The organism is Pseudarthrobacter sp. AL07, from assembly GCF_029960665.1.
In the GTDB taxonomy this organism is placed as follows: Bacteria; Actinomycetota; Actinomycetes; order Actinomycetales; family Micrococcaceae; genus Arthrobacter.
Genome location: NZ_JASBRB010000014.1, coordinates 1 through 57671, shown reverse-complemented (window position 1 = coordinate 57671; position 57671 = coordinate 1). Strand labels below are relative to the sequence as shown.

The 57671-nt window shown below is 65.3% G+C and carries 50 protein-coding genes and 1 pseudogene (1 of these 51 running past the window's edge); 29 read left to right on the top strand and 22 right to left on the bottom strand.

Features of this window, described 5'->3' with window-relative positions; genetic code table 11:
- Nucleotides 1-937, top strand: partial view of a Gfo/Idh/MocA family oxidoreductase gene (locus QK290_RS12390; protein WP_282330935.1) — the 3' portion only. It extends 104 nt beyond the left edge of the window; 937 of the gene's 1041 nt are visible here — the last part of the coding sequence; its start codon lies beyond the left edge, outside the window; it ends in the stop codon at nucleotides 935-937.
- Nucleotides 938-1025: 88 nt separating this feature from the next.
- Here the strand turns inward: QK290_RS12390 and iolB are convergent, their stop codons facing one another.
- Complete coding sequence (gene iolB / locus QK290_RS12385) at nucleotides 1026-1919, bottom strand: 5-deoxy-glucuronate isomerase (protein ID WP_282330934.1); 894 nt, start codon at nucleotides 1917-1919, stop codon at nucleotides 1026-1028.
- Between the two features lie 14 nt (nucleotides 1920-1933).
- Nucleotides 1934-2674, bottom strand: a complete 741-nt coding sequence (locus QK290_RS12380) for a GntR family transcriptional regulator (protein ID WP_282330933.1) — start codon at nucleotides 2672-2674, stop codon at nucleotides 1934-1936.
- A 184-nt stretch (nucleotides 2675-2858) separates the two neighbouring features.
- Between QK290_RS12380 and QK290_RS12375 the strand changes: the two genes are divergently transcribed.
- A complete protein-coding gene (locus tag QK290_RS12375; RefSeq protein WP_282330932.1) occupies nucleotides 2859-3329 on the top strand; it encodes an SRPBCC family protein in 471 nt (156 codons plus the stop codon).
- Between the two features lie 9 nt (nucleotides 3330-3338).
- A complete protein-coding gene (locus QK290_RS12370) occupies nucleotides 3339-4529 on the top strand; it encodes an LOG family protein (RefSeq protein ID WP_282330931.1) in 1191 nt (396 codons plus the stop codon).
- On the opposite strand, the gene QK290_RS12365 is transcribed toward QK290_RS12370, so the two are convergent.
- On the bottom strand, nucleotides 4490-5629 hold the full coding sequence (locus QK290_RS12365) for a VIT1/CCC1 family protein (protein ID WP_282330930.1): 1140 nt from the start codon (nucleotides 5627-5629) through the stop codon (nucleotides 4490-4492). The two genes, QK290_RS12370 and QK290_RS12365, sit on opposite strands and share 40 nt — an antisense overlap.
- Before the next feature lie 257 nt (nucleotides 5630-5886).
- Here QK290_RS12365 and QK290_RS12360 point away from each other — a divergent pair, with 257 nt between their 5' ends.
- Nucleotides 5887-6111, top strand: coding sequence for a hypothetical protein (locus tag QK290_RS12360; RefSeq protein ID WP_282330929.1), 225 nt, complete (start codon nucleotides 5887-5889; stop codon nucleotides 6109-6111).
- Between the two features lie 200 nt (nucleotides 6112-6311).
- Here the strand turns inward: QK290_RS12360 and QK290_RS12355 are convergent.
- Nucleotides 6312-6441: pseudogene (locus QK290_RS12355) on the bottom strand (Na+:solute symporter); the annotation flags it as partial.
- Between the two features lie 310 nt (nucleotides 6442-6751).
- Between QK290_RS12355 and QK290_RS12350 the strand changes: the two are divergent.
- The 11 genes from QK290_RS12350 (at nucleotide 6752) to QK290_RS12300 (ending at nucleotide 21417) form a co-directional block, all read left to right on the top strand.
- Nucleotides 6752-7327 carry a cupin domain-containing protein gene (locus tag QK290_RS12350; RefSeq protein WP_282330928.1) on the top strand — a complete coding sequence of 192 codons (576 nt, stop codon included), beginning with the start codon at nucleotides 6752-6754 and terminating at the stop codon, nucleotides 7325-7327.
- 369 nt (nucleotides 7328-7696) lie between these two features.
- Nucleotides 7697-8761, top strand: a complete 1065-nt coding sequence (gene speB / locus QK290_RS12345; protein ID WP_282330927.1) for an agmatinase — start codon at nucleotides 7697-7699, stop codon at nucleotides 8759-8761.
- Nucleotides 8762-8766: 5 nt separating this feature from the next.
- Nucleotides 8767-10473, top strand: a complete 1707-nt coding sequence (locus tag QK290_RS12340) for a thiamine pyrophosphate-binding protein (protein WP_282330926.1) — start codon at nucleotides 8767-8769, stop codon at nucleotides 10471-10473.
- Nucleotides 10474-10664: 191 nt separating this feature from the next.
- Nucleotides 10665-11171, top strand: a complete 507-nt coding sequence (locus QK290_RS12335; RefSeq protein ID WP_282330925.1) for a MarR family transcriptional regulator — start codon at nucleotides 10665-10667, stop codon at nucleotides 11169-11171.
- Nucleotides 11172-11173: 2 nt separating this feature from the next.
- Nucleotides 11174-12823 (top strand): MFS transporter, encoded by a 1650-nt coding sequence (locus tag QK290_RS12330; protein WP_348994464.1) that lies wholly within the window; start codon nucleotides 11174-11176, stop codon nucleotides 12821-12823.
- 270 nt (nucleotides 12824-13093) lie between these two features.
- Nucleotides 13094-14827 (top strand): ABC transporter ATP-binding protein, encoded by a 1734-nt coding sequence (locus QK290_RS12325; protein WP_282330924.1) that lies wholly within the window; start codon nucleotides 13094-13096, stop codon nucleotides 14825-14827.
- Nucleotides 14824-16887 carry an ABC transporter ATP-binding protein gene (locus QK290_RS12320; protein ID WP_282330923.1) on the top strand — a complete coding sequence of 688 codons (2064 nt, stop codon included), beginning with the start codon at nucleotides 14824-14826 and terminating at the stop codon, nucleotides 16885-16887. The genes QK290_RS12325 and QK290_RS12320 overlap by 4 nt, the downstream gene beginning before the upstream one ends.
- Before the next feature lie 47 nt (nucleotides 16888-16934).
- Nucleotides 16935-17351 carry a thioesterase family protein gene (locus QK290_RS12315; protein ID WP_185262686.1) on the top strand — a complete coding sequence of 139 codons (417 nt, stop codon included), beginning with the start codon at nucleotides 16935-16937 and terminating at the stop codon, nucleotides 17349-17351.
- A gap of 115 nt (nucleotides 17352-17466) precedes the next feature.
- Complete coding sequence (locus tag QK290_RS12310) at nucleotides 17467-17718, top strand: PLDc N-terminal domain-containing protein (protein WP_282330921.1); 252 nt, start codon at nucleotides 17467-17469, stop codon at nucleotides 17716-17718.
- A gap of 71 nt (nucleotides 17719-17789) precedes the next feature.
- Nucleotides 17790-20036 carry an AAA family ATPase gene (locus tag QK290_RS12305; RefSeq protein ID WP_282330920.1) on the top strand — a complete coding sequence of 749 codons (2247 nt, stop codon included), beginning with the start codon at nucleotides 17790-17792 and terminating at the stop codon, nucleotides 20034-20036.
- A gap of 124 nt (nucleotides 20037-20160) precedes the next feature.
- Nucleotides 20161-21417, top strand: a complete 1257-nt coding sequence (locus QK290_RS12300) for a restriction endonuclease (protein ID WP_282330945.1) — start codon at nucleotides 20161-20163, stop codon at nucleotides 21415-21417.
- Here the strand turns inward: QK290_RS12300 and QK290_RS12295 are convergent.
- Nucleotides 21414-23069, bottom strand: a complete 1656-nt coding sequence (locus QK290_RS12295; RefSeq protein WP_282330919.1) for a HAMP domain-containing sensor histidine kinase — start codon at nucleotides 23067-23069, stop codon at nucleotides 21414-21416. The two genes, QK290_RS12300 and QK290_RS12295, sit on opposite strands and share 4 nt — an antisense overlap.
- 100 nt (nucleotides 23070-23169) lie before the next feature.
- Between QK290_RS12295 and QK290_RS12290 the strand changes: the two genes are divergently transcribed.
- On the top strand, nucleotides 23170-23943 hold the full coding sequence (locus QK290_RS12290; protein ID WP_282330918.1) for a response regulator transcription factor: 774 nt from the start codon (nucleotides 23170-23172) through the stop codon (nucleotides 23941-23943).
- Here QK290_RS12290 and QK290_RS12285 read toward each other — a convergent pair.
- From QK290_RS12285 to QK290_RS12275, 3 genes are all read right to left on the bottom strand, one after another.
- The gene (locus QK290_RS12285; protein ID WP_282330917.1) at nucleotides 23916-24326 is read right to left on the bottom strand and encodes an Hpt domain-containing protein; all 411 of its coding nucleotides are present in this window, start codon (nucleotides 24324-24326) and stop codon (nucleotides 23916-23918) included. The two genes, QK290_RS12290 and QK290_RS12285, sit on opposite strands and share 28 nt — an antisense overlap.
- A 205-nt stretch (nucleotides 24327-24531) precedes the next feature.
- Nucleotides 24532-25023, bottom strand: coding sequence for a very short patch repair endonuclease (locus QK290_RS12280; protein WP_282330916.1), 492 nt, complete (start codon nucleotides 25021-25023; stop codon nucleotides 24532-24534).
- Between the two features lie 19 nt (nucleotides 25024-25042).
- Nucleotides 25043-25477 (bottom strand): pyridoxamine 5'-phosphate oxidase family protein, encoded by a 435-nt coding sequence (locus tag QK290_RS12275; RefSeq protein ID WP_282330915.1) that lies wholly within the window; start codon nucleotides 25475-25477, stop codon nucleotides 25043-25045.
- Nucleotides 25478-25708: 231 nt separating this feature from the next.
- Here QK290_RS12275 and QK290_RS12270 point away from each other — a divergent pair, with 231 nt between their 5' ends.
- The 3 genes from QK290_RS12270 (at nucleotide 25709) to QK290_RS12260 (ending at nucleotide 28539) form a co-directional block, all read left to right on the top strand.
- Entirely contained in the window at nucleotides 25709-26368 is a 660-nt protein-coding gene (locus tag QK290_RS12270) for a DUF6318 family protein (protein ID WP_282330914.1), read from the top strand.
- A 35-nt stretch (nucleotides 26369-26403) separates the two neighbouring features.
- Nucleotides 26404-27312 (top strand): hypothetical protein, encoded by a 909-nt coding sequence (locus QK290_RS12265; RefSeq protein WP_282330913.1) that lies wholly within the window; start codon nucleotides 26404-26406, stop codon nucleotides 27310-27312.
- A gap of 156 nt (nucleotides 27313-27468) precedes the next feature.
- Entirely contained in the window at nucleotides 27469-28539 is a 1071-nt protein-coding gene (locus QK290_RS12260) for an alkene reductase (RefSeq protein WP_282330912.1), read from the top strand.
- 216 nt (nucleotides 28540-28755) lie between these two features.
- Here QK290_RS12260 and QK290_RS12255 read toward each other — a convergent pair whose 3' ends face one another.
- Nucleotides 28756-29052, bottom strand: a complete 297-nt coding sequence (locus QK290_RS12255) for a hypothetical protein (RefSeq protein WP_282330911.1) — start codon at nucleotides 29050-29052, stop codon at nucleotides 28756-28758.
- Nucleotides 29053-29190: 138 nt separating this feature from the next.
- Between QK290_RS12255 and QK290_RS12250 the strand changes: the two genes are divergently transcribed.
- Nucleotides 29191-31656, top strand: a complete 2466-nt coding sequence (locus QK290_RS12250) for a Tex-like N-terminal domain-containing protein (RefSeq protein WP_282330910.1) — start codon at nucleotides 29191-29193, stop codon at nucleotides 31654-31656.
- A 55-nt stretch (nucleotides 31657-31711) separates the two neighbouring features.
- Here the strand turns inward: QK290_RS12250 and QK290_RS12245 are convergent, their stop codons facing one another.
- The 5 genes from QK290_RS12245 to QK290_RS12225 form a co-directional block, all read right to left on the bottom strand.
- Complete coding sequence (locus QK290_RS12245; protein WP_282330944.1) at nucleotides 31712-32452, bottom strand: DUF2071 domain-containing protein; 741 nt, start codon at nucleotides 32450-32452, stop codon at nucleotides 31712-31714.
- Between the two features lie 42 nt (nucleotides 32453-32494).
- The gene (locus QK290_RS12240; protein ID WP_282330909.1) at nucleotides 32495-32878 is read right to left on the bottom strand and encodes a DUF1622 domain-containing protein; all 384 of its coding nucleotides are present in this window, start codon (nucleotides 32876-32878) and stop codon (nucleotides 32495-32497) included.
- 59 nt (nucleotides 32879-32937) lie between these two features.
- Nucleotides 32938-33798, bottom strand: a complete 861-nt coding sequence (locus tag QK290_RS12235) for an NAD-dependent epimerase/dehydratase family protein (RefSeq protein WP_282330908.1) — start codon at nucleotides 33796-33798, stop codon at nucleotides 32938-32940.
- Nucleotides 33799-33846: 48 nt separating this feature from the next.
- Nucleotides 33847-34713, bottom strand: a complete 867-nt coding sequence (locus QK290_RS12230; RefSeq protein WP_282330907.1) for a nuclease-related domain-containing protein — start codon at nucleotides 34711-34713, stop codon at nucleotides 33847-33849.
- A gap of 152 nt (nucleotides 34714-34865) precedes the next feature.
- On the bottom strand, nucleotides 34866-35780 hold the full coding sequence (locus QK290_RS12225; protein WP_282330906.1) for an MSMEG_6728 family protein: 915 nt from the start codon (nucleotides 35778-35780) through the stop codon (nucleotides 34866-34868).
- Between the two features lie 188 nt (nucleotides 35781-35968).
- Here QK290_RS12225 and QK290_RS12220 point away from each other — a divergent pair, with 188 nt between their 5' ends.
- Nucleotides 35969-36568, top strand: a complete 600-nt coding sequence (locus QK290_RS12220; protein ID WP_282330905.1) for a hypothetical protein — start codon at nucleotides 35969-35971, stop codon at nucleotides 36566-36568.
- Nucleotides 36569-36764: 196 nt separating this feature from the next.
- Here the strand turns inward: QK290_RS12220 and QK290_RS12215 are convergent, their stop codons facing one another.
- Together QK290_RS12215 and QK290_RS12210 are read right to left on the bottom strand one after the other, a co-directional pair.
- On the bottom strand, nucleotides 36765-37442 hold the full coding sequence (locus QK290_RS12215) for a transglycosylase family protein (protein ID WP_282330904.1): 678 nt from the start codon (nucleotides 37440-37442) through the stop codon (nucleotides 36765-36767).
- Nucleotides 37443-37659: 217 nt separating this feature from the next.
- Entirely contained in the window at nucleotides 37660-40260 is a 2601-nt protein-coding gene (locus tag QK290_RS12210) for an excinuclease ABC subunit UvrA (RefSeq protein WP_282330903.1), read from the bottom strand.
- A gap of 162 nt (nucleotides 40261-40422) precedes the next feature.
- Between QK290_RS12210 and QK290_RS12205 the strand changes: the two genes are divergently transcribed.
- The 4 genes from QK290_RS12205 (at nucleotide 40423) to QK290_RS12190 (ending at nucleotide 43633) form a co-directional block, all read left to right on the top strand.
- A complete protein-coding gene (locus QK290_RS12205; protein ID WP_282330902.1) occupies nucleotides 40423-41415 on the top strand; it encodes an adenosine deaminase in 993 nt (330 codons plus the stop codon).
- 251 nt (nucleotides 41416-41666) lie between these two features.
- On the top strand, nucleotides 41667-42566 hold the full coding sequence (locus tag QK290_RS12200; protein ID WP_282330901.1) for a glycosidase: 900 nt from the start codon (nucleotides 41667-41669) through the stop codon (nucleotides 42564-42566).
- A gap of 156 nt (nucleotides 42567-42722) precedes the next feature.
- Entirely contained in the window at nucleotides 42723-43268 is a 546-nt protein-coding gene (locus tag QK290_RS12195; protein ID WP_185262704.1) for a YceI family protein, read from the top strand.
- A gap of 5 nt (nucleotides 43269-43273) precedes the next feature.
- Complete coding sequence (locus QK290_RS12190; RefSeq protein ID WP_282330900.1) at nucleotides 43274-43633, top strand: acylphosphatase; 360 nt, start codon at nucleotides 43274-43276, stop codon at nucleotides 43631-43633.
- Here the strand turns inward: QK290_RS12190 and QK290_RS12185 are convergent.
- From QK290_RS12185 to QK290_RS12175, 3 genes are all read right to left on the bottom strand, one after another.
- Nucleotides 43620-44825 carry an MFS transporter gene (locus QK290_RS12185; protein WP_282330899.1) on the bottom strand — a complete coding sequence of 402 codons (1206 nt, stop codon included), beginning with the start codon at nucleotides 44823-44825 and terminating at the stop codon, nucleotides 43620-43622. The two genes, QK290_RS12190 and QK290_RS12185, sit on opposite strands and share 14 nt — an antisense overlap.
- Complete coding sequence (locus QK290_RS12180) at nucleotides 44822-48568, bottom strand: TM0106 family RecB-like putative nuclease (RefSeq protein WP_282330943.1); 3747 nt, start codon at nucleotides 48566-48568, stop codon at nucleotides 44822-44824. Before QK290_RS12180 ends, QK290_RS12185 begins: the two co-directional genes overlap by 4 nt.
- A 218-nt stretch (nucleotides 48569-48786) precedes the next feature.
- Entirely contained in the window at nucleotides 48787-49983 is a 1197-nt protein-coding gene (locus tag QK290_RS12175) for a TerC family protein (RefSeq protein ID WP_282330898.1), read from the bottom strand.
- 139 nt (nucleotides 49984-50122) lie between these two features.
- On the opposite strand from QK290_RS12175, the gene QK290_RS12170 reads away from it, so the two are divergent.
- A complete protein-coding gene (locus QK290_RS12170) occupies nucleotides 50123-52450 on the top strand; it encodes an FdhF/YdeP family oxidoreductase (RefSeq protein WP_282330897.1) in 2328 nt (775 codons plus the stop codon).
- 62 nt (nucleotides 52451-52512) lie between these two features.
- Here the strand turns inward: QK290_RS12170 and QK290_RS12165 are convergent, their stop codons facing one another.
- Nucleotides 52513-52839: a DUF6457 domain-containing protein gene (locus QK290_RS12165; protein WP_282330896.1), complete on the bottom strand. Its 327-nt coding sequence runs from the start codon at nucleotides 52837-52839 to the stop codon at nucleotides 52513-52515.
- A gap of 510 nt (nucleotides 52840-53349) precedes the next feature.
- On the opposite strand from QK290_RS12165, the gene fdhA reads away from it, so the two are divergent.
- The gene (fdhA, locus tag QK290_RS12160; protein WP_282330895.1) at nucleotides 53350-54561 is read left to right on the top strand and encodes a formaldehyde dehydrogenase, glutathione-independent; all 1212 of its coding nucleotides are present in this window, start codon (nucleotides 53350-53352) and stop codon (nucleotides 54559-54561) included.
- Between the two features lie 143 nt (nucleotides 54562-54704).
- Here the strand turns inward: fdhA and QK290_RS12155 are convergent, their stop codons facing one another.
- A complete protein-coding gene (locus QK290_RS12155; RefSeq protein ID WP_282330894.1) occupies nucleotides 54705-55895 on the bottom strand; it encodes a metallophosphoesterase family protein in 1191 nt (396 codons plus the stop codon).
- Between the two features lie 155 nt (nucleotides 55896-56050).
- On the opposite strand from QK290_RS12155, the gene QK290_RS12150 reads away from it, so the two are divergent.
- Nucleotides 56051-56518: an SRPBCC family protein gene (locus tag QK290_RS12150; RefSeq protein ID WP_282330893.1), complete on the top strand. Its 468-nt coding sequence runs from the start codon at nucleotides 56051-56053 to the stop codon at nucleotides 56516-56518.
- 390 nt (nucleotides 56519-56908) lie between these two features.
- A complete protein-coding gene (locus tag QK290_RS12145) occupies nucleotides 56909-57148 on the top strand; it encodes a hypothetical protein (protein WP_348994463.1) in 240 nt (79 codons plus the stop codon).
- Between the two features lie 19 nt (nucleotides 57149-57167).
- Here the strand turns inward: QK290_RS12145 and QK290_RS12140 are convergent, their stop codons facing one another.
- Nucleotides 57168-57485, bottom strand: coding sequence for a hypothetical protein (locus tag QK290_RS12140; RefSeq protein ID WP_282330892.1), 318 nt, complete (start codon nucleotides 57483-57485; stop codon nucleotides 57168-57170).
- Nucleotides 57486-57671 lie beyond the last annotated feature (186 nt).

The window sequence follows — 57671 nt, the reverse complement described above, 5'->3', positions numbered from 1 at the left end:
CGTCAGCCTCCTGCTCACCGACGTTGCCGCGGACCACGCCAGGGGCATTGCGGCCGGCCTCGGTGCCGGCTTCCTGCCCTCCGTGGAGGAACTCATCGCCGCCGGCGTGGACGGGCTGGTCATCGCCACGGGAACCGGAACCCACCCGGAGCTGATCAAGGCGGGCGTGGACGCCGGGATCCCGGTCTTCTGCGAAAAGCCGGTGGCCATGAACGTGGCGGACGCCCTGCCGGTGCTGGACTACATCCGCGACAACAACGGCGTGGTGCAGATCGGCCACCAGCGCCGCTTCGACCACGGCTACCTTGAGGCCAAGCGGGCCTACCAGGCGGGCGAGCTGGGGTGGATCCATTCCCTGCGCGCCGTCACCTGCGACATGGCGCCGCCTCCCGTGGAGTTCCTCGCCAGCTCCGGCGGTCTGTTCCGCGACTGCTCCGTCCACGACTTCGACATCCTGCGCTGGCTGACCGGCCGCGAGATCGTGGAGGTCTATGCGAAGGGCTCCAACAACGGCGACCCGGCCATCGGCGCCGTGGGCGACGTGGACACGGCGCTGGCGCTGGTCACGTTCGACGACGGGACAGTCGGCACCGTCTCAGCCACCCGCTACAACGGCGCCGGCCACGACGTCCGCCTGGAAATCCAGGGCTCCAGCCGTTCGCTGATGGTTGGGCTCGATGAGCAAACGGCCATGGCGTCGGCCGAAGCCGGGATCGCGTTCCCCGCCGGGGAACCCCACCGGACCTTCGCCGAACGCTTCGATCAGGCGTACCGATCCGAGATGGCCGCGTTCGTCGAGCTGATCCTGGGCCGTCGCGGGAACCCCTGCACCCCGGAAGACGCTGTGGCCGCGTCCCGCGTGGCTGACGCCGCCCAGGAATCACTGGCTACCGGCGTCCCGGTCAAGGTGGTGCTGGCCGCGGCCAACGCTGGCTAAGCGAGCGTACGGCTCCCATGCAAAATGCCCTTCCGGAATCCGTTCCGGAGGGGCATTTTCCTTGATCTCTACGGATCTACACGGATCTCTACGCGCCGAACGGCAGCCGGGGATCGATGTCCTGGCCGTCCCAGCTTTGGCGGACCCAGCCGTGGTGGGGGTCGTCGCTGATAAGCCATTCACGGACCGGGCCGGGGCCGGCCATCACGTTCAGGTAATACAGGTCATAGCCCGGGGCCGCCATGGCCGGGCCATGCCAACCGTAGGGGACGAGCACAACGTCGCCCGTGCGGACCTCGGCCGCGACGTCGATGGGACGCTCATCCGAGGCGTACACGCGCTGATAGCCGATGGCATCGGCGTCGGCGGGTGCCCCGGAACCGGCAGCCACCTGCGTCTCGAAGTAGTAGATCTCCTCGAGATTCGTTTCGCCGTCCTTTTCCTCATCATGTTTGTGCGGAGGGTAGGAGGACCAGTTTCCGGCGGGGGTGAGGACTTCACACACGATGAAACGGTCAGCCTCGAGGACCGCAGGCGTGCCGAAGTTATGGACCTGGCGGGAGCAATTGCCGGCGCCGCGCAGTTCCACAGGCGTTTCCGCCGCCGTGACCAGCCGGGTCGGATAGGAGGCCTTTGCCGGTGCCGTGGCGACCGCCACCCGTCCGCCGTCGGACGAGCTGACGGTGACGGCACGGGCCGTGCCCGAATACAGCACGTCGCTGGGGCCGTGGAACACGGACGTCCGCCCCTTGAGGACATACTCGTCACCGTCCACGGAGACGGTGAAGGAGCCGTTGAGCGGAACCACTATGCGCTCCTCGTCCGCTGCCGGGAGAACGACGGCGGCACCTGCCGTTAAGGTGGCCACCTTCAGGCCCGTATGGGCCCAGCCGTCCACGGCCATGGTTGAATCGGAGGTTCCGAGCGAGATGTCCCAAGCGCCGTCGGCGGCGCTGCCCAAGGGGTAGACCCAGTTAGTCATTGATATTCCTTGCGCTATCGCTGTACGAGTGTCATTTCAAAGCTGTACGAATCCGCCCGGTACACGTGGTGTCCGGTTTCCACGCGGCGGCCGGCATCGTCCGTTGCGGTGCGCTCCATGGTGACCAGGGCGGAACTGACCTCGGCCCCCAGCAGTCGGGCCTGGTATTCGTTGGCGATCATGGCGCCGATTCGTTGCGAGGCCAGGCGGAAATTGACTCCGCCGCGGCGGAGAATGGCGTAGAGGCCCTCAGAGGCGAGCGTGGCTTCGTCCATGGTGACGATGTCGTCCCGGACCCAGTTCTCCATCAGGGCCAGGGGCTTGCCGCCCACTTTCCGCAGGCGGGTGAAGTGGTACACCTTCGAGCCTGCAGGAAGTTCGAGGGTGGCGAGCGTCGCCGCATCGGCCTCCAAGTGGGAGAAGGTCAGCACCTGCGTGGTGGGCTTCTTGCCGTTGTTGGTGAGATCATCAAACAGGCTGGAGAGCTCTAAGGGGCGGCGAACCTGGCTGGAGACCACCTGGGTGCCCACGCCACGCTTGCGGACCAGCAGCCCCGAGCGGACCAGTTCATCCATAGCTTTGCGCATAGTGGGCCGGGACAGGTTCAGCTGGGCAGCGAGATCGATTTCGTTCTCCAGCCGGCTGCCGGGTTCCAGGATTCCGCTATGGATAGCGTTCTCGATACCCTGGACCACCTGGTGGTACAGGGGCACGGGCGAGGAACGGTCGATGATGAGACCAAGTTGATTCGCCACTAAATACTCCTCGTTCCATGCCGGACGCTGGTGCCTGCCCGAGGTTCGGGCGGGCATCCATGTCCTAGTATGTTCGCTTGATAGGACATACTGCCTTAGTTGATAATATCAGCGGAATTTTGGCGGTCAAGGCTGCCACCGGCGGGCGTCCCACCATTCATGCCTGTGGTCTTAGGCTGGGGGGATGAATAACCGATACCTTGTCTCCCGCGAACGCTTCATCGCCGCTCCGCCCCGAGTGATCTTTGACGTCCTGGCCACACCGGCGCTGCACAGTGCGATTGACGGTTCCGGCACGGTGAAGGGCGCCCAGCCGCGCGGCCCGGAACGGCTGGGCCTCGGAGCCCGGTTCGGCATGGAAATGAACATGGCCGTGGACTACAAGATCCTGAACACGGTCTCCGAGTTCGAGGAGGGCCGGCGCATCGCCTGGCGCCATTTCTACGGCCATGTCTGGCGCTACATCCTCGAACCGGCCACCGGTGCCGATGGTGCTGCCGGCACGCGCGTCACCGAACAATGGGACGCCAGGGAGGTCCGCGGCAAGGTCTTCCTCCGGCTGGCAGGGTACCTGCGCCGCCACCCCGTCAGCATTGAAAAGACGTTGGCCCGGTTGGACGAGCACGTCACCGGCGCTGCCGGAGCGGCACGCTAGGTCCCCGGCGTGAACCCCTCCGGCGGCCTGGTTCCCAGCCCGCGGACCCTGGAGGTTGAGAGCCTGGAGGCCTTCGACCGGCTGGTCGCAGCCGGTGCGGTGGCCATGGGCGGCTGGCACGCCCAGTCCCTGGATCTGCGTGGCCGGAACGCTGCGCTGGAAACTCTGGACGTGGAAGGTGCCATTTTCCTGGGGTGTACCTTCGACCAGGGCATGGAAGAGGGGCTTCGCCGCCGCGGCGCACTGATCTTCCCCAGGCTGCAGGGTGTGCCGTTCGATCCCTACCGGGCCCGGCTCTACACGCCGCAGGAACTGTATGCCGGCCTGGAAACTTCACCCTACGAGGAGCTGCCTGATGCCCTGGTGTACCAGTGGAGCATCAGCCCGGGGCAGCGCAACCGGTTGGATGCCACCCTGGCCTCGGCGCTGCATGACCACGCCATCGGGGACGCCCTGGACGAGTTCACGCACTCGGACCTCCATGCGGGCCACTCCACTGTGGGCGTGATGGGCGGCCATGCCGCCCAGCGGGGCACCCCGGACTTCGCCCAGGCAGCCGAGCTGGGCAGGCTCCTGGCGCAGAGCGGGCGGCGGGTGGCAACCGGCGGCGGCCCCGGTGCCATGGAAGCGGCCAACCTCGGCGCCTATCTCAGCCACGTTCCGCATGCGGAATTCACGGCGGCACTGGCCGGGCTTGGATCCGTCCCCGGCTTCCGCCCCTCGGTGTCCGCGTGGGCACGCGAGGCGGCTGCCGTCGTCGAACGCTATCCGGGCGGAACACCATCGCTGGGAATCCCCACCTGGTTCTACGGGCATGAGCCGCCCAACTACTTTGCCACCCACATCGCCAAGTACTTCGCGAACGCCATCCGCGAGGCGATCTTGCTGGAACTCTGCGACGGTGGCATCATCTTCCTGCCGGGCGCGGCCGGGACCGTGCAGGAAATCTTCCAGGACGCCTGCGAGAACTTCTACAGCGCGCGCGAAGCTGTGACGCCGATGGTGCTGGTAGGGCGGCAGCACTGGAAGTACGAGTATCCCGCGTGGCCCATGCTCCAGCGGCTGGCAGCCGGACGTGCGATGGAGGACCGGATCTTCCTGGTGGACAGTGTGGAGGAGGCGCTCGCGGTGCTGGGCGCCCAGCCCATTTCCGGCAGCGGTCAGCCCACCGCGGTGCCGAAGGCCAGCCCCAGCACGTAGGTCACAGCGGCGGCGCCCAGGCCGATGCCCAACTGGCGCAGCCCGCGCGTCAGCGGCGACGTCCCGGACAGCAGGCCCACGATTCCGCCGGTGGCCAGCAGTGCCAGCCCCACCAGCACCGCGGCCACCGCCAGGGCGGCCACCCCGGTCAGGCCGAACAGGAACGGCAGGATGGGGACCACAGCGCCGGACGCGAAGAAGCAGAAGCTGGACATTGCCGCCCCCCACGCAGTGCCCACGGCCTCGTGCTGGTCCTCCAACTCCGGCAATTCGGGCTGCAGCGACAGGCTGGGATCGCAGTCGCAGCTCAGCAGGCCCATGCGTTCGGCCACGCGGTGTTCGGCCGCTTCGTGGGACATCCCGCGCGCCAGGTAGACGAGCATCAGTTCGTTGTGTTCGATGTCCAGTTTCGGGGCGGCGGCGAGGGTGATCTGGGTGGGACGGGTGGCGGCGAGGAGCTCGCGCTGGGACCGGACGGAGACAAACTCGCCCGCGGCCATGGACATGGCGCCGGCGAGGAGCCCGGCCACACCGCTGAGCAGCACCACACCGCTCGCCACTCCGGAGGCGGCCATGCCCACCACCAGTGAGAGGTTGCTGACCAGGCCGTCGTTGGCGCCAAAGACGGCGGCGCGGAAGGTCCCGGCGAGCCGGTTGCGGCCACGGGTTGCCAGGCCGCGGACCACTTCCTCATGGATCTGCTCATCCGCCGCCATGGCGTCCGTGGCGTTGGGATCCAGGGCATACGGGGAGCGGCCTTCAGCGCGCTGGGCGAGGGCCAGGACAAAAACGGAACCGAAGTGGCGGGCCAGGAATCCCAGGAACTGGCTGCGGAGCGATGCCGGCCGGGACTTTTGGGCGTGGTCGCCGAGGAGCCGCAGCCAGTGGGCCTCGTGCCGTCCTTCGGCTTCGGCGAGGGCCAGCAGGATGGCACGCTCTTCGCCGTCGCGGTTCTGGGCGAGGTCGCGGTAGACGGCGGCCTCTGCCCGTTCGTCTGCCAGGTATTGGCGCCACCGGCGGAGGTCCGCCGGTGTGGGCTGCGGCGGTGATGGATTGGATTCCGCGGGCGCGGCCTGGTGGGGATTATGGTGCTGAGACACGCAAGGCTCCTGTGCTGGATGGGGAAGGGTCGGCCCCATTGCACCGCCCAGCTTACCGCGGAATGACGCGGGATTTCGGCTGGCTGACCTCACTGCGGAGTTTAGGTTTCCCTCAATAAATGGCAGCCTGCCGGGTGTGCCCGGACGCGTTGCCGCGGGTCTTGACCGGGCCCACCGGCGGTGCTGTGATGAAGGAGTGGCGTCCGCCCGCGCCCACCCACAAAAGCACGTCAAGGCGAACAAACGGAGGTCGAATCATGAGCACCACCGGACAGCACCCGGACATGCCGCACCTGGATTCCGTTGAAGCGGATCCCGCCTATGACTACGCCGAGGACCTACCGGTCAGCGAGGAGGACTGGGACGCCGAGGATGAGTTCCTGGACGCCGAAGAAGTGGTGGTTCCTACGCCTCCGGTAGTAGTCGACGCCGAGGAGCGCCTGGTCCCACTCGATGAGGACGAGTTCCGCGGAACGGAATGAAACGAACGACGGCGGCACTCCGGTTCGCCGGGGAAGCGAAGGGGAGTGCCGCCGTCGTACTCTCTGGTGACCGAGCCTGTTATCTTCGGCGATCGAGCCTGTCGCTCCGGTGATCGAGCCTGTCGAGATCCCTTGTGGGTCCGGTGGCTGGCGACCGGTGAGCCTCCATGGGCAGTTCTTCGGTGACAGCTCCCGCGACCCACGATGCCGGAGGTCTGGGTGGCGCGTTTGGCCGTAGCGCAGGCAGAGCATCTGGGAGACCGTGTAGATCTTCAGCCGCTGGATGGTGCCTGCGAAGAGCAGGCTCAGGAGGAACGCACCCGAGCCGATGGGATGTTGACGAAGTTAGCGTCCATTTGGGGCTCCTTGGAGCTGATTTGCAGCTTGGCTGGTATCCCGACGGCGCTGCTGGGGACGCCGGTTTTCCGCTGCTCCTGTTGAGTGGGGAGGAAGAGTTCCTCAAATATTGCCTGAGAGATAACACTTGTTGCATGAAGACGTATGCTGTGACCGACGCAACAGTCAAGGTCGGCCGCACCATCTGCTGTTCCCCGCGGCGTCCGCCACGTCACGCGGGGTGGTTGGCCATTAGGATTGCTCCAGAGATGGGGCCGCACCGCCGGCCATGAAAGGTCCGCACATGAAGGCACTTCCAGTTGAGCCGAGCAACGTCCCCGTTGCCATCGGTTCCCGAATCCGTGCCGCCCGGCAGTCCCAGCGGCTGACCATCGAGCAGGTTGCCGACGCCACCGGCCTGACCAAGGGCTTCCTGAGCCGCGTGGAACGTGACCTCACGTCGCCGTCGGTCGCGTCTCTGGTGACCCTGTGCCAGGTCCTGTCCATCTCCATCGGCGATTTGTTTGTTGCCCCGGAAACACACCTGACCAAGCGGAACGACGGCCCCCGGATCTCCCTCGGCGGCGAAGGCATCGTGGAGCGGCTCCTGACGGCCCGTTCCGAACGGCGCATCCAGATGATCCAGGCCGTCATCGAGCCGCATGGCCGCGGGGAGACTGAGCTTTACGCCGTGGACTGCGACGTGGATGTGCTCCATGTGATCAAGGGGCGCATCCGGCTGATCCTGACCAACGAGGAATACGAGCTCAGCACCGGCGACACCGTGACATTCCCGGGCCGCGAACCGCATACCTGGATCAATCCCACCGACGAGGCCGTCGAAGTTCTCTGGGTCCTGGTCCCCGCCGCCAGCCGGTAGGTCTTCCTTCCACCGCTCTCTGCCGCGGGTGGTCCTGCCCTCCGCCGCGCGCTCCGTGCGTTCCTGCCCGGTGTGTGGCCCGTTTTCTTCGGGCTTCGCACCGGCAATCCCAGCGTGACCCCGGAAATCAGCGGCTCGTCCCAGTTGCTCGGTCCCCGGGCGGACTTCCTGCCACGGAGAGCCCCGTGATTCCGCGGCACGGCGGGCCAGATGGCGGACGGCGCATGGACAGCCCCGGAGGCAACTGGGCGGGAGCGATCAGCGAGAACCCGGCCAGGAGAGTTTTGTAAACAACTGATGCGCATTAGAAAACTTCAGGCTATGATGGCTGTCACCCACGCCGATCAATCCTCGAAGGAGAGGCTCATTTTGAAAGAGCTGCGCATCGAAGCCAACGGCAACCTTGGCCCCATCGATTCATCCCGTATCCCGCGTTATGCCGGCGCTGCAACGTACGCCCGCCTGCCGCGCCTGGACCAGGTGGCCAAGGCCGACGTGATGGTGGTGGGAGTGCCCTTCGACTCGGGTGTTTCGTACCGCCCGGGTGCCCGGTTTGGCTCCAATCACATCCGCGAGGCCAGCCGCTTGCTCCGCCCGTACAATCCCGCGTGGGACGTCAGCCCGTTCGAAAACATCCAGGTGGCCGATGCCGGCGATATGGCGGTCAACCCGTTCAACATCAACGATGCGATCGAAACCATCCAGCAGAACGCCCTGGACCTCACCGCGGCCGGCAGCAAGCTGGTGACGCTCGGCGGGGACCACACCATCGCCCTGCCGTTGCTTCGCGCGGCTGCCGAGCGGGCCGGCGCCCCCATCGCCATGCTGCACTTTGACGCCCACCTGGACACCTGGGACACCTATTTTGGCGCCGAATACACGCACGGCACCCCGTTCCGCCGGGCGGTTGAAGAAGGCATCCTGGATACGGAAGCCATCAGCCACATCGGCACCCGCGGCCCGCTCTACGGCAAAAAGGATCTCGACGACGACCACCGCTTCGGGTTCGGCATCGTCACCTCCGCTGACGTCTACTACCAGGGCGTCCTGGAGACCGTGGCCAAGGTCCGCGACCGGATTGGCAACCGCCCGCTCTACATTTCCGTGGACATCGACGTCTTGGACCCCGCGCATGCGCCCGGTACCGGAACCCCGGAGGCCGGCGGCATCACCAGCCGCGAACTCCTGGAGATCATCCGGGGCTTCCGCGGCCTGAACCTGGTGGGCGCCGACGTCGTCGAGGTTGCTCCCGCCTACGACCACGCCGAAATCACCGGCGTGGCAGCCAGCCATGTGGCCTATGAACTGATCACCCTGATGGCGGACAATGCTGTTGAAGGTGACCGGTTCGGGACCGCCAGCGGCTACGCCGCCCAGGCTCTCGGCCAAGAAGCCCGCCAACCTGCCGGTTTCGCCGCCGGAACCAAGGAGTAGCCACCATGATTGATTTCGATCCGGGCACGGCAGCTGCGCCCGCAGGGGAGAGCAAGGGGAGAAGTCAGCGCAATGGCGGGGACCTCGTCGTCGAAACCCTTGAAGCGCTCGGCGCCAAGACCGTCTTCGGCATCCCGGGCCAGCACGCGCTCGGCCTGTTTGACGCCATGGGCCGCGGCCACCTGCACTTTGTGTCCTCCCGCGTGGAGAACAACAGCGCCTTCGCCGCGGACGGATACTCCCGCGCCACCGGTGAAGTGGGTGTGCTGTTCCTGTCCACGGGGCCCGGCGCGCTGACGTCCCTGGCCGGCCTGCAGGAGGCCTATGCCACGGGTGTGCCCATGGTGGTGGTGGCCAGCCAGATCCCGCTCGACGGACTGGGCGCCCGCCGCAAGGGCATGCTGCACCAGCTCGATGACCAGAAGGCCTCGGCCGCGAACGTCACCAAGAGCCAGCGCCTGATCCAGCACGCGTCAGGCATTCCGTCGGCCATCCAGGATGCCTGGACTGAAGCCATCTCCTCGCCGCAGGGGCCGGTCTGGCTGGAAATCCCGCAGAACGTGCTGCTGGATCCCATCATGGTGCCACCGGTGGAGGACGCACTCGCCGAAGCAGCGGACAATCCGCCCCGCGTGGAGCTGGTCCGGGAAGCGGTGAAATGGCTGTCGATGGCGGAACGTCCCGCCATCATCGCCGGCGGCGGTACGCGGCGGGGCCGGGCCGAAAAATCGCTGCTCTCGATTGCCGAGAAGCTGCGGGCGCCGGTCATCTGCACCCCGGGCGGCAACGGCGCCTTCCCTTGGACCCATGAGCTTTCGCTGCAGTCCTGGATCGAGGACCGCCACATGACGGACCTCCTTGAGGATGCCGACGTCCTGATTGTCATCGGCTCGTCCCTCGGTGAAGTAACGTCCAACTACTTCACATTCACGCCCCGCGGCCGCATTATCCAGATCGACGCCGAACCACGGGTCCTCGAATCGAATAGCCCTGGCCTGGGCATCCGCGCCGACGCCGGCCAGGCGCTCGCCGCCCTCGACGAGGCCCTGGTCACGCCGGTGGACGCCGCCCGCAGCTGGCACGGGACCTCCCCCGAGGACCTGGTGAAGGACTCCCTAGCCAAGGTCAAGGCAAGGCTCGAATCACAGGACCTGGGCAAAGAGCTGACGTTCATGTCGGACATCCGCGATGCCGTCCCCGCGGACATGCAGACGTTCTGGGACATGACCATCTCCGCGTACTGGGGCTGGAGCTGCTGGGATGCACGGCAGGGCCAGTTCCACTCCGCCCAGGGCGCAGGCGGCCTGGGCTACGGCTTCCCGGCAGCCATCGGCGGCGCCGTCGGGCTGGAAACACTGGGCAATCCTGGCCGGGTGCTTGCCGTTTCGGGTGACGGTTCCGCCATGTACTCCATTTCCGAACTCGCCACGGCCAAGCAGCACGACATCCCGGTCACCTGGCTGATCGTGGACGACGGCGGCTACGGCATCCTGCGCGAATACATGGTGGGCGCGTTCGGCAAGGCCACGGCCACCGAGCTTGCGCGTCCCGATTTCGTCAAGCTCGCCGAAGCATTCGGTGTGCCGGCCACGCGAGTGGCCCCCGAGGACGTCGGGGACGCGCTCAAGGCAGGCTTCGCGGCGGACGGACCCAACGTCGTCGTCGTCGAAACCCTGCTCAAGATGTTCTCCCCCACCCACCTGGACGACTGAACACCAAGCACCAACGCCCCCGCTTCATCACAGCGCGAAAAGACACTTGAGGCCCATTCCAAAGGGCTTCAAGTGTCCTTTCGCGCTTTTGTTGTAGGTGTGTGTGCCGCCTCGCCCAGCTTCCTTAGTTTACCAAAGCAACCATTTGGGGATATAGTTGCCTTAGGCAAACAAAAGAGGAGAGCTCAACCATGGCAGTCGCCCCGGACACCGCAGCGGACCTTGTCTACCGCATTTTCGACCTCCAAAGGGTGGTCCGATGCGTCGCCGCGGCGAGCTTCCGAGGACAGGACACCGGGGTTGCGCTGCAAGGCGTGCTCAGGTTCGTGGGGGAGGGGGAATCCCGCGCCACCCAGCTGGCGGAGCGCCTCGGCGTCAGCGCCCCCGTCCTCAGCCGCCACATCGCGGACCTGGAAGAGCAGGGTTACGTCAGCCGGCGGCAGGATCCCGACGACGGCCGCGCCCAGTTGGTTGCCCTGTCGCCGGCCGGCGCTGACAAGCTCCGGAAGATCGAAGAGCACCGCACGGCCACGCTGCAGGAGTACCTCAGTGATTGGAGCCAAGAAGATGCCGAAGATACGGCACGGATCCTGACGAAACTTTCGGAGTCCCTCAAGCATTCAGCCCGGGCACATGCAGTCCCGGCACTTCCAACCGCGGCACCCTTCGCCGCAACCCAGACCCTCCAGGAGCACTGATTATGTCGAGCCAACCGGCCGCACCACCCTTGGCGATGACCCACCGCCAGATCATGGAAGCCCTGACCGGGCTCCTCGCGGCGTTCTTCACCGCCATCCTTAGCAGCACCATCGTGGCCAACGCGTTGCCCACCATCATGTCCGATCTGCACGGCACCCAAACCGACTTCGCCTGGGTGATCACCGCCGCCCTGCTGGCCAACGCCGTCACCACCCCCATCTGGGGCAAGCTGTCGGACCTCTTCAACAAGAAGATCCTGGTCCAGCTGAGCATCGTCATCTTTGTGGCCGGCTCGGTTATGGCCGGACTTTCCGAGACCATCCCGCTGCTGCTCACCGCACGCGTCATCCAGGGTGTGGCCATGGGCGGGCTCACCGCGCTGGCGCAGGCCATTATCGGCACCATGATCCCGCCGCGGGACCGCGGCAAATACTCCGGCTACATGGGGGCCGTGATGGCGGTAGGCACTGCCGGTGGCCCGCTGCTGGGCGGCTTCATCGTGGACAGCCCGCTGGGCTGGCGCTGGACCTTCTTCGTCTGCGTGCCGCTCGCCGTCGTCGCCCTTATCCTGCTCCAGATCACCCTGAAAATCGAGCACATCAAACGCCACGTTAAGATCGACTGGCTTGGCTCCATCCTGCTGACCTCCGGTGTCAGCCTGCTCTTGATCTGGGTGTCCTTCGCAGGCAACCCCGCCTACTACGATTGGGTTTCCTGGCAGTCGGCCGCCATGGTGGGCGGCGGCGTGGTGCTACTGTCCTTGCTGGTGCTGGTGGAGTCCAAGGTGGAGCAGCCCATCATCCCGCTGAAGATCATCTCCGAGCGCACCACCGCTTTGGCCATCATCGCTTCAGTGGCCGTGGGTATCGCGATGTTCGGTTCAACAACCTTCCTGGGCCAGTACTTCCAGGTGGCCCGCGGCGCCACGCCTACCGAAGCCGGGCTTCTGACGCTTCCGATGATCGCCGGCAACCTGACCGGTTCCGTTGTTTCCGGTCTGCTCATCAGCCGCACCGGAAAATGGAAGGGCTACCTGATCGGCGGGTCCATCCTGCTGATCGGCGGCCTCGGCCTGGCCGGCACCATGGACCACACCACCGAACTGTGGCAGGCCGGGATCTTCACGGCAATCCTGGGCCTGGGCCTCGGCATGCTGATGCAGAACCTGGTCCTGGCGGTGCAGAACACGGTCCGGTCGTCAGATATCGGCTCGGCCAGCGCGTCTGTTGCCTTCTTCCGGTCGGTGGGCGGCGCGATCGGTGTGTCCGTGCTCGGCGCCGTCCTCAGCAGCCGGGTCAGCGAACTCGCCACGCAGGGCCTGGCAGGGGCCGGTATCCCGGTTGCGGGCGGGTCGGCCGGAGCCAGCATGGACCTCGTTGACATGCCCGCACCGGTCCGCGAGATCATGCGCGCTGCTTACGGCGACGCCACGGCCGAGGTCTTCCTGATCTCCGCCGGCGTTGCGGTGATAGCCCTGATCTCGGTCCTGTTCATCAAGGAGCGCCCGCTGCGGCGCACCGTTGACATCCAGCCGGCTGCGCAGCCAGGAGTGGGCGCAGCGGCAGAGGCCGGTGCCGCGGAAAGCGCCAGCGCAGAGGAAAACGCCAACGCTGAAAGCACGACGCCGGAACTCGCCTCCGCGAACCGCTGACCTGAGCGCGAACGGCTGACCGCCTCCGCGAACGGCTGACCGCCGCGCGAACGGACACTTGAGGCCCCATGGATCCGGGGCCTCAAGTGTCCGTTCGCGCAGGTGAGTGGGGGAGGAACGTGTGGGCGACTACTCCGATCGGATGATCTTTGCCGTTGATGTTTCGCCCGGGCAACGGATTTCCTAGAGTAGGTAGGCTGAGAAATGTCAGCCCCGTCTGTTACTACTTATCCTCATCATTTCGCGCTCTCTCCCTAAGGAATTAAGGGCATGCTCCTCACCCTCATACGGCGCTACTCCAAACCGTATATGCCATACATCGTGGCCGTCGTAGTGTTCCAGCTGGCATCCACCATCGCAGCGCTTTACCTTCCCAGCCTCAACGCCCAGATCATCGACGAAGGAGTTTCCCGCGGGGATACGGATTTCATCTGGCGGACCGGGTCCGTGATGCTGCTGGTGGCCATTGTCCAGGTGGGTACCGCCATCGCCGGCGTCTACTACGGCTCCAAAACGGCCATGGCCGTGGGCCGGGACCTGCGCCGCGGGGTGTTCCGCAAGGTCACCAGTTTCTCCGCCAAGGACGTGAACAGGTTCGGTGCCCCCACCCTCATCACGCGCGGCACCAATGACGTCCAGCAGGTCCAGATGCTGGTGCTGATGGGACTGAACTTCATGGTGGCCACCCCCATCATGTGCATCGGCGGGATCATCATGGCGCTGCGCGAGGATATCAGCCTGTCATGGCTGGTCTGGGTCTCAGTGCCCGTACTGTTCGTTGTGGTGGGCTACCTGGTGGTCCGGCTGATGCCCCTGTTCCGTTCCATGCAGAAGAAGATCGACCGCATCAACGCTGTCCTGCGCGAGCAGATTATCGGCATCCGGGTGGTCCGCGCCTTTGTCCGCGAACCGTATGAAACCGACCGTTTTGGCGTCGCCAACAAGGACCTGACCGACGTCTCCTTGAAAATCGGGGCCTTGTTTGTCCTGATGTTCCCGGCCATCGGCATGATCCTGCACCTGTCCACGGCCGCTGTGCTGTGGTTCGGCGGCCAGCGCGTGGATTCAGGCGAGATGCAGGTGGGCTCCCTGACCGCGTTCCTGCAGTACCTGTTGCAGATCCTCATGGCCGTCATGATGGGCACGTTTATGGCCATGATGATCCCGCGGGCCTCTGTCTGCGGGGACCGCATCGGTGAGGTGCTCGACGTCGAACCCTCCATCCACGATCCCGAACGTCCCGAGACTCCCGCCACAGTGGCCGGGGTAGTCGAGTACCGTAACGTCACCTTCGCCTACCCAGGTGCCGAGACGCCGGTGCTGAGCAACGTCAGCTTCACCGCCAGGCCAGGCGAGACCGTTGCGATCATCGGTTCCACCGGCGCAGGCAAGACCTCGCTGCTGGCCCTGCTGCCGCGCCTCTACGACATCGCCGAGGGCGAAGTCCTCCTGGACGGCGTCTCCGTCAGCAACCTGGACCGCGCCGAGATCACCAAGCGCGTGGCGCTTGTCCCGCAGCGGCCGTACCTCTTCTCCGGCACCATCGAACACAACCTGCGCTTCGGCAAGACCGAAGCCACGGACCAGGAACTCTGGGACGCGCTGCAGATCGCCCAGGGCGGGGACTTCGTCCGCGAGAAGAAGAACGGCCTGAACGCCCGGATCGCACAGGGCGGCACCAACGTCTCCGGCGGCCAGCGGCAGAGGCTCTGCATCGCCCGCGCGTTGATCACCAAACCCAAGGTCTACCTTTTCGACGATTCGTTCTCAGCACTGGACGTGGCAACCGACGCCAGGCTCCGCGCAGCCCTGAAACAGACCACCGCCGACGCCACCGTGATTATCGTGGCCCAGCGGATCTCCACCATCACCGACGCGGACCAGATCCTGGTCCTGGACAACGGCCGGATCGTGGACCGCGGAACGCATGAGGAACTCCTGGAAACGTCACCCACTTACCAGGAAATTGTTGAATCCCAGCTGAGTGTGGAGGAAATGGCATGAGCGCCGCCAAGAAGGTCTCGACGCGCTCGACCAACGAAACGAACCCGGATTCCGTAACTCCCGAAGACCTCCTGGAGGACGACGGTTTCTTCGAGGAGGAATACAAGCCCTCCGAAGCCGACGGCGATATGTTCGGCGGTATGCCCGCCAAGAAGGCCGAGCACTTCTGGCCTTCTGCCAAGAGGTTGCTGGGGCTCCTGAAGCCTGAGGCTGTGGGCATCTACGCCGTGGTGGCCCTGGTGGTTGTCTCGGTGGTCCTGAACGTCATCGCCCCCAGGATCCTGGGCCAGGCCATGGACGTCATCTTCGGCGGCGTAGTGGGCAAGCAGCTCCCCGCCGGCGCCAGCAAGGACCAGTTCGTGGAAGGCCTGCGCCAGCAGGGGCAGGAAAACTTCGCGGACATGGTGTCCCGGATGGAGCTGGTTCCCGGCACTGGGATCAACTTCCAGAAGCTCTCGGTCCTGATCGCCATCGTGCTGCTGATGTACTTTGTGGCCAACATCTTCCTCTGGCTGCAGGGCTACGTGCTGAACCTCATCGTGATGAAGGTGATCCGTAGGCTTCGGGACGACACCGAAAAGAAGCTGAACCGGCTCCCGCTGAACTACTTCGACACCCGCCAGCGCGGCGACGTCCTCTCCCGGGTAACGAACGACGTCGACAACGTCCAGCAGGCGCTGCAGCAGGCCTTCGCGCAGCTGATCAGCTCGCTGCTGACGGTCATCGGCATCGTTATCATGATGTTCATCGTCTCGTGGCAGCTCGCCCTCATCGCCCTGGTGGCGCTGCCGCTGTCCGGCGTGGCGGCCGGCCTGATCGGTTCGCGCAGCCAGAAGCTCTTTGCCGCCCAATGGAAGAACACGGGCGAGCTGAACGGCCAGATCGAGGAATCCTTCTCCGGTCACGATCTGGTGCGGGTTTTCGGCCGTGACACTGACATGCTGGAACGCTTCGAAGAGCGGAATGAGGCCCTGTACAAGGCCAGCTTCGGAGCCCAGTTCGTCTCCGGCATGATCTTCCCGGTCATGCAGTTCGTTTCCTACCTCAGCTATGTGGGCATTGCCGTCGTGGGTGGTCTCCGGGTGGCCTCGGGCTCGATGTCCCTGGGCGACGCCACGGCATTCATCCAGTACTCGCGCGAATTCACCCAGCCGCTGGGCCAGATGGCCGGCATGGCCAACATGCTGCAGTCCGGCGTGGCGTCCTCGGAGCGGGTGTTCGAATTCCTCGACGCTGATGAGCAGGACCCCGAGTCCGTCACCGAGCACCTGCCGGCCAAGACCGACGGGCATGTGACGTTCAACGACGTCACGTTCAGCTACACCGAGGACAAACCCCTGATTGAAAACCTGTCCTTCACGGCGGAACCCGGGCACACCGTGGCAATCGTCGGTCCCACGGGGGCCGGCAAAACCACCCTGGTGAACCTCGTGATGCGCTTCTACGAGCTCAACTCAGGGTCGATTACCCTGGACGGCGTGGATGTCACGCACCTGAGCCGCTCCGAGCTGCGGTCCAAGGTTGGCATGGTACTCCAGGACGCCTGGCTGTTTGGCGGGTCCATTTACGAGAACATCCGGTACGGCAACCTGGATGCCACCGAGGAGCAGGTCATGGCGGCCGCCAAGGCCACCTTCGTGGACCGCTTTGTGCGCGCCCTGCCGGATGGCTACGACACCATCATCGATGAAGAAGGCAACAACGTCAGCGCCGGTGAAAAGCAGCTGGTCACCATCGCCCGCGCATTTGTGGCCAACCCGTCGCTGCTCATCCTGGACGAGGCAACCAGTTCGGTGGATACACGCACTGAACTGCTGGTCCAGAAGGCCATGGCGGCGCTGCGGACGGACCGCACCAGCTTTGTGATCGCCCACCGGCTGTCCACCATCCGCGACGCCGACACCATCCTGGTGATGGAGAACGGCAAGATCGTGGAGCAGGGTAACCACAAGTCACTCCTGGCGGCGGAAGGTGCGTACTACCGGCTGTACATGTCCCAGTTCGCCGGTTCCGACGTTGAGGAAACCGTTGTGGACGATTCGACGGCGGTCCACAGCTGAGCGCCCTGGAAGCCGGAGCCGTCCGGCGCATTGAGGTCCTGGTCCCGATGCGCTGGGGTGACATGGACGCCTACGGGCACATCAACAACGTCCAGATTGTCCGGATGCTCGAGGAGGCGCGGATTATGGCGTTCGGGCCTCCCCGGGGCACCGGCCTGCCGGGCATCGAGCCGGAAGTGTCGCTCTTCAACGACGTTCCGGAGGGAACCCTGGCGCTGGTGGTGGACCACAAGATCCGCTACGTCAGGACGCTCGAATACCGCAACATCCCGGCAGTTGTCCAGGTGTGGATCGGTGCCGTCAAGGGTGCCAGCTTCGACATCCACTACGTGGTGCAGGACCCGGTCACCCGGGAGGACTGCGTCCGGGCCAGCAGCCACCTGGCGTTTGTGGACGAAGCCTCCGGCCGCGTCCTGCGCCTGACACCGGAGCAGAAGGAGCGGCTGGCGCCGTATACGTTGTGAGCAGCATGCAATGTGAACGGTGCAACGACGACTGGTGTCCGCCGTGCCTGCGCACCCGTTGCGCAGGCACGGCGGACACCGGAAACTGGGAATATCCACTAAGGAGCGTTTGATCATGGCCAAGAAAACCAAAAAGACCTGGAAAGAGATGTCACCGGCGGCACGGGCAGGATTTGTGGCCATCGGAATCGCGCAGGTGTCACTGATGCTGGCCGCCCAGCGGGACATTTCCAAGCGCCCGGCTGACCAAATAAACGGGCCAAAAGCGGCCTGGCGCGTGGCTACCCTGATCAATTTCATCGGGCCGATGGGCTACTTCATTCTTGGGCGCAAGCGGCCTGGTGCCGGGGCCGTGTCAGTCAAATAGCGGGCCTGTGAACTGCAGACCGCCAGGGACTTCGGAGCGGGCATCCAGCTTGAGCCTGTAAATTTGAACCCATGACCCCAAACCCCAAGACTGCCATGCACCGCGCCCTCGGTGTCTCAAAGGAGATCGAGGACGCTGCGTGGTTTGTGCTGGGACCGGGCTTGCAGGGCAAGCCGTCAGCTTTGGACGGAAACACGCTGACCTGGACCGCGGAGGCTGCGGCAGAGCTGCTGGAACGCCTGGACCGGGGAACGGCGGATGCCAAGGCGCCCATGATGACAAACCTCCGGCAGAACCTCGAAGACGCGTCCCGGGAGGCCAAGCAACTGGCCGTCGAGCTGCTCTTCCTGCAGTCGCTGCCCCTGGCGCACGAGGTGAAGTCGCTCAAGGTCAAGCGTGCCCGTGTGGCTGAGGCCGCGTCCTGGCTGGAAACACCGTTGGAAGCACCGCTGGAGCTGCCCGAGGAACTCTACAAGGGCATGACTGACCACGGCGTGATCAGGGACCGCACCGCCGAATTCAACTGGACCATTTGGGACCACCTCAAATGGCTCTGCCGCTTTGTGCAGCACGTGGACCAGCAGATTCCTGCAGCCATCGCCAAGGCGCTGAAGGACCCGCTCAATTTCCACGAGCTCGCCGCGGGCACGCCGGGGGATCAGCCCGCCATCCGCCGCAGCATCGAGTACCTGGCGTGGCCGAGCTACTTCGAGCCCGTTGTGGCGGACGTGGAACGGCAGGAAATCCGGGACGCGTTCGCCTCCCTGGTGGGCGGGGCCAAGGGCGACAGTGATGAAGACATCACCGCGGACATCCACCGCATCCGGCTGCACTTGGATGAACAGGCCGGCCAGCGCATCGACTGGTACGCCCGCCAGCTGGTCAGCCAGTGGCGCAAGGTCGGGGACCCCGGGCGCCGCGCGTGGCTGCTGCGTACCCACAGCGACAACGCCGAGCTCCTCACCGCGTGGCAGGAAGAGGAGAAGGTGACGCTCGACGTCGAACATCTCCGCCATCTGGACCCCGGGGTGACCGCGGGGCTGGTGCAGCACGCGGTGGACGAGGACTACAAGCACCTGGGCTACGTGGAGCGGGAGGACACCAAAACGGCGGTGTTCGCCTTCCTCACGGTCATGAAGCCCGGCGACCTGGTTCTGTTCCAGCACGCCGGCACCGTGCGGCTGGGCGTCGTGCTGGGCGAGCCCGGGCACAACGATGACAACCGCCGCCTGCGGCGCAAGGTGCGTTGGCTGGACGACGACGGCCACGCCACCACCGATCTGCCCCGTCACGTCCAGCGCCAGCTGGCCACCTCGGGGATCGTTGTCGACGTGACCAGGGTAGTGCAGGCGCTCCAGGCGCTCGTCCCGGCCGAGGCGGAACCGGAGGACGACGGCGACGCGGAACCTGCCGCCGTCGTACCCCCTGTGCAGGAGGGCTTCCGCCCGCTGAGCCGCGACTTCGCGGAGTCGCTGCACATGGACCTGGAGCCGCTGCAGGAGATCGCGGAACTGCTGGAGGAGAACCGCCAGCTGGTCCTGTACGGGCCGCCCGGAACGGGCAAGACGTACCTGGCCAAGCATCTTGCGGCGGAACTGGCCCAGGACAGCACGGATGAGCGGGTGAAGCTGGTGCAGTTCCACCCGTCGTACGCGTACGAGGACTTTTTCGAGGGCTACCGGCCGGACAAAACGGACGAGGGCCAAGTGGCCTTCAAACTCGTGGCAGGACCGCTGCGCCGGCTGGCCGAGGAAGCCGCAAAGCGCGGGAACGAAAAGAAGCCCTACTTCCTGATCATTGACGAGATGAACCGGGCCAACCTGGCCAAGGTGTTCGGCGAGCTCTACTTCCTGCTGGAATACCGCGATGACCGGATCTACCTGCAGTACAGCCCCAACGAGCCGTTCACGCTGCCGGATAACCTGTACATCATCGGCACCATGAACACCGCGGACCGGTCCATCGCCATGATGGATGCCGCCATTCGGCGCCGGTTTGCGTTCATCGAGCTGCACCCGCAGACGGAGCCGGTGAAGGGGTCGCTGCTGAGGTTCCTGCAGGCGCGGGACCTGGACACCACGCCGGCGCTGCTGCTTGATGCGCTCAACGCCGCTATTGACGAGTGGGACCGGGACCTGATGATCGGCCCGTCATACTTCATGAAGGCCGCCGCGCAGACGCCCACGGGGCTGCGCCGGATCTGGAAATATGAGCTGATGCCGCTGCTGGAAGAGCATTACCACGGCCAGCTGACGCGCGCGCAGCTGGAGGAACGGTTCGGGCTGGAGCAGCTGCTGGGGCGCCTTGTTACCAGCTAAGCCAACCCACACTCCGGTGCACGGCGGCGCCGCGTCAGGAGGGGCCGTGCAGGGTGGCGCAGCGCAGGGTGGCGCAGCGTCGGGTGGCGCCCAGCAGAGCGGACGCGGTCCCGCAGCGCGCCATCTGGTCCTGGACGAGCTGTCCATAGGCTCTGTGGAACGCCTTGATGCGGCCAGCGCGGCTTTCGTGAACTCCAGCGGGCTGGCCAAGGCCTCCCCAATGGGCATGGGTTTGTACCGGATCGAGCCCGCGGGAAAGGTGGGCTCAGTCCGCACGGCCACGCTGCAGCTGGATGTTCGCCCCAAAGACCGGCTGGGACTGAGCCGGCTGCTATTTCTCCTCAGCTACGCCGGCAACCAGGGCTTCCGGGCAGATTCCGTGGCCGCAACCGAGGACCGCGAACTCTGGAGCGCGCTGGCCGAATCCCTGGCGCAAATGGCAGAGCGTGCCTTGGGGCGAGGGGTGCTGCAGGGCTACCTGACCGTTGATGAGTCCCTCCGCACGGTCAAGGGTCGCATCCGGATTTCCGACCAGATTTCCCGCCGCCCGGGCATGCTGGTGCCGCTGGAAGTATCCTACGACGAGTTCACCGAGGACATCGCCGAAAACCGGATCCTGCGCGCCGCGCTCGAGCGCATGGGAAAGGTGCCGGGGGTCCGCCCGGAAGTGCTGAGCCGCCTGCGGCAGCTGAAGGGAACGCTCGACGCCGTCACCCGCCTACCTGCCGGGGCGCCCCTGCCGCCATGGACGCCGAGCCGGATGAACGTGCGCTACCAGCCAGTGCTGCGCCTCGCCGAGCTGATCCTGAAGAACGCGTCCGCCGAGGCGGGCGAGGGGAAGCAGCAGACGGCGTCGTTTGTGGTGGACATGGCCCAGGTGTTCGAGGATTTTGTGGTCACGGCGCTCTGCGCGGCCATGGCGGCGTATCCGGGGGAGATGCGGCGGCAGTTCAATGCACTCCTGAGCGAAGCTGTCCATGATGCCGACCGGCTATCCGTGCGCCCGGATGCAGTGCACCTGTTGGGCGGCCGGCCGGTGGTGGTCTACAACGCAAAGTACAAGGCTGCCACGGACTTGGGCGCCTCCCTGACCGCCGACCACTACCAGATGCTTGCCCACTGCACCGCCCTGGGTGTGCCCACCGCCTGGCTGGTCTATGCGGGGGTGGGCGAGATGAAGCTGCGGAGGATCCTCAACACTGACATCGACATTGTGGAGTTTCCGCTGGATCTGTCGATGCCGCCGTCGGACATCCTGGCAGCGGTGGCGGACCTTGCGCGGCAGTCCTGGGGCGAAGTTGTCCCCACCCGCCCCCTAACCTCGCAAGCTCGGCCAGAGAACCCGGCGGGCGTGGGCCCAACTACCCGCGCGGGAGGCTAGGCCGGCATCCGGAACGTGAACGTGCTGCCCTGTCCCAGTTTGCTTTCCACCTGGATGGTTCCGCCGTGGGCTTCCACGATGGCCTTGCTGATGGGCAGGCCCAGGCCTACACCGGGAATCGCTGTATGGCGGACGTTGCTGGTCCGGAAGAACTTGGCGAACACCTGGGCCTGGTCGTCGGTGCTCATGCCCATGCCCGTATCACTGACCCGGCAGGCGAGGTGGCCGTCGTCGTGCTCCAACGACACCACCACGTTCCCGCCGTCGGGCGAATATTTGATCGCGTTGGAGACCAGATTGTCCAGCACCTGGGAGACGCGGGGGCCGTCCACATGGGCATCCAGCCGCGCTGGCGTGTCGGCTGTCAGCGTCACGCGGGAGACGTCGGCCCTGGGCATCGCGGCGGACACGCTGGCACGCACCAGTTCAGCGACGTCGACGGCGTGTGGGCTCACGATCAGTTGCCCGTTTCTGGTGGCGAGGAGGTCAGACACCAAGGTGAGAAGCCGTTCAGAATTGCGCTTGATGATGTTCAGCGGTTCCAGTTGGTCGTTACCGGGGTCGTCCTCCAGGAGGAGTTCCACGTAACCCAGGATGGAGGTCAGCGGGGTCCTGAATTCGTGGGACACGCTGGCGACGAAATCATCCTTGGCGGCCAGGGCGTCCACCAGGTCTGTCACGTCGCTGAACACGATTACCGAGCCGGCGAACGTCCCGTCCGGGTCCGTCATGGCCCGGGCGCTCGTGGTGAGGGCCCGCTGTTCCGTGCCTGCGCCCAGCCAGACCAGGTAGTCGGTGAAGGTCTCGCCGAGGACAGCCCTGCGCACAGGCCGGTCCTCCACCGGGACAGGGGTGGTACGGTCCGCGGCGAAGACCAGCAGCTGGGGCTCGTTCGGCTCATCGATGTCCTTCGGGCGCGCCAGTTCGTGGTTGGCGCGCTGTTTCCGGTTCATCAGGATGTCGTGGCCGTCTGCGTCGACGGCGAGGACGCCCAGGTGCACAGTGTCCAGAACGGAGTTAAGCAAAGCCTCCTGTCTCCTGGTGCCGAGCAGGCTGGCTTGGAGCTGTTTGTCTTTCTCTTCCAGGATCCGTTGCTGCCGCGTCATGCTCAGGGTCAACACGCTGACCGATACGCCGATTCCGAGCATCATGACAGGGAGGAGCAGGGGCTTGACCAGGGTAGGGCCAGACACATCTCCGCCAAGAACCAGCGGAACCCAGATCATCGCCAATGGCACGAAGAAGGACAGCCACAGGGAAATCCGGGGGTAGTAGCCTGAGGCACATAGCCAGATGACGGGGAAGACTGCCAACAGACTGATTCCGGCCAGGCTCTCCTGCCCGCCTTCCCTGCCCACGCCGATGGAGGCGAAATCCAACAGCGGGATGACCAGGAAGCTGGTGTGCGGCAGGCGGTCCCACGGCACCACGTAGCACAGCACCATGAGGGCCAGCTGGGAGAAGAGGAACGCCACGAATAGCGCGTTGTCCATGGTCCGGGGGAAAAACGCCGACACGAGGACCACGGCCAGCAGTGTGGTTATGAAAAGCGGCATTTGGCTGAGGGCGACTCTGTCCGTCAGTCGGTATTCATGGAAGGGTTTCCGGAAAAACCTAAAGTGGCCCTCGGCCCACGTTGCGGGTTCACTCATGAACGTCGGCCTGAAGTGGGAGGATAGGCGAATACATACCAGCAGGATATCGGCAGCGGGCTATACTTCTCACGTTGTCAAGCTGGTTGAGGGGACTGGTATGAGTGAAGCACGAGTTGGTCTGGTCATCGAAGACGATCAGGATATCCGGGAGTTGGTTCGGGCGGTCCTGACGCAGGCGGGTTTTGACGTGACAGTGGCGGGCAGCGGATCCGAAGGGGTCAAGGCTGCCAGAGCCTTGAATCCAGACGTCATAACACTTGATTTGGGACTGCCGGATATCGACGGATTCGAGGTCTCCCGTCAGATCCGCGAGTTCTCGGATGCCTACATAGTGATGCTCACGGCACGGGCTGAAGAACTGGACACTTTGATCGGCCTCGAGTCCGGGGCGGACGACTACCTCACCAAGCCCTTCCGCCCACGTGAGCTCCGCGCGCGGATCGCGGCGATGATGCGCCGCCCCCGAGCGCTTCCGGACGCGGGGGAGAGTGCCCCCCCGGTATCTGATCGCCCGGTCGACGCCGGCACTGGCAGCGGAAACGGTCATTACAGCCACAATGGCTTGGATCTGAACTACGCCTCACGGTCTGTCGCTGTGGACGGCCAGGAGCTCAACCTGACGCGGACGGAGTTTGAACTCCTTTATGCCCTGCTCGAGGCGGGCCGGACTGTCCGGACCAAATCGGATTTGGTGCGTCGGCTCCGGTACGAGGATTACGACGTCGGAAGTTACATCAGCGAAGCGGACGAACGTTCGGTGGAAGTGCACATGGGTAACCTCCGGAAGAAACTTGGTGATTCACCGCAGCAACCGCGCTGGCTGCAGACGGTCCGCGGTGTGGGTTACCGGTTGGCACCAGGCGGGCGCTGAGCCTGGAGCCGGTACAGGGTCTGGCGGCTGCACTGGTTGATCGGCCGGAGGTAGTTGACGGCCAGTTGCGGCAGTGCAACGGATGGTTCCGCACGCGGTGACTTTTCCCGGATGGAACGTTCAAGGTCCATGGCCAGCCCCGCCAGCCGTTCGGCGCCCACCATTTGGCTCGAAGTCTTGAGGCTCAGGACCGCATCCACCGCCCCGTCCAGGTCTCCCGTGGTGAGAGCGAGCCGCAGCTTGCCGATCCGAAACGGCAGGCAGTCGATGAAGTTTCCCACGAACATGCTGCAGTAGCCCTCGTCTTCGTCGAGTTCGACGCGTAGCCGGTCAAGGACCGAGGGATCTACCAGGGGGCGCCCTGCGTCGTCGGATGGAGTCATGTTCGTCCCTTCCGCTCGCGACTGCCGCCCGGGTAGGAGGCTGTGACTTGGGTTTGTGTCCACTTTCAGCGTAAATCTGTTCCCTGAAGATGCAGCCGTCCGGGACAAGGACTGCGGGATTCCTGGGGAGAATGCGGGTTTTTCATAGGAGCTCATCTTTGCTGGTGCCGATCAATTCGCGAGGCGGCAAAGGCTCAAGATTGGCTCAACTTCCGGCTGGCGGTGCTTTCCTGCTGTGGGCTTGCCTGCTGTAGGTTTGCAGGGCGTCAGCTTGCCGGGCGCCGAGGAACTCCACAAGGTGGGCTTCGAGGGCGGAGCCGTCCTTCAACTCGCACTCCCACACGGTGAGCACCTCCCAGCCGGCGGCCATTAACCGTTGGCGCTGGTCGGCGTCGCGGTCTTTGGTGCGCGTGCGCTTGGCCTCCCAGAAGGCGGCATTCACCTTGGGCGCGTGCTGGCCTACCCGGCAGTCGTGAAAGTGCCAGAAGCAGCCGTTGATGAAGATGACCTTTCGGCGGCCGGCGAATACCAGGTCCGGGCGGCCGGGCAGGCGGCTTTTGCCGGCCGTGCCGTGCAAGCGGTATCGGTAGCCTTTGGCATGGAGGAGGCGGCGCACCAGCAGTTCCGGCTTGGTGTTTTTGCCCCTAATGCGGGACATGTTCCAGCTGCGCCGCTCGGGAGTGAGCCTGTCCGCCATGATTCCAGCCTACGGGCTCCTAGATTTCGTGCTCCGGCTGGTCGCCCAGCTCGAAATGGCGGCCGCTGACGGACGTGGGCACGATCTCCACGTAAAAATCCTTCAGTGTCGGCACCCAGGATTTCAGGCCAAGCTCCTCGACGGCGGCGAGTTCCGTTGAGTTGACCAGGACGCGCGCCGTTCCCCGGAGGACCACAGACCACGCCTCATCCGAGAGTATACCGTCCGTTTCGAGCAGCACACGGGAGTTGATGGTGAGCTGCGCCAGCTTGTTGCCTGGCGCGGTGCGGAGGTAGATTTTTCGGTCTGAGGTCAGGTAGTTGACGGGAAAGATATCCGGTTCGCCGGCCACAGAGACCACCAGCCGGCCGTGCTTTGTGGCGTCCAGGAGTTTCCAGGACTGCTCGTCGTCGAGCTCAAGAACGGGGTTGCCATCTGCGTGCGTAAACATCATGCAATCCATTCTTCTACGTTCGGTAGAAGAATTCTAGGGTTTTGGCGCGGAAGATTCTGCACAGGGGCCTGGCGGGCGATTGTCCGTATGACTTTTTATTGGTCCTTGGCGGTGGTAGAACCGATGGCGGGTGGCTGTGGATAACTTTCATCGCTCAAATGTGTCCTGGGCTACCCTTAAGGTCATTGTTCGGAGCGAGACGTCTTGAAACTATCGGGGGATTAGCTGCCCATGACATCGCACATCACTTCCACGGCCAGGCGTTTGCGCAGGCACTTTGTTGCTGCTGTTGCCGTGTCCGCTTTGCTTTTGACCGGATGTAACCCGGGTGGCGATCCTGGGGGCACCTCGTCCGCGTCTCCGACCGCGAGCTCCACCCCCAGCCCCAGCCCCAGCCCCACGCCGACGGCGACTCCGGTCTATGTGCCGGCTTCGGCCAGCGGCCGTGCTCAGAATGTGCCGGTGCCGGTGCTGCCCGAGGTCGCAAAGACGGAGACGAAAGAGGGGGCTATCGCGTTCGCCCGCTACTGGTTCGAGGTCCTTAGCTATTCCTATGAGACGGGAGAGCTTTCACTTCATGAAAGCCTGACACCTCAAACATGCGCGCCATGCCAAAAGTCCTCGGAGGCGATTAGAGCTTGGCATTCCGAAGGCAGGTGGATGGTCGGAGGACAGATCAGCACGCCCGCGGTAGATACGACGTTCTCCCGTGATGAAGCTGGGAAATACAAGGTCTCTGTCCAAGTCCATCAGACTCCACTGTCATATGTCCGCGCAGACGGGACAGTTGCGCATACCGACCCGCAAGGTGCAGACCAGGGCAACTTGCTAATCATTTCGTACAGCTCCAATTCGTGGCGGCTGGACGAAGTCGGAAGCATAGTTGGATAAGAGTGCGTACCGGTCGACCGCTTGGATATCACGGAATGGTACTTACCGCGTGGCTGCTCGTAACGCTCTTTGCATTACCAGCTCACGGTGCCGGTGATAACGATCCTGAATTTAATGGCGCTTGGACACCGGATTCAGCCGGAGTCGGCGGTTATGTGTGGGACGCCGAGGCCAACGACTTTGTTCAGCAAGCACCCGGGGCCCCAATTTTGGATCCCAACAACTACAAGTACGAACTCCAGTGCCACCTTGGCGGGGGCGACTTCGATTCTGTGTGCTTACGTGATCAGGTTGAATGCACGAACGGGCCGGACGGCGAAGACGGGATCCCGGTCATCTGGTATTCCATGCCGAGAGGCGTTCCTGGGGCCGTTTGGGCCATTCACTCCGGACCCACTTGCCTCTACGACGCCAAACCCGAGGACCTCCTGCCGCGCATAGCGGCCCAGATCCAGAAGCAGTTCGAGAGCCTCCCGATCAACGCCGGAGCCGTTGTCGCGCAGCCCAGCCCAAACACGCTCCGCGGTGCTGAGACGAACTTCTACGCGGACGCGTCCGAGCAACAGTTTGACGTGACGATGTTCGGGCAACAGGTGCACGTTGTCGCGACGCCGGTTCAGTACACCTGGAACTACGGCGACGGAACCGTCTTCGGCCCGCAGCCTTCCATGGGTGGACCGCTGCCACAGGACCGCTGGGGTGAGAAGACCCGAACAAGCCACGTCTACGCGGACACTGGCGACTTCCAGGTTGTCCTCACTACGTCCTTCCAAGGCACGTATTCCGTGAACAACGGACCACCGCTGCCTATACCGGGCCAAGGCCAGTTCAGCGCACCACCGCAACCCATCAGCGTCTGGCGGTCCATCACGCGGAACTATGCCGACGACTGCAACGAGAACCCGCAGGGTGAGGGATGCCCGGGCGTCGCATCGCCCCGATAGGACGCCTGCGACGACGCGTCTGAGACGGCTGGCAACGGCGCCGGGAAACCCTCGAAGCCGCCCCCGCAAAAGAGTGATCCGCGCCTCCATCGGAATACTTGCACACGCCGCGCAGTTGGGCACAGCAGTACCAATTCACCTCGAAAGGAACTGCGAATGCTGTTTTCCCCCTTAACTCTTGGCGAGCTTGAACTGCCCAACCGCCTGGTCATGGCGCCCCTGACCCGCCTCCGCTCAGGCGAGGACGGCGTTCCGGGTGCCCTGGTCGTGGAACATTACCGGCAGCGCGCCTCACTGGGACTCATCGTCAGCGAGGGCACGTACCCCAGCCCCGCAGGACGCTCCTACCCGGGTCAGCCCGGTCTGGTCACCACGGAGCAGATTGCTGCCTGGAAGAAGGTCACCGACGCGGTGCACGCTGAAGGCGGCCGGATTTTCGCGCAGATCATGCACGGCGGGCGGGTTTCCCACGCGGACATCACCGGCGGCCACACCATCGTTGGTCCGAGTGCTGTTGCCATCGAGGGTGAGGTCCGCACGCCGTCCGGCAAGCAGCCATACCCCGTCCCGCACGCACTGACCACCGACGAGTTGCCCGTTGTGATGCAGGAGATCGTCGCCGGCTCGGTCAACGCCATTGAAGCAGGGTTCGACGGTGTGGAGCTGCACTCGGCCAATGGCTACCTTCTCCACGAATTCCTGGCCCCGAACTCCAACGTCCGGGACGACAGCTACGGCGGTTCGCCGGAAAAGCGAGCCCGCTTTGTGATTGAAACGGTCAACGCCGTGGTGGCCGCCGTGGGTGCGAACCGCGTGGGTATCCGCATCTCGCCGGAGCACGGCGTACAGGGCATCGCCGAAACGGATGCGGCCGATGTCCGTGCCACGTACGAGGTGCTGGTGGACAGCATTGCGCCGCTCAACCTCGCCTACGTCAGCATCCTGCACCACGAGCCCACCAGTGAACTGGTCCAGGACCTCCGGGCGCGCTTCAACGGCACCTTCCTGGTGAACTCCGGCTTCGGCACCATCACCACCCGTGAGGAAGCAGCCGCGCTGGTGGCCGACGGCCATGCGGACGCGGTGGTGGTGGGGCGCCCCGCGATTGCTAACCCGGACCTCGCGCGTCGCTGGAAGGAGAGCCTCCCGCTGAACGAGCCGGACCCGTCCACCTTCTATGCTGACGGCTCCATAGGCTACACGGATTACCCCGCGTATTCGGCTTAGCGGTCAATTCTCGGCCTTGACCGGGGGCTAACGACGACGGCGGCACCCGGCTTGGGTGCCGCCGTCGTTGGCTGCTCGGTGTGCTGTCCCGGCTGCCCGCACCAATAGGCCATCCGACGGCTGTTTTGGCTCATTTTCTACGTTGGCCCGCCCAGATTCACAAGAGCTGAGCGGTAACTTCAGAATACTCCAGCGAATGGATTGTTGCTAGGAAAACTACAGGTATGCCTCCCGCCCCGTCCCTTCGCGCATCACCAGCTTGTCATCCTGAATGGAGACGAGCAGGCTTTTGGGCTTTCCGCTGACTTTGGTGATGGCTTTCAGGCCCCGGTTGGTGACTTCCACACCTACCTGCGCCCCTTTCGCGGGAAGCTCCACGGACGTTTCGTAGGCTTCCCCCAGCAGCGGGTTGGTGGACACCCCCGTATCGCGGCGGACCTCCTTGCCGTTGACCATAACGGTGATGTTGGCCTCGTTGAATCCTTCCTGAAAGACGATGAGCAGTTCCCGCATGGTGGGCCTCTTCCTCGAAGTGATTGCCTGTGGCGGCATATCAACTACAGCACTTCGCGGCCCGGAGCGGAATACCCCGGCCGGCTGCCCGGCCGGGCGTCGCTGGAGACCATCAGGCCTGTAGGGCAAAATGTTCAGGTGACTCAACTCCCGCACGTCCCGTCCGCCTCCACGTCTGTCTCAACTCCGGACAGCGCCATCCACGCCCAGATCGCCGCCGAACTTGGCGTGAAGACCTGGCAGGTCAAGGCTGCAGTGGACCTGCTCGACGGCGGTTCCACCGTTCCGTTCATCGCCCGGTACCGCAAGGAAGCCACCGGGACGCTGGATGACACGCAGCTGCGCGAACTCGACGAACGCCTGCGCTACCTCCGCGAACTCGAGGACCGCCGTCGTACTGTCCTCGAAGCGATTGCCGCGCAGGGGCAGCTGACCCCCGAACTGCAGGCAGCGATCCTTGCCGCAGACACGAAGTCCCGGGTGGAAGACATCTACCTTCCGTTCAAATCCAAACGCCGCACCAAGGCCCAGATCGCCCGTGAAGCCGGGCTGGAGCCGCTCGCTGATGCCCTACTGAAGCGTCCCGAGCTGGACCCGGAACGCGAGGCTGCCAGGTACCTGAGCGCCGAACACTCCATTGATGACGCGGCCGCCGCGCTCGCCGGCGCCCGTTCCATCCTCGTCGAGCGGGTTGCGCAGGATCCGGACCTCGCCGCGACCCTGCGCGAGCGGCTGTGGACGCAGGGGCGGATGGTGTCGCGGGTCAAGAAGGGAAAGGTATCCGACGGGCAGAAGTTCGCCGACTACTTTGACTTCGCCCAGGCGCCCACCGGGATGCCCTCGCACCGCGTGCTTGCGCTGTTGCGTGGTGAGAAGGACGGCGTCCTGGAGCTGGATCTCGCCGAGGCGGATCCGAACGACGACGACGCCCTGGCCGCTGCGCGTTCCCGTTACGAATCGGCCGTGGCCAGGTGCCTCGGGGTCGCCGACCGCGGCCGTCCCGCCGATGCCTGGCTGATCCAGACCGCGCAGCTTGCCTGGCGCTCGCGGGTCCTGGCCCGGCTGACTGCCGACCTCCGGGGACGGCTGTTCACGGCCGCAGAGGACGAAGCTGTTCGCGTGTTCGCCGCGAACCTGCGCGACGTGCTCCTGGCCGCACCCGCCGGAAACCGCGCCACGCTCGGGCTGGACCCAGGACTGCGGACCGGCGTTAAAGTGGCGGTTGTGGACGGGACGGGCAAGGTGGTGGCCACTGACACCGTCTACCCGCACGCGCCTGCCCGGAAGTGGGACGAGGCCCTCGCAACGTTGGTGCGGCTGGCCCAGAAGCACAAGGTAGAACTGGTGGCCATCGGCAACGGAACCGCGTCCCGGGAGACGGACAAGCTTGCCGCGGAACTGATCAAGCTGCTGCCGGCCGCGGATGCGAAACCGCAGAAACTGGTGGTTTCCGAGGCTGGGGCGTCGGTGTACTCCGCGTCGGCGCTGGCCTCGGCGGAGCTGCCGGGCATGGATGTTTCCCTGCGCGGGGCCGTCTCCATCGCGCGGAGGCTGCAGGACCCGCTGGCGGAATTGGTGAAGATCGATCCCAAGTCCATCGGCGTGGGGCAGTACCAGCACGACGTCACTGCAGCGAAGCTGGACCGCAGCCTGGACGCGGTGGTCGAGGACTGCGTGAACGCTGTCGGCGTTGACGTGAACACGGCGTCGCCGGCGCTGCTGAGCCGTGTGGCCGGCGTCGGGCCGTTGCTGAGCGAGAACATTGTGGCCTACCGGAACGAACACGGGCCGTTTGCCAAGCGCAGCGAACTGAAGAAGGTGCCCCGCCTGGGTGCGAAGGCGTTTGAGCAGTGCGCAGGCTTCCTGCGGATCACCGGGGGAGCAGAACCTCTGGATGCATCGAGCGTGCACCCCGAGGCATATCCGATTGCCCGGAAAATCCTGGTTGCGGCTGGCTCTGCGCCAGCGTCGTCCCTGGACCCGCGGGCCTTCGTGGACGGCACGTTTGGCCTTCCCACCGTCCAGGACATCCTGGCCGAACTGGACAAACCCGGCCGCGACCCGCGGCCAGCCTTTGCCGCGGCGACGTTCTCGGAGGGCATCGAGAAGATCTCCGACCTCAAGCCCGGAATGGTGCTGGAGGGAACGGTGACCAATGTGGCCGCGTTCGGCGCATTTGTGGATGTTGGAGTGCACCAGGACGGTCTGGTTCACGTGTCGGCGCTGGCTAACCGCTTTGTGTCCGACCCCCGCGAGGTAGCGAAGTCCGGGCAGGTTGTCCGTGTGAAGGTGCTGGAGGCCGATCCGGAGCGGAAGCGGATTTCGCTGACGTTGAGGCTCGACGACGAGCTGCCGCCCTCGGGCGGCAACCAGCGGGGAAACGAGGGCCAGCGTGGCGGGCGGAACGCCGGCGACCGTGACAGCGGCTCCGGCGGCGCTCGACGGCCCGGCGCCTCCGGTGGGCCCCGCCCCCGCAGCCAGAACGTTGAACCGGGACGGGGATCGTCCGGCAAACGTCCCGACAATCGGCCTCAGGCCAGCATGCCGGCTCCTGTCGATACAGCCATGGCTGAGGCGCTTCGCAAGGCCGGCCTCGGCAAGTAACCTGTCATGCTGGCTGGACGCCTAGCACCTGTAGCGACGGAGCCAGCCAAAGCTGCTAAGGAAGCAGCACTCGGGGGCGCCCGAACTGGGTCCGGACTCCGGGGGAGAAGAGGACAGAGTCAGGGGGACCGGACACGTTGATTCCGGCGGCGCTGATCAATTCGTCGTTGAGTCTTGTCACCTCGGCCCGGTGAAGGGGCCACGCCACATGCGTGTTGGGAACGTACAGCGTGCGGCGCCCGATGGTGGTGTGGAGGCCGAACCTCGCTGTCAGGTGAACGGACAGCGGATCGGCAGCGACGGTGTCCAAATCGGGTACGGCGCCGAAGTCGCTCCGGGCCCCGGCCCTGAACCGGCGGACAGTGAAGCCGATGGAGTCATCTATCGCCGACCGACGGAAGCCCGCGCGGGACCAGACGTAGGGGATTCCCGCCGCCCGGGCCGCCAAGACCACAGCGAGCCGGTTGGCGTCCAGGCTCAGGAACACCACGCCTCGGGTGCCATCCGGTTCCCGGGAGTAAAGACGCACATTGATCTCGTTGAAGTCCCCGAAGAAGGGTATCGCGGGACCGCTGCCGAGCCCGGCCTTCCGCATGCGGAAACCTATCAGGCCCACCCACGACGAGCCGTCGAAGACGTCAGGTACCACCCCGGGCGGCATGAAGTGTGCTGCCTCGGTTTCAGGCAGACGCCAGTGCAGGAACAAGGCATCAGTCCAACGCTGGTCCATGATGATGGGCCCGGGTAGTCGGGGCGCATCCGGCCAAGGATCCAGCTCCTTCGCGTGGGAAATCATCACTACTGCTGTCCTCCTTACTGTCTTTCCGCTGGTGGGGGCTTAAGCGTCCGTTCGCGCCGTACCCGCGGGTGCTTTCTGCCACGGCCATCGTCCCGTGATTTCCAGCTCCAGCGAGAAGCTCAGGAACGTACGGATGAGGACGATGATGGCCAACACCCCGACGCTCTCGAAGGTGGGCGTCACGGCTACCGTCCGGATGATGTCGGCGGCCACCAGGAGCTCCAGGCCCAGCAGGATGGACCTCCCCAGCAGTTGCCGATAGGCGCGGTATACCGTCAGCTTCTCGGCCCCGGCCGGCAGTTTTCGCGGCTGATAACCGCGCAGGGCCATCGGAATGGATACCACAGCGCCGATAACCATCACGGATACCCCCGCCAAGTCCATGAATTTACCCACGGCCTCGATGATCTGCTGGAAATCCACCCTGCTCCTCGTGTGTAACGTGCCTGCCGCCCCTTGGAAGAGGTGCCTACGACAGCAGCCTACGGGTGCCGGACTCCGGTGCGCGCCAGGACTGCCCGGTAACCTTCACGGAAGGTTGGATAGGCGAACTGGAAACCCGTGGACCGAAGCAGCGCGTTGCTGCAGCGTTTGTTGCCCCCGCGGGCTTCGCCTGCCGGACCGACTTGCGGTTCCGGATAGCCCATTTCGGCGGCCAGGAACCGCAGCACGTCCCCAAGTTCGGCGGGAGAGTTGTCCACACCGACATATACCGGCGCGGGCATAGCTTCCATGCAGGTCAGGCGCACCATCGCAGCAGCGGCGTCGTCCCGGTGGATCCGGTTGGTAAAGCGTGGCTCGTCGGGAACCACGGCATTCCCCCCGCGGACCTGATCAATCAAACGGGTCCGGCCCGGACCATAGATCCCGCCAAGCCGCAGCACAACGGGCGAAGTGCCCGTGCCGCGCAACCGCGAAACCAGGAGTTCCTCCGCTTCGAGGAGGATGCGTCCCGAGAAAGTGCCAGGCGCCGCCGTCGTACTTTCGTCAACCCAGCCACCGGCGGCGTCCCCGTAAACAGCGGTGGAGGACACAAAAAGTACCCGGCGTGGCGTCACGCCGTCGCGCTCCAGGGCGTCCAGGACGTGCGTCAGCCCGTCCACATAGGCGGCCCGGTAGGCCGCTTCCGTGGGTGAGTCGGCCGCTACGGCCACGACGACGGCCGTAGCGTCCGCCGGGACGGTGGGTAGGTCCGTGGAGCCCAGGTCCGCTGCCACGCCTTCGATCGCAGAGGGAAGTTTCTCGGGCGAACGGCGCCAGCCAACCACCCGCTGACCCAATGCAGCGAAGCGGAGTCCGGCCTCAGTTCCGAGATCGCCGCAGCCGGCCAAGAGAATCGTCATGGTGAAAGTCTGCCATTCCCACCGTCGTGACTCGCATTCGCGGCTTGATCAGGGCGCTGGAAGGGTGGAAACCACCGCTGGCGCGGGAACCGGGACTCTCTGCGGCTGGGGCGAAAGTTGTGAGAGCACGTTGGAGAGCACACCGAGGGCGACAATGATCAGTGCCAGCCGAAAGAGCACCCCCAGGCAGCTCGTCCTTTTCCTGCGTGCAGGCTTTGGTCGAGCGCTAACTGGAGGGCGTATGGTGCGTGGGTCATCGGAGGGGTCGCGTGCAGTGCGCCACCGTGCCAAGGATGGGGCAGGGCCTGCAGCATGCATGATATCCGAAGGCCCAGTCGGAACACTTCCAGTGGTTAGAAGCGGTGGACTTGACGTTCCGGCAAGCAGGTTGGTCAGGAATTGGTGAATGGCTTCGACTGTGTTCGCATCAAGCACGGCCGGCACAGCACCTATGGCGCGGCATACGGTGTCGATGCCCTGGACCCGCGCACCGCTGGCGGTGGTGCCCTGCAGATCGGGTTGTCCAACCATGCACAGCCACGCTTGAACGTAGCGGCGGTGCCGCGGTTCCAGGAGGGCTGCCACCGCTGAGCACTGCTCTACCACCCCGGAGACTTCACTCTCGCGTGAGTAACCGTTTTGCCGCAGGACGCCGCTCCGGATCTGGACGTCACCGGACCAGTTCTTTGCATCGATCACGATAACGCCGCCCGGGCCTATCAGGACATGGTCCAGATTGGCTTTGGGGCGTCCGGGCCAATGCACGTCATGAAGGGCCATCCAGCCCTGGGGCTGCAACGTTTCCAGGATCGCCGCAACACGGGCTTCACCCGCGGCACCCGCGGCCCACGCCCGTTCCGCCCGTTCTGCGTGCTCGAGTTGCCGTCGCAGTTTGGCCGCTCGTTCCGCAGCCATCCGCGCCTGCTCAGCCGCGCCGCCGCCTGCCCCCATTTTCGCCCCCAAGCCCGTTGGTGCCTACTGACAGCACTCGAGGCCTACTTTAGGCGAAAAGTCGCGCGCGGGGAGCAGGCAGGCCTCCTCAGGGGCGAGAGGCCGGGCGTGGTGCCTCAGAGAGCGGGAACCGGGAAGAACACCCGGGGGTCCTGCAGGAGTGCGGGGTAATCGAACGCGGACCGGTCAACTACCTCGGTGACGCCGAATGTGCGGCCGAACCGGCCGTCGTCGAGCGTGATGGGACGGCCCAGCACCTGCCCGACGGCGAACTTGGTGCCGTCCTCAAATGAAACGGCAACGGTGGTCTTGCCGGGGAGGGTGGCGAACGCTTCCTCCTGCGCCTGGCGCTTGCGGGTGGGCTTCTTCACGAGCTGCTTGGGCGGCAGCTTGCGCGGCTGCTTGGACGGGCGGCGGGAGCCGTCGTCGACGTAAACGGGGGAGTAGCCATCCTCAGGTGCGGCGGGTGCAACAGCGCCGGCGCGGCGGATCGGAGGCAGTGCCACGGTATCCAGCGTCTGCGGATCGATTTCTGCGTGCGGGTCGCGGAGAATCCAGAGGATGTCGCCCTCGGGTTCTGCCGGATAGAACTCGTGCTTGGGCTCAGGCCAAATGAAGTCCAGGTCCAGGTCGGCGTCAGGAAACACCGTCTTGTAGAACTTTGGTTCCTTGCGGAGCAGCTTCGCGCGGTGGCTCAGGTGGAAATCGGGGTTGCCAAGCCACTCCGGCAGCGGAATCTTGGCCGCGTAGTCCGGGTGTGCTGCCTGGGGCGCGAACTCGGTGATGCTGGCGCGGGTATTGTCCGCATGGCCGCGGGAGGTCCATTCGTCCACCATCGCCAGGCCGTACATGGTGAGCGCCGGAACGTGGCCCATCCACATGCGGACGGCGGGATGGTCCAACCAGCCGTACTCGGGAATCACCAGAGCCCGGAGGGTCTGCAGCGCCTCAACACGCTGCTTGCCAAGCCTGGCGGTGTCCAGTGCTGCGGCACTCTGCCGGAAATCGGGATACGGAAGGAAGGTTTGCATCCCTTCAGTCTGACGGCATGCGCCGGATGTGCCAATTGCAGTGCCCGGCGCCACACGCGCATGTCCGGTGGCGGGGTCCTGGAAGCACAAAGGTGCAACGAAATAGTTCACATAGTGGACCGATACATACAGCGGGTATCGCCAGCCACTAAGATCACCGAAACGCCCCACCGTCCCGGAAGCCCCCAATGACAATTTCTCCTGCTGTGACCACCGGTTCAACGCAGCTGTTTGTGCCCAAGTTCGGGCAGATGCTGGATCCGGAGGCCAAGGGCATCCTGGTCCTTGATGAATTTACCCTTGACCCGGCCGCGGCGCGGACTGAGCAGCACGGTTTTCGTGCGGCCATGGCCTCCGTTGCCCTGACCCTTCGCCGGATCGTTGCGCTGCGGATCGTGATCGCGCTCGTGGCCATCGGCAACCTGCCCCTGTTCCTGATGTCCAGCGGCTGGTGGATCTACGCCGTTTCGCTCGCGCTGGTGATCGGTGTGCACCTTGCCGTCTCCTGGCTCAACAAGCACGAGCCCAAAGTGCGCCAGCGCCAGATGCTGGAACTTCACCTGCACCGCGAGAAGAGCGCCAACTACCGCAAGGTCCGCGACGCCGTGAAGTACATGATTGATACCCCCAGTCGCATGAACGAGCACCTCTACCTCGAACTCCTGGCGGCCAAGCGTGTGGCATTGAACCTCGCCCACGGCACGGTGGCCCTGCTGGACACCACCGACGACGCCGCGTGGAAGGTCCGCATCATCCGAGAGATTCCGGCCGCCAAGGCAGCAGCCTAAGCGAACAGAACGCGGGCTCGCGGGCAGGAAGGTCAGGCGCCTGCCCTCCAGTCAGATCAGAACGGACGACGCCGGAGCTCCCCAGTGAGGGCGCTCCGGCATTGTTGGTTCCCGGCGTTGCTGCTGCCGGGTTTTGTTGTTTCCGCGGAAAGTCGGTCCGGGGGGAAGGGGCGGTTCCCGCGGAAAGTGTTGAAGCTTAGGCGGGAAGCTGGAGGACCTGCCCGGAGAACACGAGGTCCGGGTTGGCAATCGTGTCCATGTTGGCGTCCGCGAGGCTCTGCCAGCCGCCCTCGACGCCCAGCTTGCCGGCGACCGTGCTCAAGGTGTCGCCGGGCTCGAGCGTGTAGGTCTCGCCGCTCAGTTCCACGGGCGCGGCGTGCTGCGCAGCGGTGACGGCATCAGCGGGGACCTGTACGGCAGGAGCTTGCTCCACCGGGGCCTGCGCCGGCGCACTCTGGACTGGCGCGCTCTGGACTGGCGCACTCTGGACTGGCGCGCTCTGGGGGGTTACCGCCGTCGTGCCCCCGCCGCCGCTCAGGCCGAGCTCCGCGGCGCAGGACGGCCACGCTCCCCAGCCCTGCGATGCCTGGACCTGTTCGGCCACGGCGATCTGCTGTTCACGGCTGGCATCGGCCGCGGAACCGGTGCCGCCGTAGGCAGCCCATGTGGTGGCGCTGAACTGCAGGCCGCCCGAGTAGCCGTTGCCGGTATTTGTGGCCCAGTTTCCGCCGCTTTCACATTGTGCCAGCGAGTCCCAGGTTGCGCCGTCGGTGGCCGCGTTGGCTGCGGTGACGGAGAGTGCAAGGCCGGCTGCGGAAATGGCGGCGACGGCTACTCCACGGCGTGCGGCAGTTCGGATGGTGGTGTTGTTCATGGTGTGATGCTCCTAAAGGCCACCAGCGCTCGGTCCGTCCCCGGAGGTTATTGCGCCACTGCCCGCCCCTGACGATATAGAGGTCAATTTTCGGTGTCTGCCGGCCGGGCAGTTCTGGTGGAGGCAGCACCGGGCATTCATGTCGCCCGAAGAACGGGCTTGCATTTCACGCTAGGACATCGCTGGCCCGTTATCAAACCGAGATGATTTCTGGTGGTCAGCTGGTGACCGGCTGGGGAAGCGCGGCGGCCAGGTAGGGCGCGGTGCGGCTGGCGGTGGAACCCGCGACGTCGGCGGCGGTGCCGGTGGCGACAATCCGGCCGCCGGCGTCCCCGCCGGAAGGGCCAAGGTCAATGACCCAGTCCGCCGCCGCCACAACGGCCATTTCGTGCTCGACCACCACCACGGTGTTGCCGCTGTCCACCAGGCCGTGGAGCTGGGCCATCAGGAGTTCGACGTCGGCGGGGTGGAGCCCGGTGGTGGGCTCGTCCAGGAGGTAGAGGGTATGTCCCCGCTGGGCTCGCTGCAGCTCGGTGGCCAGCTTGATGCGCTGGGCCTCGCCGCCGGACAGCTCCGTGGCGGGCTGGCCCAGCCGGAGATAGCCCAGGCCCACGTCCCCGAGGCTCTTCAGGCTGCGGGCCGCGGCCGGAACGTCGGCCAGGAACGTGGTGGCCGCATCCACCGTCAGGCGCAGCACTTCCGCCACATTCTTGCCCCGGTACGTCACCTCCAGGGTTTCGGGGTTGTAGCGGGACCCGTCGCACTCCGGGCACGGCCCGTAGCTGCCCGGGAGGAACAGCAGTTCAACCGCCACAAAGCCTTCGCCCTGGCAGGTTTCGCAGCGGCCTCCGGCCACGTTGAAGGAAAACCGCCCGGCGCCGAACCCGCGCGCCCTGGCCTGCTCCGTGGCCGCGAATTCCTTGCGCACCGCGTCGAACAGGCCAGTGTAAGTAGCGAGGTTGGAGCGGGGGGTCCGCCCGATGGGTTTCTGGTCCACAGTGACCAGCCTGTCGATCCGTTCCGCGCCGCTGACCCGTCCCACGGACAACGCCGTGGCCGGGCCCGCATCATCAGATTCGGACAGCTGCGGGGCCTGGTGGTTCTTCAGCCCGGATCCCACAACTTCGCCGAGGACATGCGTCACCAGGGTGGACTTACCGGAGCCGGACACACCCGTGACTGCCGTCAGGACGCCCAGCGGGAACCGCGCATCCAGGTCCTGGAGGTTATGCCGGGTGATCCCGGCCAGTTCCAGCCAGCCGGCGGGCTCGCGGGCGCCGCCGGCATGTGGCGCGCTGCCCGCCCGAGCTGCCGTGCCGCCGTCGGAAGCTCCTCGGGGCCCTTCGTTGCCGCGCGCCACGCCGTCGTTGAACAGGAAGGGCCGCGTGACTGACGCTTCGATGGCCGCGAGCCCGTCAACCGGCCCGCTGTAAAGTACCTCGCCGCCGCCTTCTCCGGCGCGGGGACCAACGTCCACCAGCCAGTCGGCCCGGCGGACCACGTCCATGTTGTGCTCCACCACAAACACCGAGTTGCCGGACGCCTTGAGCTGGTCCAGGACCGCCAGGAGCGGTTCGGCGTCGGCCGGATGGAGGCCGGCGGACGGTTCGTCGAGCACGTAGATCACGCCGAACAGTCCAGACCGGAGCTGGGTGGCGATCCGGAGCCGCTGCATCTCGCCGGGGGAGAGGGTGGGGGTGACGCGGCCCAGCGCCAGGTATCCGAGGCCCAGATCCAGGAGCACGGTGATGCGCTGCAGGAGATCGGCGGTGATGGCCACTGCCACCTCGTTTTCCTCGCCGGAGGACTGCCGCCGTGACGCGGTACCGGCTTCCTTGAGCCCGGCGGTGGGGCGGATGATTTCGGCGAGTTCCGCCATCGGCGTGGCGTTGAGGTCTGCGATATTTCGGCCGCCGAAAGAGACCGCGAGGGCTTCGGGCCGGAGCCCGGTGCCGCCGCAGCGCGGACACGGTCCGGACTCCATAAACGCCAGGACGCGTTCGCGCATGGCGGCGCTCTGGGAGTCCGCCAGGGTGTGCAGGACGTAGCTTTTGGCGCTCCAGAAGCGCCCCTTGTACGGCTTGGCCACGCGGTCCCGCTCCGGCGTGACTTCCACAACGGGCTGCTCGTCCGTGAAAAGGATCCAGTCGCGCTGCTTTCTGGGCAGCTTCCGCCAGGGCACGTCCACGTCGTAGCCCAGGTGGCTGAGGATGTCGCGGAGGTTCTTGCCCTGCCAGGCGCCGGGCCACGCCGCGATGGCTCCTTCCCGGATGGTCAGGTTGGCGTCCGGGACCAGGGATTCCTCGCTGACGGTGTGCGCCACCCCCAGTCCGTGGCATTCAGGGCAGGCGCCGGCCGCGGTGTTCGGCGAAAATGCGTCGGAGTCCAGCTGCTCGGCACCGGCCGGGTAAGTGCCCGCCCGGGAAAACAGCATGCGAAGCGAATTGGAGAGCGTGGTCACTGTGCCCACGGTGGAGCGGCTGCTCGGGGCGCCGCGGCGCTGTTGAAGCGCGACGGCGGGTGGCAGCCCGGAGATCATCTCCACCTTGGGATTGTGGCCCTGCTGGATAAGACGGCGTGCATAGGGGGCCACGGATTCGAAGTAGCGGCGCTGGGCTTCGGCGTAGATGGTGCCGAAAGCGAGTGAGGATTTTCCCGAGCCGGAGACCCCCGTGAAAGCCACAATGGAGTCGCGGGGCACATCCACGTCCACGTTCCGCAGGTTGTTCTCCCGCGCGCCCCGGACCCGGACGAAGCCGTCCGCCAGATGGCCGGAAGTGGGAAGGGAAAGATCGTCAGCCTGTTGAGGGTTCCGCATTGATCCGACTCTAGCCGGGAACCGGCCGGCGGGCGATATCCTGACCCGATGGACAACAACCGGGACACAGCCGCCGATCCGCTTCCACAGACGGGACTACCAGCCACGGAAGTGCCTGGGACGGGACTTTTAGGGACAGAGCCTTCGGAGACGGACCTGCCGGTGACGGAAGCGGCGCAGCTCCTGCCCGTCGCGGAACTGCACCTGCACATTGAGGGCACTCTGCAGCCGGAGCTGATCTTCGAACTGGCCGAGCGGAACGGCATCACCCTGCCGTACTCCGGCCTGGAGGAGCTCCGCGGACTGTACGAGTTCAGTGACCTGCAGTCCTTCCTGAACCTGTACTACGCCAACATGGCGGTGCTGCAGACCGAACAGGACTTCGCGGACATGACCAGCGCCTATCTGGCCCGCGCTGCCGCTGCAGGGGTCCGGCACGCGGAGATCATGATGGACCCGCAGGCCCATCTGTCCCGCGGTGTCAGCCTTGAAACCTGCGTCAACGGCGTGGTGTCGGCCCTGGCCACCTCCCAGGAGGACTTTGGCATATCCACCCTCCTGATCGCCGCATTCCTGCGGGACCTGTCCGAGGAATCCGCGCTGGAAGTCCTGGACGGCCTGCTTGCCATGAACGCCCCCATCGCGGCCATCGGTCTGGATTCCGCCGAGGTGGGCAACCCGCCGGCCAAATTCGAGCGGTTGTTCGCCAAAGCCCGCGAAGCGGGCCTGCGGCTGACCGCCCACGCAGGCGAGGAGGGGCCGCCGTCGTACATCATCGACGCTCTGGACATCCTCGGAGTGGAACGGATTGACCACGGCATCCGCTGCATGGAGGACCCCGAACTGGTGGAGCGGCTGGTGGCGGACCGGATTCCGCTGACGGTCTGCCCGCTCTCGAACGTCCGGCTGCGTGCCGTGGACACCCTGGCGGACCATCCGTTGCCGGCCATGCTCGCCGCCGGGCTCAACGTCTCCGTGAACTCGGACGATCCGGCGTACTTCGGTGGGTACGTGGACGACAACTTCTCCCAGCTGAAGGCCGTTTTTGACCTTTCAGACTTCGACAGGGCACGGTTGGCGGCCAATTCCATCCATTCGTCGTTCGCCTCCGAGGAGCGCAAAGCCGAGCTCCTGGACGAGCTGAACGCCGGCTAGCTCTCGGCTAGCTCCGGTCTGCCCTGCTCGCTAGACTGGTGCCCGAGATCGGCCGGAAAGAGTCCGGCGATACCCGGAATTTGCGCTCCAGGGTTGAGTAAACAGCCTCCTAGCCGAGACTCCTGCCTCACTTCTGCTGTAATCCGCGTCATAGTCGGTCACGACACGCAGAGTTAACCAATTTAAGTCGCGCGATTTAACACGGTCTTGGCAGGATGCCTAGTGACAGATCGCATTATGCAAGGGGAAAAATGGCCAAGTCCATCGCAGATAACACCGACCTCCGACTCAAGACCGTGCTGCACGTCCTGACGGAAGGCGTCTGGTCCGGCGGTTCACTCAACGCTGGCGAGGTTCTGGCGGAAGCCACTGTCCGCGTGCCGTTCAGTGAACACGAGGCCATGCTGCTCAGCGGCGGCATTCCGCGTGGACATAAGACGCTCACCTCCGCCACGGCCAAGCTGGTCAAGGCCGGCTGGCTGGTCAAGGGCCGTTCCGGCTGGACCATCACCGATGACGGCATGCGCGCCACGGTGGCCTTCCCCGATGCGGATTCGTTCGCCACGGCGCTCGACGCCGGCTCTCCGGTTCCTGCCGACGTCGCCATTCCACCGGCCCCGGCACCCGCACCGGCTGTGAAGGCGGCTCCCGCCAAGAAGGCCCCGGCAAAGCGGACGCCCGCTAAGAAGGCCGCCGACGCCGTCGGGAAGGCCGCCAAGGCAATCGAGGAAGCCATCGAGGACGCCGTAGAGCCCGTGGTCAAGGCCGTCCGCTCGCGCAAGGCAGCGCCCAAAACTGTAGCTAAGGCTGCGACCAAGGTAACGGCCGAAGCTTCAGCTGTGGAGACTTTCCCGCAGCCCGAGGCTGTAGCGGTTGCCGGCGACTTCAACACCATTTTGGGCGCGCCGGAGAACTGGGCCCCGCAGTACGACGAAGCCCAGCTGACGCTCGATGCCCTGGATCAGCTGTGGAAGATCAGCGCCGACCTGCCTGCCGGCTCTTACACCTTCAAGATTGCGCTGAACCGTTCGTGGGACGAGAACTACGGCGCATTCGGCACGTTCGATGGCCCCAACCACGAACTGCACCACGACGGCGGCACGGTCACCATCCGCTACGATCACCGCACGCGGGACATCACCATCAACTGACCGCATGCGTCCCCCGCTGAGTTTTTGGCCATGTAACCGCATCTGCGGGCGGATTTTGGGTCAGTATCTGGACAAAAACTCCGGAGTGAAGCAGTGTGGAAACCGGCCGTCCTGGCCGGTTTCCACCCCACTGTTTCCCACCAAGGAGATGCGAAAGTGACCCTACCTTCAGGCCTTACCTCGGGCGTCTGGACCCTGGACATGTCGCACAGCGAGATCGGCTTCACTGTCCGGCACGCGGGCATCAGCAAGGTCCGCGGACGTTTCACGGACGCCTCGGCCGAAGCCCGCGTTGGCTCATCCCTGGCCGAGGCTTCGCTTCACGCCACGGTCAAAACGGCCAGCTTCGATTCCGGCGACGCCAACCGCGACGGACACGTGAAGGGGGCGGACTTCTTCGACGTGGAGGAGTACCCCGAGATGACGTTCCGTGCCACCTCGGTAGAGGGCGACGGCGAGGATTACACGCTCACGGGCGATCTCACCATCCGCGGAATCACCAAACCGGTGGAGCTGGAGGTTGAGTTCACCGGGGTAGCCGTGGACCCGTTTGGTGCCACCCGCGCAGGGTTCTCCGCGGAGTGCGAGATCAGCCGCAAGGAGTTCGGCCTGACCTGGAACGCTGCCCTGGAAGCCGGCGGCCTGCTGGTCAGCGACAAGGTAAAGATCAACGTCGAAGCGGCCCTGGTCAAGCAGTCCTGACAGCCATGGGTTTTTCCGGGCGCCGCCACGACTCCGGCTGCGACGACTCCGGCCGGGATAACCCGGCTGAGAATATCCCCGGCCGGGAGTCCGGCGACATCCGGCTCTCCGCCCGCGTCTTTGGAGTGGTGCAGGGCGTCGGATTCCGTTTTTGGACGATGGGCAAAGCCGACGAACTGGGGCTTAATGGCGTGGTGAGGAACCTCGACGACGGCTCGGTGGCCATCGAGGCCGAGGGGCCGGAACAGCAGGTCCAGAAGCTCCTGGACTGGCTGAGATCGGAGAACGCCCCCGGCCGGGTGGAACGGGTGGAGGAGTCCATCTCCGCCGCGGACGGATCGTACCGGGATTTCAGGGCCCGCTGACGCGCTCTTTTGGCCCCGGCGGGTAGGAGTGCCGCCGTCCCGCGAGGATCAGCGCAAACGCGACGACGGCGGGGATGGCGGCGGCGATCGGGATCAGGAGCGGCCCCGCAATGGTGAGGGCGGCGGCGCCGAACATCGCGCCGATCATGATCCCGATCTGGATGGTCAGCACCGTCAGTCCGTTGGCGGCGTCCCTGTATTCGCCGCCGGCGCGGAGGATGGCGGACTGGTTGTAAATCCCCATCGCGCCGATGCCCGTGCCCCAGACCAGCATCAGGACCAGAGTGGCCGGCAGCGCCAAGGCCGGCAGGACGCTTCCCACCAGCGGGAGCAGGGCCACGGAAACTGCAACGCCGGCGACGGTGATCAGGAGCCAGCGCCGGGGCCGGGAATCCACCGTGATGCCGGCGATCCAGATGCCCACCAGCCCGGCAACACCAAGGACACTGATGGACAGCGGGATGCTGAAGTCAGGCAGCCGGACCTCGCGCAGGAACGGCGCAATGTAGGTGAACAACGCGAAATGCGCCATGAGCATCAGGGGCCAGGCAACGGCGACGGTCTTCACGCCCGGCTGGCCGATTGCCTTGCGGATTGAGGGGTGCGGAGCGTCGGGGATGCGCCGCACCGGGGGAAGCAGCCAGACGGCCAGGAGCGCCAGCAGCACCCCGGAGGCGGCCAGGACCAGGAAGGCAGCGCGCCAGCCGACGAGGTTGCCCAGGGCGGTGCCCACCGGGGCGCCGATGGCCAGTCCCAGGCTGTTGCCGCTGAACACGATGGCCAGCGCCTTGCCCACTTTGTGGGCGGGGACGATCCGCGCCACAAACGGGGCCATGGCGGACCACAGCAGGCCGTGGGCAATGCCGCCCACCACCCGTGAACCCATGGCGGCGCCGAAATCGGAGACGATGGCCACCAGCGCGTTACTGGCAGCAAAGAACAGGATCAGCGCAATGAGCAGGTAATGCCGGGGGACCCGCGACAGCAGCAGCGACAACGGGATCACGGTGACCACGATGATGGCCGCGTAGCCCGCCGTCAGATACCCGGCGGTGGCCTCAGAGACCCGGAAGTCGGCGCTGATCTGGGGCAGCAGGCCGGAGGGCAGGAGTTCGGTGGTGATGGCGGTAAAGCCGATGGCGGCAAGGACGATCAGTGCGCCGACTGGCAACCTGTTGCTCTGGGACGTCACTTCATGAACCTACCGTGATTCAGCGGTGAGAACACGGTTTCTCCGGGTGTTGCGCGGGCCGTGAGTACAGGGCCATGGATACCCGCGCTGAGGCCGATGAAGGCGCCGAGCTCCTCCAGTACCGCCGGTTTGGCCGGCATGTAGTTCGTGAGCTCGGGGGAGCGGATGATCACGGCACGCCACTGGCCCCGCGACACGGCCACGTTGATCCGGTTCCGGTTCAGCAGGAAGTCGGCCCCGCGCGGAGCTTCGGCACCCGCAGAGCAGGCCATGGACACCAGGACCACCGGCGCCTCCTGGCCCTGGAACTTGTCTACCGTGCCCACCCGGACACCGGGCAGGCCGGCGTCGTGCAGCGCCTGCCGGATCAGCTGGACCTGGGCGTTGTAAGCGGCCACCACCAGGATGTCCTCCGGGTTCAGTGACCTGGCCGGTTTGTCGCCGCCCGGAAGCCATTTAAGCCCGATGTGCCGGTGGGCCTGACGGACCACCTCGGCAGCTTCTTCTACGGAGGACTTGGTGTTCCCGCTGTGGTCCACAAAGACTGTTTCCACGCCGGCCGGCAGCTCCGCGAGGCTGCGGAGGGATGCCGCCGGCGCAGCTTCCAGCTTTCCGTCGTAGCTGAGGACGGACACCGCCCGGCACAGGTCCGGGTGCATCCGCCAGCTGTCCGCCAGGAAATAGCCCAGTTCGCCGGGGAGCGTGGCGTGCCCGGCAGCAAGCCAGCCCAAGGCGGACTCGTCCACGGGCTCCGGGTGCGAGCCCTGCGTGACCTGAGGCAGCTGCTGCGGGTCACCGAGGAGCAGGAGGCACTTGGCTGCGCGGGCCACGGCCAGTGTGTTGGCCAGCGAGAACTGGCCGGCCTCGTCGATGACCAACAGGTCCAAGGATCCTGCTGGGACGGACTTGCCCGTCATGGTCCACGCTGTGCCGCCCACCAGACAGCCGCCGGGGGAACCCAGCAGGGCCGCGACGTCGTCGTCGGAGGTGCGGTGCCACAGCACCGGATGCGGGGCGGCCAGCTTCTTCGCCACCCGCGCAGGATCCACTCCGGCAGTTTCGATCGCTGTGCAGAGCATGTTCTCCACCACCGCGTGGGACTGCCCCACCACCCCGATCTTCCAGCCCTGCTTCACCAGCCGGGCAATGACGTGCGAGCCGACGTAGGTCTTGCCTGTGCCCGGAGGGCCCTGCACGGCAAGGTACGAATGATCGAGGTCCAGCAGCGTGGCGGTGATCGCCGTGACGTAGTCCGCTGCACCGGCGGCGTCCGTGCCGACGGCGGCGGGACCTGGCATCGAATGGAAGCGCGGGGGCACCTTGCGTAGGATGTCGACGCCGGGATGTTCCGGAAGCGAGGGCACCGAGGCGCCAACACGCTGGGCCAGTTCGGCCAGGGCGGCCTCGATGCTGGCGGTGCGGATGGGCTGATCCTCGGTGAGCGCCACCGGAATGTGCGAGTAAGCGGGGACCTTTCCTGTTTCCCGTTCCTCGATGGTGATCATGGTCTGGCCGGCAACCCGCGGGTGGTCCTCCACCGCGGTCACGAGCGTGCCGAAGGTGAACCCGCGGCCCGTGGCGGTGCCCAGGGGATCCTCCAGGCCAGCGGGGACCGGCGCATCGTAGAGCCGGCACCAGGTGCTCCCGGGTTTGAACTCCGACCCTTCACTCATGACCCCCGTCAGCCGTAGCGTGCGGGTGCGCATCCTGGCCGTAGGCTTTGCGAGCTCCCAGTCCGTCAGTATCTCCGCGGTATCCACCACAAATACGTTGCGGTGCTCGGACCAGTGGTCGATCTCGGAATCAGTGCGGTCGAAGTGTTCCCACCAGAACTGCTTGCGCTCGCGGCGGTGGTATCCGGTGGCTGCGGCCACCATGGCGATGGCCCGTTCGTCGTTGGTCCAGGGCCGGTTGTCCGGCAGGCCGGACAGATACTCCAGGAGGCGGCGCTCCTCGGGTGTTGGCTCGGGTTCCGGTAGCGGTGGCGAGGCCGCAACAGCGGACGACGACGTCGACGACAACAATGCCGGCTGCCCGCCGTCGTCGGAAGTTCCGGTTGTCGCCGTGCGTGCGGCAGGCGTCCCACGCAGACCCAGCAGCCAGTCGCGGAGGCGGAGCGTGGAGAGGCAGTCGTACTCGTTGTAGTCGGAGATGGAGGCCAGGATGTGCGCGGCCGTGGCGTCGTCGTCGTCCCGGGCGGCGCAGTAACCGGCATACGCCACCACGGAGGCTCCGGCGTCCTTGACGTCCCCGGAGCGGAGGTTGTCTCCCATGTACAGGGGTTCAAGCTTCTTGATGGAGTAGGACGGCTCGGAGATCCGGAGCGAATGCCGGGCGGTGGCGTAGAGGTCCACAAGGAGGCCGTTGCGGAGCCAGTTGTCCACAATGTCCTCGCCGGCGAGGTGCGTGACGGACAGGGTCCGGAGTGCCGATTTCTCGTAGGCGGCGTAGTGGTAAACGTGCATCTCCGGGTACCTGGCGCGCCGCTCTTCCACATAGGCGAGGAAGTGCAGGAAGGCCTGCCGCTCCTCGTTGCGTGAATGCGCCCAGAAGGGCCGGAACACGGGTTTGTCGGCGGCGCGGGCGTCAGCAGCGTCACCTTCAACCACGGGCGCCTCGATCACGCCGAACAGGTACTCCAGCCCCCATTTGCCGGTGGCGGGGTCCTGCCAGAGGGGATCGCCCTCGAAGTCGAAGAAGATGTCGCCGGGACTGGGCTCCGGAATCGATGCCAGGGCATTCTCCGGCAGCACCTTGAACGTGACGGTGTGCTCCTCGCCGTCTTTGAAGTAGGTGCGGGAACCGTCCGGAACGTCCCGGCCCAGCTGCATACGGGCCTGGTCGCGGAGCCGGACCAGCGAGCCCGTGGCCTTGCCGGGCGGGAGATCGGCCAGCTCGTCGATGGTGGTGATGTGATCGGTTATGAGTTTCCTCCGCCGGAGGGTGGTCATGCCGCCCACCAGCAGGAGGTCGCGGTGGGATCGGACCTGCTCGGCGCAGTAGTTGCACCTCCCGCAGTAAGCGACGCCGGGCTGTTGCCACTGCACCGCTGCACCCGCCTCGCGGTGGGCGGCGGTCAGGGCGCGGAATCGGTCGCGGCGCTCGCGGAACACCGGCAGCAGGTCCGGCAGGGAATGGTGGCTGCGGACGTAGTCGCCGTCCACCACGGCGCCCAGCACCAGTGTGACCCGGGGCGAAGGCTCCAGGCCCATGCCGATGAGCTGGTCTCCGTAGGCGGCGAGCTGCAGCAGCGCGCCCGCCTTGGCATGCCGGGCGAGCTTGGTGTCCCAGACCTCGTAACGGCCGGGGTTTCCGGTTCCGGCGGCCTCGTTGACGATGAAGTCCGCGTAGCCCAGGAACTCGCCGTCGAAAAAGGTTGCCTGGAAAACGACGTCGGCCCCGGCACGGAGCGCGAGTTCCGTTTCAGCGTGCCGTGCCAGCAGTTCGCCGCGGGTGTTCTCCCCGCGCTCGATCGAGTACACCCCGGCGCCGCGGCCGGAGTCCCAGACGCCGTACTGCGCGATCAGGCCGGCAAGGACCGTGGCCTCGTGCTTGTCGCCGAGCGCCCCGGCGCGGCGCTGCATTTCGTCGTCGGGAAACTGCGCTTTGGGGGACCGGCCCAGTTTCTCGTCCAGGACGCGGAGCGTGCGGTACTCGCATTCGCTGGCGGCCACCAGGTCGCTCGCGGAAAACACCAGGTCCTGCGGCACGCGGGGGCCGGAATCCGCTGAACTGGAATCCACACTGCGGAGATCAACACTGCGGGGATCAACGCTGGCTGGATCGAGCAGAAACACGGGGCCTCCTCATAAACGTGCCTGGTGACGTGCCTGGTGACGTGCCTGGCCGGTGGACGGTTCCCCTGGCGCTGGTTTGAATCTAGCAACAGCCACTGACAACGCGGGGTCACTTACGGCCCATCACGGGCCTCTGGATGGGCCGTAAGTGACCCCGCGTTGCTTTAGGGGTTCGCTGCCCTGACCTGGGCCTCGTCGTGCTCGGCGTGGGCTTTGCGGAGGAGGTCCATGAATTCGGTTTCGTTGCGGATGAGCCGTTTGTACTTCTCCGGCAGGCTGCGGAGCTGGTCTTCCTCCCGGACCATCCGGGCGAACAGCTTGTCACGCTCCGCCATGTCAGTTTCGTAGTTGAGGTCCAGGTATTCGGTGGCATGCCGTTTGGCGCCGGACACCGCATTTTTGGCTTTGCCCTTGGGGCTGAAGATCGAGGCCAGCACGGTGACCACCAGGACGCCCAGGATCACGGTCAGGGAAATAATGGTGCTGACCTCCACCACATTGACGGGCTCGCCGTCGTTGATGAACGGCAAGTTGTTCTCGTGCAGGGCATGCAGGATGAGCTTGACGCCGATAAAGCCGAGAATGGCGGCGAGGCCGTAGGCAAGGAAAATCAGCCGGTCCAGCAGCCCATCGATGAGGAAGAAGAGCTGACGCAGGCCCATCAGCGAGAACGCCGTGGCCGTGAAGACGATGAAGACGTTCTGGGTGAGGCCGAAGATGGCTGGGATGGAGTCCAGCGCAAACAGGATGTCCGTGCCGCCGATGGCCACCATCACCAGGAGCATTGGGGTGAGGACGCGCTTGCCGTTCTCCATCGTGAACAGTTTGTCGCCGTCGTAATGTTCCGACGCCGGGAGGAACCGTTTGGCGAGCCTGACCACCAAACCTTCCGCGTCGTCGTCGTGATTGTCCGGCTTGAGCAGGTTCCCTGCGGTGATCAGCAGGATCAGTCCGAAAATATAGAACACCCACGCGAAGCTGTTGATCAGGGCGGCGCCGAGGAAAATGAACGCGGTCCGGGCGATCAGAGAGAAGACGATGCCGAACAGCAGCACCTTCTGCTGGTCCGCGCGGGGGACCTTGAAGCTGGCCATGATGATCAGGAACACAAAGAGGTTGTCCACCGAGAGGGCCTTCTCCGTGACGTACCCGGCGAAGTATTCGGTGCCCATGGTGGTGCCGCCGAACAGCAGCACCCCCAGGCCGAAGAGGAGGGCGATCCCCACGTAGATGGAGGACCAGATGGCCGATTCCTTGAGTTTGGGCGTGTGGGCCTTCCGGACATGGAAGAAGAAATCGAAAGCCAGCAGGCCCACGATGCCCGCGATGGTCAGGGTCCAGACAAGGGGAGGGACGTCCATCTGTCCACCCTACCCAGACGTTTGCCGTTAGTCCTTCTTGACTTGGATGAACCCCTCGATAGGGTGGACTGGGACCGTCGCACTGCAGAAAACCGGTGCGTCACGACGGCGAGAGAGCTCGAACCAAGGAGAGTGCAACGTGGCACGCAAGAACCCGCGCGTGGAAGAGGCCAACGAGGCTGAGATCGAGGTCAGCGGCCACCCGAAGTCGTGGGCCGCCGGAGTCCCGGGCGTCTACCATTCCCTGGAGCCGGCCGTGCAGCAGATGGGGGCGGTCAGGACCGCTAAAACCTTGCTGGCACTGAACCAGAAAGATGGCTTCGACTGCATGAGCTGCGCGTGGCCGGACCCCAGCCACCGGAAGACGTTTGAGTTCTGCGAAAACGGTGCCAAGGCGGTCACCTGGGAGGCCACACCGGTGGTGATCGGCCCCGAATTCTGGGCTGAGAACCCGGTCAGTGAACTTCGGCAGCGGTCCGAGTACTGGCTGGGGATGCAGGGACGCCTTACCGAGCCCGTGCACAAGCCCGCGGGGGAGGACCACTACCGTCCCGTCAGCTGGGAGCAGGCTTTTACCATCGTCGCGGACAAGCTCAAGGGACTGCCGAGCCCGGACCAGGCCGCCTTCTACACCAGCGGCCGGACCTCCAACGAGGCCGCGTTCCTCTACCAGCTGTTTGTCCGGGCCTACGGAACCAACAACCTGCCGGACTGCTCCAACATGTGCCACGAGTCTTCGGGCTGGGCCATGGGCCAGACCATCGGCATCGGCAAGGCTACCGTCTCCGCCGACGACTACGCCAAAGCGGACCTGATCATCGTCATGGGCCAGAACCCGGGCACCAACCACCCCCGGATGCTGACCGCTCTGGAGGAGGCCAAAGAGGCCGGTGCCAGCATTGTTGCCGTGAATCCGCTGCCGGAAGCGGGCCTGATGCGGTACAAGAACCCGCAAAAGGTCAAGGGAATCATTGGCCGCGGCACGGAGATTGCCGATCAGTTCCTACAGGTACGCATCGGTGGTGACATGGCCTTGCTCCAGGCAGTTTCCAAGCGGGTCCTCGACGCCGAGGCCGCGAATCCGGGGACCGTGCTGGACCACGCATTCCTCGCCGAACACTGCCAAGGTCTGGAGGAGCTCCGCGAGCACCTTTCCCAGCTGGACGAAGCTGCAGTATTGGAGGCTACCGGGCTGCGGACGGAGGAAATCGACGAACTGGCGGACCGCTATCTGAGGGCGGAGAAGGTGATCATCACTTGGGCCATGGGTATCACCCAGCAAAAGAAGGGTGTGGCCGCCATCAAGGAGATCATCAACCTCCTGCTGCTCCGTGGCAACATCGGCAAGCCCGGCGCCGGCGCGTCGCCCATCCGCGGGCACAGTAACGTCCAGGGCGATCGGACCATGGGCATTTGGGAACAGATGCCGCCGGCCTTTATGGACGCGCTGGGCAAGGAATTCAGGTTTGAGCCGCCACGTGAACACGGCATCGACGCCGTGGAAACCATCAGGCAAATGCGCGACGGCGGCATCAGGGTTTTCGTGGCCATGGGCGGCAATTTCGTGGGAGCCATTTCGGACACCCATGCCGCCTTCGCGGCGATGGAAAGGACCGAGCTGTCGGTCCAGATTTCCACCAAGCTGAACCGCTCGCACACTGTCACCGGATCCGAGGCCCTGATCTTGCCCACGATGGGCCGCACGGAGATTGACATGCAGGAATCCGGTCCGCAGTTTGTGTCTGTGGAGGACACCGTCTGCGCAGTTCACGCCTCGCACGGAACAGTGCGGCCCGTTGCCCCGGACCTGCTGTCCGAAGTGGCCATCGTCAGCAGGCTGGCGCAAAAGGTGGTGGGTGAGTCGGTACAGGCGGACTGGGCCGGTTTCGAGAAGAACTACGACCTCATCCGGGACCACATCTCGCACGTGGTCAGTGGATGCGAGGACTACAACCTGAAGATCCGGCAGGACGGCGGCTTTGTGCTGCCGAACGGGCCACGGGATTCGCGGACGTTCACAACCCCTACCGGCAAGGCTATGCTCACGGTTAACGAGCTCGAGCATGTGGAGCGGCCGGCCGGAACGCTGATCTTGCAGAGCATGCGCTCGCACGATCAGTTCAACACCACCATTTACGGCAACAACGACCGCTACCGGGGCATCAAGAAGGGCCGTGAAGTGGTGTTTGTCAGCCCCGGGGACCTCGCCGAACTGGGGCTCAGCGACGGTCAGCACGTGGACATCCACGGCGTGTATGAGGACAACGTGGAGCGCGTGCTGCGCAACTTCCGGGTGGTCTCGTACCCCACTGCGGCCGGCTGCGCGGCGGCTTACTATCCTGAGGCCAATGTGCTGGTGCCGCTGGAAAGTGTGGCCGAGGGCAGCCAGACGCCGGCGTCCAAGGCCGTGATCGTCAGGCTGGAGCCTGTGGCCGTGCTGGTTGGTGAACCGACCGCCGCGAGATAGGGGCTGTCGGCGGTTGGGGCGGCAGAACCGGGCCAGAACCGCCGAGGGAGATCCGGGACCTGCTACTGACCGGTGTCTGCCCAGCCCCCGGCCGCCGGGCCGCCGTCGTGCCCGTCCTCGCACAGCCGGAAGGCGACGTCGGCCGCTTGCGTGACTGCCGCCGTCGACCCGGCCTTGGACCCTGCCCCGTGTCCGGCGGCGAGCCCGGCGGCGTAGCCCACCAGGAACGTGGTGACCGGGGCGGCCGCATGGATCACCGAGCCGGCGGACTTTCTGGCCAGGTCTAGGAGGAGTTCCTGATCCACGGCCAGATCCAGGATCTGCAGTGCCTGGGCAAGCCGGTGGGTCCATTGCTCCAGGACTTGGGCTTCGTTCTCGTCAACAGTCATGTTCGCTCCTACGTTCACGGTTTGCTGCTATTGGGCGGCAGGGGGAGTCCTTGCCCATTGCCCACGACACTACAAGGCTTGGGCCGCTGAGTCACCGACATGCCGCGGCGTCGCGGCTGGATTCGATGACTGGCGGTCGCTCGAGATTGCCGAAGCATCGGTGGCTGCGCTCGATCGGGCCTTCCAGAGGGCGACGAAATAACGGCGGGGGTGCCAGGTTTAAGCTGAAGCGAAAGCCGAACCGAGGAGATCCCATGCAGGATGTCACCATCCGCCACAACCCGGAGCGGCAGCGCTTCGAAGTGCTGACCGGCGGCAGCGCAAAAACATTAGGCCCGTAACCCTAGACCCCGCGGAGCTGCCGTGCCTAGACTGACCGAACCCCCGACGTCAGGAAAACATCAAACTGCTCAAGCAACGGGCAGGCCTGCACGTAGGGGATCCATTGCAACACTTCACAGCTCACGGCTGCCTCACGAAGACACGCCGTGCCGACGCGAGGAGAGCATGATGACAGGGAACAAAGCCGTTGCCTATAAGGAGCCCGGCAAGGTCGAGCTGATCGACATCGACTATCCAACCTTCGAACTGAAAGACGGACCGGGCGTGAACCCCGCGAACGTGGGGCGGGCGGTCAACCACGGGGTAATCCTGAAGACCGTGGCCACCAACATCTGCGGATCGGACCAGCACATGGTCCGCGGGCGTACCACTGCCCCGGCCGACCTGGTGCTCGGGCACGAGATTACCGGCGAGGTAGTGGAGGTGGGCCGCGACGTCGAGTTCATTAAAGTCGGAGACCTCTGTTCGGTTCCATTTAATATCGCCTGCGGCCGGTGCCGGAACTGCAAGGAACGCAAGACAGGCATCTGCCTGAACGTGAACCCGGACCGCCCGGGCAGCGCCTACGGGTACGTGGACATGGGTGGCTGGGTGGGTGGCCAGGCGAATTACGTGCTGGTGCCGTACGCCGACTGGAACCTGCTGAAGTTCCCGGACAAGGACCGGGCCATGGAGAAAATCCTTGACCTGGCCATGCTGTCGGACATTTTCCCCACCGGCTTCCACGGGGCCGTTTCCGCCGGCGTAGGCGTCGGTTCCACGGTGTATGTGGCTGGCGCGGGTCCTGTTGGCCTCGCAGCGGCTACCAGCGCGCATCTGCTCGGTGCCGCCGTCGTGATTGTGGGGGACCTGAACGAGGACCGGTTGGCGAGGGCACGCAGCTTTGGCTGTGAAACGGTGGATCTGACCAAGGGCGGCCCGGCGGAGCAGATCGAACAGATCCTGGGTGTGCCGGAGGTGGACTGTGGCGTGGACGCCGTGGGCTTTGAGGCGCGCGGTCACGGCCATGACGCCAAGGAAGCGCCCGCCACGGTGCTGAATTCGCTCATGGACATCACCGCCGCCGGTGGTGCCCTGGGCATCCCGGGCCTGTACGTCACCGGCGATCCGGGCGGAATTGACGAGGCTGCCAAGACTGGTTCGCTAAGCCTCAGCCTGGGTACCGGATGGGCGAAGTCGCTCAGCTTCACTACCGGCCAGTGCCCGGTGATGAAGTACAACCGCCAGTTGATGATGGCCATCCTGAACGACAAGGTGAACATCGCCAAGAACGTCAACGCGAAGGCGATCACCCTTGAAGAGGCGCCCAAGGGCTACGCCGAATTCGACGCCGGTGCAGCCACGAAGTACGTCCTCAACCCGAACGGATACCTCAGCTGAGCCCCTGCCGGGTTTGACGCGGCGGTGGTGCGGCTGCGCCGGGTAAGGCGGTGCAGCTGCGCCGGGTAACCGGGCGGCGGCCAACTCGCCGCAGCGGCGGTGCCTCCACTTCAAATGGAGGCACCGCCGCTATCAGGTGCAGGTCAGCGCTGGAGTTGCCGCGGATCCAGCGGCTGCGGAGCTATCGGCTGGTCGTTGGCCATCAGATCTATGCCCAGGTCCTTTGCGAAGACCAGCCGGGTGTCCTTGTAGATTCCCGGGTGGTTCTCATCCAGCTCGAAGACCCGGGCGCCGCGCAGGCGGTTCCGTTCAGCGCCGGGGAGCCCATAGGCGCCGAATCCGGTTCCGGGGGCGTAGCCGAGCTGCACCCCGTAGTAGTTGCCCACGTAGGTGTTCACGTGGTCGTGGCCCACAAAGTAGCCGAGCACATCCCCGCGCTCCAGGAAGGCGTTGAACAGGCCGGAGTTTATGGGGCCGGGGCACTCGTCCTCGTTCCGTTCGCCGACGATGTTGTGCTTCGTGAGGGCCCGGGTGTGATCGGCGTCCGTCCGCGAGTCGAGGCTGGCGAACCACATGTTGCGGTGCTCGTGGAGCGCAATGTGGCCCCACATGAGGGAGGGGACCCTCTTGCCGTACTTCTGCTCGGTAGCGATGGACAGGTTGCGGTACCAGGTGACCTGGTCCATGCGTACCCAGTCCCAGTCGGGGTAGCCTTCGAAGTCCTGTCCATTGATGGCGTCCGGTGCATATCGGCCGGTGTCGATAAGCCACAGGCCGAAGGCCGGCTCCTTGGACTTGGCCGACTGCACGAGCAGCAGCGAGTTCGACGTCCCGGTGAGCCCCGGCGTGGAGTCGCCGTTCATGTTGAATTCGTAGGTCTGCAGGAACTGCAGCATTTTGGCCTCGGTCATGCCCGTCCGTGCCACGGAATCCTCGTCGTGGTTGCCGAACGTGACGGCCCACGGGATCTGCCGGCGCTCCATGGGCTGGACCACATGGTTGAGTGCCTGCTTGACCTCCAGCTCGGAGTCGCAGCCGCCGTTGATCACATCGCCGTTGATCACGACGAAGTCCGGCTTCTCCGCGTCCAGGGTCTTGTCCATGAGTTCGATCGTGCGGCGGTCCGTCTGCTCGTCGTCCTGGGTGTCGTTGAACTGGACCACCTTGAAACCGCCGTCTGGCCGGAATGCCAGGGTGGGCCTGGGTGCCTTCGCACCCGGCGCGGCGCTGCTTCCGGCCGCTGCCGCCACTGCGAGTCCCAGTGCGCCAAGAGTCCCGGCGGCCGTCATCGCGGCCCTCCGGCTGAGGTTGTGCTGGTGGAGTCCGGTGGTCATCGTTGCCTCTTTCGCTGGTGCGGCCGCACGTCCGGCCGTCGATCCTGCGACTGTAGGAGAGTCAGGTATCGGGTTCCGGAACAGGTGGTGAACACGAGAACTGTTGCCCCTCCGGGGCCGGTGGATTCACCCGCCCTTCCACCTATGATTGCGGCATGTCATCCTACGAAGTCACCCGCAGTGCCCTTATTCCTGCGCCTCCGGAAGACGTGTTTCCGTTGGTCAACAGCTTTCTCGAGTGGACCAAATGGTCGCCGTGGGAGAACGTGGATCCGGAATTGAACCGTTCGTATTCGGGCAGTGACGCCGGTGTGGGGGCCAAGTATGCCTGGAGCGGCAACCGCAAAGCAGGCAGCGGCAACATGGAGATTGTCGAGTCCGAGTTCCCCCGGAGTATCAAGGTCCGTCTTGAGTTCACAAAGCCGTTCAAGGCTGTGAATCCCACTACGTTTGCGTTCACACCGGCCGACGGCGGCACCCAGGTCACGTGGCGGATGACCGGGGAGAACAAGGGCCTCGCGAAGGTTTTTGTCCTGTTTATGGACATGGACAAGATGGTCGGCGGCGATTTCGAGCGTGGGCTGGCTGCACTCTCGGCCGCAGCGACGGCCAACAAGGCCTGACCCGAGCTTGACCTGGCGGGGCCGGCGCCGGTGCCCTGCCGCCGGCGCCCTGCCGCCGGTGCGCTGACGCTGGCGGTTGCCGCGGAGCACGTCGTCGAGATCCGACAGCGACGTTCGCTTGGCGCGATTGTTCGCAAGCCTCCCGGTGGGCCTGCTGGACGCTGGCGATGGTGTCCCGGTCCGTGAGGATGAACGACTCGTCCGGTGTGGCCGGGGCATCCCCGAAGTATTGCAAGGGCAGGACCCCGCTGCAATGCGGATCCCGGAGGAGGGCCCGACGTCGGCCGCTCACCCATGGTGATCGCCCCGCGCACGGTTCTGGTGAGGTTATGTCTTACTCCTCTTCGTCCTTTGTTGACACCTTCAAAAACATCGGCGTCACCAAGGCCTATGGCCCAGGCCGTCCAGGTGGGCGGGGAAGAAATCGTCCCGGTTGCCCTGGTGTCGTTCGGGTTCGGGGGAGGCGGCGAAGCTGGCGGCGGGATGCTGCTGCCGCTGGGTGTGCACCGGAGCGGAGGTGGTCACGCCGCGTTCCGTCCCAACGCCGTGGTCACCCTGCTGTGCCTTGACCCGGTGATTCTGGCGGCCGGCGCCGCTGCGGGCCGGGCCATCCGCGCCGCGCGGTCATAGCAGTGCCCCGCGCTAAGTACTAGCCGGATGCGCGCCGGTTGCGAGCCTGGCGCGCCAGCCGGATGAACCCGTAGACAAAGACGGCCTCGATCAGCGCCATCAGCCCGAGCAGCAGCCACTGGCCCTGGGCGATGAAGACCACGGCGCCGGTGAGGACCAGAGTGGTGCCGAGCGCTAGCGCGTAGACGGCGAAGCCGAAGGCCACTTTGGCGCTGCGCACACCCGTCCTGAAGCCAAAGCCCACCGGTTCGCCGCCGGGATAACCAGCCACGCGGTCCGGGCCGGCGGGCTTGAGCCTGTCGAATTCCGCCCAGGGGTCCGGGTCCTGATTGCCCATGCTTCCATTATCCCGCGGTTCCCGGACCGCCCACCTCCTGTTGCTCTGTCACGTACGGCTGCTAAACCATGGTTTTGGGGACCACAAGTGGCAGAGCAACCAGGGGCGGCTTGTGAAAAGTAAAATATCCGACTGTGAGTCTTGATGTGGCTGGTCTGGGACTGGCTGGCAGGGTTGGTGTTGGTT

Bases quoted from the DNA above. Each gene is read 5' to 3' on its own strand.
- iolB (WP_282330934.1), bottom strand. From the start codon at position 1,919: ATGACTAACTGGGTCTACCCCTTGGGCAGCGCCGCCGACGGCGCTTGG.
- QK290_RS12375 (WP_282330932.1), top strand. From the start codon at position 2,859: ATGAATAACCGATACCTTGTCTCCCGCGAACGCTTCATCGCCGCTCCG.
- QK290_RS12360 (WP_282330929.1), top strand. From the start codon at position 5,887: ATGAGCACCACCGGACAGCACCCGGACATGCCGCACCTGGATTCCGTT.
- QK290_RS12350 (WP_282330928.1), top strand. From the start codon at position 6,752: ATGAAGGCACTTCCAGTTGAGCCGAGCAACGTCCCCGTTGCCATCGGT.
- QK290_RS12340 (WP_282330926.1), top strand. From the start codon at position 8,767: ATGATTGATTTCGATCCGGGCACGGCAGCTGCGCCCGCAGGGGAGAGC.
- QK290_RS12335 (WP_282330925.1), top strand. From the start codon at position 10,665: ATGGCAGTCGCCCCGGACACCGCAGCGGACCTTGTCTACCGCATTTTC.
- QK290_RS12330 (WP_348994464.1), top strand. From the start codon at position 11,174: ATGTCGAGCCAACCGGCCGCACCACCCTTGGCGATGACCCACCGCCAG.
- QK290_RS12325 (WP_282330924.1), top strand. From the start codon at position 13,094: ATGCTCCTCACCCTCATACGGCGCTACTCCAAACCGTATATGCCATAC.
- QK290_RS12320 (WP_282330923.1), top strand. From the start codon at position 14,824: ATGAGCGCCGCCAAGAAGGTCTCGACGCGCTCGACCAACGAAACGAAC.
- QK290_RS12315 (WP_185262686.1), top strand. From the start codon at position 16,935: ATGCGCTGGGGTGACATGGACGCCTACGGGCACATCAACAACGTCCAG.
- QK290_RS12310 (WP_282330921.1), top strand. From the start codon at position 17,467: ATGGCCAAGAAAACCAAAAAGACCTGGAAAGAGATGTCACCGGCGGCA.
- QK290_RS12305 (WP_282330920.1), top strand. From the start codon at position 17,790: ATGACCCCAAACCCCAAGACTGCCATGCACCGCGCCCTCGGTGTCTCA.
- QK290_RS12295 (WP_282330919.1), bottom strand. From the start codon at position 23,069: ATGAGTGAACCCGCAACGTGGGCCGAGGGCCACTTTAGGTTTTTCCGG.
- QK290_RS12290 (WP_282330918.1), top strand. From the start codon at position 23,170: ATGAGTGAAGCACGAGTTGGTCTGGTCATCGAAGACGATCAGGATATC.
- QK290_RS12285 (WP_282330917.1), bottom strand. From the start codon at position 24,326: ATGACTCCATCCGACGACGCAGGGCGCCCCCTGGTAGATCCCTCGGTC.
- QK290_RS12280 (WP_282330916.1), bottom strand. From the start codon at position 25,023: ATGGCGGACAGGCTCACTCCCGAGCGGCGCAGCTGGAACATGTCCCGC.
- QK290_RS12275 (WP_282330915.1), bottom strand. From the start codon at position 25,477: ATGATGTTTACGCACGCAGATGGCAACCCCGTTCTTGAGCTCGACGAC.
- QK290_RS12270 (WP_282330914.1), top strand. From the start codon at position 25,709: ATGACATCGCACATCACTTCCACGGCCAGGCGTTTGCGCAGGCACTTT.
- QK290_RS12265 (WP_282330913.1), top strand. From the start codon at position 26,404: ATGGTACTTACCGCGTGGCTGCTCGTAACGCTCTTTGCATTACCAGCT.
- QK290_RS12260 (WP_282330912.1), top strand. From the start codon at position 27,469: ATGCTGTTTTCCCCCTTAACTCTTGGCGAGCTTGAACTGCCCAACCGC.
- QK290_RS12255 (WP_282330911.1), bottom strand. From the start codon at position 29,052: ATGCGGGAACTGCTCATCGTCTTTCAGGAAGGATTCAACGAGGCCAAC.
- QK290_RS12245 (WP_282330944.1), bottom strand. From the start codon at position 32,452: ATGATTTCCCACGCGAAGGAGCTGGATCCTTGGCCGGATGCGCCCCGA.
- QK290_RS12235 (WP_282330908.1), bottom strand. From the start codon at position 33,798: ATGACGATTCTCTTGGCCGGCTGCGGCGATCTCGGAACTGAGGCCGGA.
- QK290_RS12230 (WP_282330907.1), bottom strand. From the start codon at position 34,713: ATGGCTGCGGAACGAGCGGCCAAACTGCGACGGCAACTCGAGCACGCA.
- QK290_RS12225 (WP_282330906.1), bottom strand. From the start codon at position 35,780: ATGCAAACCTTCCTTCCGTATCCCGATTTCCGGCAGAGTGCCGCAGCA.
- QK290_RS12220 (WP_282330905.1), top strand. From the start codon at position 35,969: ATGACAATTTCTCCTGCTGTGACCACCGGTTCAACGCAGCTGTTTGTG.
- QK290_RS12215 (WP_282330904.1), bottom strand. From the start codon at position 37,442: ATGAACAACACCACCATCCGAACTGCCGCACGCCGTGGAGTAGCCGTC.
- QK290_RS12210 (WP_282330903.1), bottom strand. From the start codon at position 40,260: ATGCGGAACCCTCAACAGGCTGACGATCTTTCCCTTCCCACTTCCGGC.
- QK290_RS12200 (WP_282330901.1), top strand. From the start codon at position 41,667: ATGGCCAAGTCCATCGCAGATAACACCGACCTCCGACTCAAGACCGTG.
- QK290_RS12190 (WP_282330900.1), top strand. From the start codon at position 43,274: ATGGGTTTTTCCGGGCGCCGCCACGACTCCGGCTGCGACGACTCCGGC.
- QK290_RS12175 (WP_282330898.1), bottom strand. From the start codon at position 49,983: ATGGACGTCCCTCCCCTTGTCTGGACCCTGACCATCGCGGGCATCGTG.
- QK290_RS12165 (WP_282330896.1), bottom strand. From the start codon at position 52,839: ATGACTGTTGACGAGAACGAAGCCCAAGTCCTGGAGCAATGGACCCAC.
- fdhA (WP_282330895.1), top strand. From the start codon at position 53,350: ATGACAGGGAACAAAGCCGTTGCCTATAAGGAGCCCGGCAAGGTCGAG.
- QK290_RS12155 (WP_282330894.1), bottom strand. From the start codon at position 55,895: ATGACCACCGGACTCCACCAGCACAACCTCAGCCGGAGGGCCGCGATG.
- QK290_RS12150 (WP_282330893.1), top strand. From the start codon at position 56,051: ATGTCATCCTACGAAGTCACCCGCAGTGCCCTTATTCCTGCGCCTCCG.
- QK290_RS12145 (WP_348994463.1), top strand. From the start codon at position 56,909: ATGGCCCAGGCCGTCCAGGTGGGCGGGGAAGAAATCGTCCCGGTTGCC.
- QK290_RS12140 (WP_282330892.1), bottom strand. From the start codon at position 57,485: ATGGGCAATCAGGACCCGGACCCCTGGGCGGAATTCGACAGGCTCAAG.